This window comes from Serratia sp. J2 (assembly GCF_046269175.1).
Classification (GTDB): domain Bacteria; phylum Pseudomonadota; class Gammaproteobacteria; order Enterobacterales; family Enterobacteriaceae; genus Chania; species Chania fonticola_C.
The window spans coordinates 56,398-113,256 of record NZ_JBKABN010000020.1 but is presented as its reverse complement, the minus strand read 5'-3'; the positions used below and the strand labels follow the sequence as shown (position 1 = coordinate 113,256).

Sequence of the window (56,859 nt, the reverse complement as noted above, 5' to 3'; positions counted from 1 at the left end):
AACCGCAGAAGCACCCGCCAAGGTTAGCCCGGCAACTACCGCCAGGATCGTGGCAAAGGCCACCGCAGAGATAAAGCCAAGGAAGAAGTTACCCCCCACCGCGTTAGCCAAATGCACCGCCGCCATGTTATTACCGCCCAGCAATGCCCCACTGGCATCCTTGAAGGCCGGATTGGCACTGACCAGCAGGATTGCACCGAAACCGATAATAAAGGTCAGGATATAGAAGTAACCGATAAAGCCGGTGGCATAGAACACGCTCTTACGCGCTTCTTTGGCATCGCTAACGGTGAAGAAACGCATCAGGATATGTGGCAAGCCGGCTGTACCGAACATCAATGCCAGACCCAGGGAGAGGGCGGATATAGGGTCGGAGACCAGTCCGCCCGGGCTCATAATGGCAAGCCCTTTCGGATGCACCTTCACGGCTTCGGCAAACAGGGTATTGAAGTCAAAGTTGACGGATTTCATGACCATCAGCGCCATAAAGCTGGCACCGGCCAACAGCAGCACAGCCTTGATGATTTGCACCCAGGTGGTAGCCAGCATGCCACCGAACAGGACATACAGCACCATCAATATACCGACCAAGACAACGGCGACGTGATAATTGAGGCCGAATAGCAGCTGGATCAATTTGCCCGCGCCCACCATCTGGGCGATCAGATACAGCGCTACCACCACCAGGGAACCACAGGCTGAAAGTGAGCGGATCGGCTTCTGTTTCAGACGGTAAGAGGCCACGTCGGCGAAGGTATATCGGCCAAGGTTACGTAGCCGCTCGGCAATCAGAAACAATATGATTGGCCAGCCAATCAGGAAGCCGATGGAATAAATCAGCCCATCATAGCCGGAGGTATAGACCAGCGCGGAGATACCGAGGAACGATGCTGCAGACATAAAGTCGCCAGCGATAGCCAGGCCGTTTTGCAACCCGGTGATGCGCCCGCCAGCGGTGTAGTAATCCTGACGAGAGCGCGTACGTTTGGAAGCCCAGTAGGTGATGTAAAGGGTGGCACCGACGAACAGCAGGAACATGATGATAGCCTGGATGTTCAACGGTTGGCGCTGTACGGCACCTCCAATGGCATCGGCATGGCTTAGGCCTGGCAGGGCCAAAAGTGTGGCAGCTGAAAGTAGGCGCTTCATTGCTTCACCTCGCGCAGGATTTCAGCATTCAGGCGATCAAATTCACCGTTGGCACGGTAAACGTAGATCCCGGTTAACACGAAAGAAATCACGATCAATCCCACGCCAACCGGGATCCCACGGGTAATGGTTAATCCGGGGCCGAGTGGAGTTCCCAGCCACTGAGGATCGAAGGCGATCAGTAAGATAAAGCCGACGTACAGCGCGAGTGTGATCAGTGACAGGAGCCAGGCGAAACGGCTGCGCTTTTGCACCAGCTCCTGAAAGCGCGGGTTTTCTTCAATCCTTTGATAAATATCTTCATTCATCCGAGTTTCTCCAATAGGTATTGAACAAGTACGCCACGCGATACCCTTCCAACTGGCAAATTGGCGCTCTGCGGGCCACCTTGGCCCATCCCAGCCAAATGTCTGGGATCGGCTTTACTGCAGTTGAAAGCTTTCAGGTATACAGGCCGTTCAGCTGCGCATGGCAGACGAACGGCCGGAGGCAGCGCGGATTAGGATGGAACTTTCATTGATTGTTTCTCTTCCAACAGCTTTTCGACTACAGCCGGATCCGCCAGCGTTGAGGTATCCCCCAGGTTGCTGGTATCACCGGCGGCAATTTTGCGCAGAATACGCCGCATAATTTTGCCAGACCGCGTTTTTGGTAAAGAGTCGGTCCAATGGAGAACATCTGGCGTGGCGATTGGCCCAATTTCCTTACGCACCCAGTTGCGCACTTCGGCATACAGTTCCGGCGTTGGCTCTTCCCCATGATTCAGGGTGATATAGGCATAAATCGCCTGGCCCTTGATGTTATGCGGAATACCCACCACCGCGGCCTCGGCAATTTTGGGGTGGGATACCAATGCGGATTCAATTTCGGCGGTGCCCAGACGGTGGCCGGAAACGTTCAGCACGTCATCGACGCGGCCCGTGATCCAGTAATAGCCATCTTCGTCACGGCGTGCGCCGTCACCGCTGAAGTACATGCCTTTAAAGGTAGAGAAGTAGGTTTGCTCGAAGCGGTCATGGTCACCGTACAGAGTTCGAGCCTGGCCCGGCCAAGAATCGGTGATCACCAGGTTGCCTTCGCAGGCGCCTTCCTGCGGTGTGCCCATATTGTCGACCAATGCCGGTTGCACGCCAAAGAATGGGCGAGTGGCGGAGCCAGCCTTCAGCTCGGTAGCACCTGGTAACGGGGTGATCATGAAGCCACCGGTTTCGGTTTGCCACCAGGTATCAACGATCGGGCATTTTGCGTTACCAATCTTGTTGTAATACCACTCCCAGGCCTCTGGGTTGATGGGCTCACCCACGGAACCCATAATGCGCAGCGAATCGCGTTTGGTGCCTTCGATTGCTTTGTCGCCTTCGGCCATCAGGGCGCGGATTGCCGTTGGTGCGGTATACAGGATATTGACCTGATGCTTATCCACTACCTGTGACAGACGGTTTACGCCTGGGTAGTTCGGCACGCCTTCAAACATCAGCGTAATGGCACCGCAGGCCAATGGGCCATATAACAGGTAGCTATGACCGGTAACCCAGCCCACGTCGGCGGTGCACCAATAGACGTCGCCATCGTGGTAATCGAAGACGTATTTGAAGGTCAGCGCGGCGTAAACCAGATAGCCTCCGGTGGTATGTACCACGCCTTTCGGTTTGCCGGTTGAGCCGGAGGTATAGAGGATAAACAGCGGATCTTCCGCGTTCATCTCTTCCGGTGGGCAGTCGGCAGAGACGCCTTCGGTCAGCTCATGCCACCAGAGATCGCGCCCTTCTTGCCAGTAGCCCGGCTTACCGGTGCGTCGGAAGACCACCACGTTGTTGACGCTTTTCACCCCTGGGTTCTTCAGTGCATCATCGACGTTCTTTTTCAGCGGTACCGCGCGGCCTGCACGCAGCCCTTCATCAGCGGTGATCACCAGTTTGGAGTTGGAATCGATAATACGGCCAGCAACGGCTTCTGGGGAAAAGCCCCCAAAGATCACCGAGTGCACCGCACCAATGCGGGCACAGGCCAGCATGGCGACGGCGGCCTCAGGCACCATTGGCATATAGATGGCCACCACATCACCTTTTTTCACCCCGAGCTTTTTCAGCACGTTGGCGAACTGGCAGACATCGTGATGCAGTTGCTTGTAGGTGACCTTGGCCGATTGGGTCGGATCGTCGCCTTCCCAGATGATGGCGGTTTGATCGCCGCGTTCGGCCAAGTGGCGGTCCAGACAGTTCGCCGCCAGGTTAAGGGTGCCGTCTTCAAACCAGCGGATGCTGATATGACCAGGATCGAAAGAAGTGTTCTTCACTGAGGTATAGGGCTTGATCCAATCGAGGATCTTGCCGTGCTCGCCCCAGAATGCCGCTGGGTCTTGTACAGATTGTTGATAATACTGCTGGTATTGCTCCGGATTGATCAGGGCACGATCTGCAATTGCAGAAGGAATGGCGTGTTTGTGCAGTTGGCTCATGGTTTTTCTCCTTAGAATTGTTAATGATATGTCAACTGATGGTTAAGTATAGTTTGCCATGACGCTTTGTTTCTTTTTTGGGCGGCAGATCACGCAACGAAGATGTTGATTTGTAATAGTTACTGTCGTAATTGTGTTGTGTAACTGTTTGGTTGACGGTGAAAAGACGGTAATGGGCGTATTTCTGTTAAAAAAGTTTTTAGATAACTAAAAACATTAAGCGTGAGGCATCGGCTTGAGGATGCAGGAAACAATAAGGCCGAGGTTATATTTTACAGCGAATCAGAACCTATTAATAACTGCTATAAATACTCAGCGTAATTGTTAGCTGCAATATGTCGACGGGTTATTTTTTACTGCCGTTATTATGTTGGTTTTTTGAAGGTACAAACAATAAGTTTTATGAATTGTTTTGTTGCCATTCATTAGTTGCATGAATTATATTGAGCGTTGTCTCAGCTGTTAAAGGGGGGGCACGTGAGGACTTTATTTTCTTTTGCAAAACCTTTTGTTAACAATACAGAAACATATTTTTAGACTAAATATGCAAATGCAATGACAAATCACGCACTTTTATTTGGATTAAAAATCGTCCGATCCCATCGGTTATTGTTCCGCTCAAGCTAAAATTATGTTTTTTAGAACAAGCAATTATGTTGCGATTCATTTTTTGTTTGTTGTTTTTTTGCTGGAGAAACGGACAAAATCGAGATGAAACAAGGCTTGCAGAAGCCCGCCTTCAGATGGTACAGATTCATACTGCGTTACACCAAGGGCAGTTGGCGCAGAGATTCACAAACATAAGCCTGTAATAAATGATTAAGTATTCCTTCCGGAACCTAGGTGTGTTTAACACGTTGGTACGGAGTCTTTGAGGACTTTTTGGGTATGAAAAATGTAAAAATCAGCCTGGCCTGGCAAATCCTGATCGCGTTGGTATTGGGTATTATCCTGGGCGCAGTGCTGCATAATCAAACAGAGTCGCGTGAGTGGATGGTCAGTAATATATTGAGCCCCGCCGGTGATATCTTTATTCGTTTGATCAAAATGATCGTGGTGCCTATTGTTATTTCCACGCTGATCGTCGGTATTGCCGGTATTGGCGATACCAAAAAGCTGGGCCGTATTGGATTGAAAACCATTATCTATTTTGAAGTGATCACCACCATCGCGATCGTCGTGGGTGTGACATTGGCTAATGTTTTTCAACCCGGGCACGGCATTGACATGTCGGCGCTGACCGCGGTCGATATCTCACAGTATGAAAAAACGACGGAACAGGTGCAAAGCGGCTCACATAGCCTGGTGGCCACCATCCTTTCGTTAATTCCTTCTAACGTGTTCTCGTCCATGGTCAAAGGCGACATGTTGCCGATCATCTTCTTCTCGGTGCTGTTTGGGCTGGGGCTGTCTTCCTTGCCGAAAGAGACCAAAGAGCCGTTGCTGAAGGTGTTCAAAGCGGTGGCTGAGAGCATGTTCAAAGTGACCCACATGATCATGCGTTACGCCCCGGTCGGGGTGTTTGGCCTGATCTCGGTCACGGTAGCCAACTTCGGTTTTGCTTCGCTCTTGCCGTTGGCCAAGCTGGTGGTGCTGGTTTACTTCGCCATCGCCTTTTTTGGTTTGGTAGTTCTGGGGGCCGTTGCGCGGCTGTGTAACCTGCGTATCTGGACGTTGATCCGCATCTTGAAAGAAGAGCTGATCCTGGCTTACTCAACGGCCAGTTCGGAAACCGTGTTGCCGCGCATTATCGAAAAGATGGAGGCCTACGGAGCGCCAAAATCCATCACCAGCTTCGTGGTGCCTACCGGATACTCTTTCAATCTGGACGGTTCTACGTTGTACCAGAGTATTGCCGCCATCTTTATTGCACAACTATACGGTATTGAGCTGTCGCTGGGGCAAGAGATCATTCTGGTTCTGACGCTGATGGTGACCTCAAAAGGGATTGCCGGTGTGCCAGGTGTCTCCTTTGTGGTGCTGCTGGCGACCTTGGGCAGCGTGGGTATTCCGCTGGAAGGTTTGGCGTTTATCGCCGGCGTTGACCGCATCCTCGATATGGCGCGTACGGCTCTGAACGTGGTAGGCAATGCGCTGGCGGTCTTGGTGATTGCCAAATGGGAACATCAGTTCGATCGTAAAAAGTCGCTGGCTTATGAACAAGAGTTCCTAGCCAGTAAAGTGACTCCTGCCAATCAGGCTTAAGTCGCTCCATCTCTTTTTCTCAAAACCCGCCATCGGCGGGTTTTTTTATTGAATGATGGCTAAATTGCTTCAATACTGGCGCTCTCTGTAAGGCCTGCTCAGGATGAGATTTGCCCCATGAAAAGATATGCGCTGTTGCTGGTGCTGTTATCCCCCTATGTTCAAGGGCAGACGCTGGATGCCAACGATCCGCTACGGCGTGTCATTCTGGATCAGATGCGTGCCAATATCGGTTATCCCACCGATATCCAGTTTGTGGTTAAACAGCTGAGCGTTTCCGGCTCGCAGGCCTATTTCTGTGCCACCGCTAAAACCAATGATGGCAGCGGTAGTGCCAAAATTAACGGCAAGACGGTGGTCTACGATCGAGAATTGCAGCAGTCAGCGGAAGGCTTCTGGACGACGGTGAGCAATTTTGACTCCTATGTCGACTCACCGGCGCAGGCCCAATGCCATAGCACTATTCAAGATGAACCCGCAGCGAGCGGGTGCCAAAACGTCGGTCTTTATGATGCGGAGCGTAAGCCGTTGCTGGACGCGGTTCGGCGCAGTTATCAAGGTGCTATTGCCCAACCCAGATTTGTGGTTTCTCACCTGTGCACAACCGGCAAGATGGCGTATTTCTGCGGGCGACTGGAAGGGGAAGAGAGCCAGGATCGGCAAGGGATGAATTACTACGATGCAGTTATGGCCAAAGATGCCAAGGCAGAGTGGCAGGCGCTGATGGTTGAGAGCAAGACCGTGGAGAAGTGCAATTTCAGTGGGCCAGCCTCGGCGATCACCGAACAAAAGCTGTTGGATGCGGTGAAGCAGCCGCTCCTCTCGGTGGCTCCTCAGGAGATCGATGACAGCCTCAAGGTCGAGATGCTCACCCAGTTCCAGCTATTCCAACAGGCGGTCAAGACGGCCGATATGGCCTATTTAAAGGCGCATATTGTCTTCCCGCTTGAGAACGTTGCTGATACCTTCCTGGCAGGAACGCCTGATGAACATCAACAAAGCATTACCCCAGCACTGTTTGACCACTATGCGCAGCAAATCAGGGATGGTCTGAAGGAAATACCGCTGCTGGGTGTCAACCTCACTAAAAAGCAGGTGACTGATTTCCGGGTAAATTCATTAACCCCGTTGGAGCAGGCCAGAAAATACTTCCCAGCAGAGGAGGACGGGCAGTTCTATTACAATGATGGGGCGAAGAAAGTGCTGGTTGAAGGCACCTGCGATTCGGTCGGTTCGGGTGATTTTGAGGACGGAACGCTTGCCGTATTTATCGGCACGGGTTCCAACCTGCTGATCCCTGGGCTGTCAGAAGCCTGTGAGGGAGGTATGCGTGTAGAGTTTACTCTGCAACAAGGCACGCTAATGCTGACCAGAATTGATTTTGTCGGTTAAGCCGCTTACCAACCTAATCAATCTCTCACTTGCGCTGCATGAACTTACGCAGCGCGATCATGCCGGTCATCAAGATGGCTCCAGGCAACCAAACCCACAGTAATTCCGACATGATCACCGCATGCCCAGCAGGAGTCAGGTATTTCTCGAGGCTAAACGGTGCTACGCGGATCACCTGCCAGGGCGCAAAGAAACGCTCGTCACTCCATGGCCACAGCCAGCCGACGCCTTTGCCTCCGGTGGTCACCGAATCCAGCAAACTGTGGGATAACAGCGAGATAAACAGGAACAACCAGGTCTTGACGGGGTTAGCCTTGAACCAGCGGTAGAACAGCAGTGCCAAGCTAGGCATCAGGAATGCAAACAGCAGTGAATGTGTGAAACCGCGATGACCAAACTGATTGCCGTAAGCCACGCCGAATTTAAACGCTAATACGTCGGCATCCGGCAGCATAGAAAGAACCACGCCTGCGAGCAGCAAGCGGGCCGGTATGATTTTCTGGCCCAGCCCTAAACCAAGGCATAACGGCACTGCGGCGTGGGTAACGATCGTCGGCATAACTCTCTTCCATGATGAGGGGTAACGCTGTGCTTATTATGGTATAGCCATATCCTGCCGATCGCCACTTCGCTGCACCATCGAAATAATGATGCCGAATAACTCTTCCTTAGCTTGGGCTGCCGTAATCGCACCACAGCTGGTGGCGTAGGATAGCCCTTCTGCAGAGCCGAGCATACCCCATAGCGCGGCATCCTGAAGTTGGTTATCGCAGCAGAAGGGGGTAAAGATCTGGCGGCATTTCCCGATGAACACCACGGCGTAATCATTCCTGATTTTCTCAAGCTCGGGAGTACCGGCTAGTGCAGCCATGACGCTAGGCATCTCACGGCCTTGCAGCAGCACGCACTCAATGTAGGAAGTGGCAATGACCGAGGCTAAGGCTTCTAGCTCCGGTTTGGTATTTTGGATAGCTTCATCCATCCGTGCGGTCTGACGATTATCAAACTCTTGATACAGCGCGGCAAACAGGCCCGAACGGTTGGTGAAGTGATCATACACCACCGGCTTGGTGACGCCCGAGCGTTCTGCCAGGTGGCCGAGCGTCAGCGCTTCGGTACCTTCTTCATTAATGATTTCCCATGCGGTTGTCAGCAACTGCTGATAACGCTCTTCTCTCGATAGCCGAACTCGTGAATGTGGTTTGGAGATCATGGCAATATTTACCCGTTGACAGCGCTATATACTAAAGGTAACTTACCGACGGTAACTTACTGTTGGTATATAGAGTACGTTTTATACCTCGCCCTGACAATAGGAGTCACCCAATGCACGCGCTCATCGTTGTGTCTCATCCTCTCGATACGTCATTAACCCATGGTGTTGCAGCAGCCATCGCCGAAGGGATAACGGCGACCGATCCCGCCCATACGTTTGAAATTGCCGATCTTACCCAGGAAGGTTTCAATCCGGTGTACGGTGCCGCTGATATCGCCGCATTTTTAAAAACGGCCACCGTTCCAGCGGATATTCTGGCAGAACAGGCACGAATTGATGGTGCGGATGCCCTGGTTCTGGTGTTCCCAATCTACTGGTGGAGTATGCCTGCCTTGCTTAAGGGGTGGGTAGACCGCGTGTTTTCCAATGGCTGGGCTTATGAAGAGACGGCAGATGGGGCAGTGGTCAAAAAACTGGGGCATTTACCGGTTCATCTGGTTGCCCTGGGGGCGGCAAGCAAAGGCGTCTATGACCGGCATGGCTTTACCGATGCTTTTAACGCGCAGATAACGCACGGTATTTTTGATTATTGTGGCGCTTCGGTTAAGACATCTGAAATGCTCCTGCTGCCAGAACTGGGGGAGCCTAAGGCTTATCTTGATGCAGCGTGTCAAATCGGGCATACTGTTTTTCAACCGGCTTACGCCGAGTAGTCCGTTGAGGAAGAGTCGCAATAAAGCTTCAAGAAATCAGTTGCGAGCCTCTTCCCCATTAAAGACTCTCGATCTAGTCCCCCAACGTTATCATCAACATCATCGGCTCAAGGGGGAATCCCACACGTATACGGAATTCTCTGGCCTCAACGGATAACGCATGTACTAGCATTCCGCGAATGCCAATAGTTTCAGCAACCTGGATAACCCGTAATTTTCTGTCTGATCACTTTGAGCTGGGGGCTGTTATCCCTACAACTCGGCACAGACTGCAATTACGTGGCCCAAGATAATCCTCTATGGCTTAATAGTAATTAATCATGAAGGTCACAGCTGCATCGCCTTGTTGAGGCTCAGATCAGCAACCAGCCTTTTCAGCCTGAGATTTTCTTCTTCGAGCTGGCGCATGTGCTTCAGCTCTGAAGGGGAAATCCCACCGTATTTTTTACGCCACGTGTAAAAGGTGGCATCAGAGATACCCAGTTTACGGCAGACTTCAGGCACCGATGTACCCAGCTCGGCCTGTTTCAGGGCAAAGACAATCTGTTCTTCGGTGAATCGCGACTTTTTCATCGGCACAACCTCCACTCAGGGGAGTGTTTATCATGCCGGAATTCTGTTTCTGAATGGAGCAGGATTTTGGGGTAGGGTCATATATTCACTGCCCCCAGCCTTCAGCCAGCCCCTGTCCTGCCGTGACGGTGAAACGATTTTTGGCACGTGATACCGATTCAGGTGAATCCCCTCTGGTTACCGCATCACGGCTTTCCATGGCAGTCATAAAATCCAGATAACCATCAGAGGAAAAGCGGGACGCCGCCAGCGACAGGTTACTATTGGTTTCAGCAATCACTTTGCTGTATCTGAACCAATTAAGAAAATTAAGCATATAACTTTAACCAAGGCTATTTAATTTCGGCGTTAAACAAATTAACGGCACCGTAGTCGTTAACAAATTCACCGCTCACGGTATCCCCCTTATTAGAGGGTACTGCCAAGGTCAGGGTAGATCTCGGTGCTACCATTTCGCCTTCAATTTTTTTGCCATTTACCATCAGGCTGACAAAAGACACATAATAGGGTGTTGGGTTGAATGCCTGCAGGCTGCTGCCTTTTACGCTCCAAGTGACTGCCTGAGCGGCATCATTCGCGTTACCTGCCAATCCTGCTGGGCGATAAAAGACTTTAATGCGTGAGCGAAACGCCATTTGCAGGTAGTTTTCATCAGATTTTGCCTGTTTCTTGGCGGGCACCTCTAGTACGTTGAGCCAAAATACCGACTCTTTATCCATGGGTAACGATGCCCCTGAGTAACTAATCTGTAACGTCTGGCCCTTGCCTCCCTCTACTCGGTTCATTGGGGGGCTCAGTATAAAGGGAACCTTAATCGCTGCCGGTTTGGCATTGATATCACCCGTATCCAACCAGCTTTGGATCAAAACGGGAGAATTACCCGTATTATTAAGTCTGACGCTGACTTCTTTTTGATCTGAAGGATAAATAACTCGTGTCCCGTTAATCACGATACTTGCCAAACTATGAGTACTGAATAGGGCCACCACGGCTAAGCCAGCAACTCGTAAAATGTTATGAAAGGGAAAACACATAAAGTCTCCTGAAGTAGATTATTTGGGAGGGGAGCCCTTCCCTCAAGGCATTACTTGTATTGAATAGAGTAAACAACATTGCTGACGACGGTGCCTGGGGTGGTTGTACCCTCAGCATAATACTCAACAAAATAGGGCAAGTTAGTGCTACCAGACTTGACGTTTACAAACGAGTTACCGTTGATCTGTTCCGCGTTACCCGCTTTGATCACCGTTTGAGAAGCACTGGTGCCATCACGCAATTGCAGGCTGACGTTTTGTGCCGTACCAGTGTTATTAAGGCGGCCGGTAAGAACATCTACCGCAGCACCAGCTTGAAAGAAAGCGGAGGCGGTTTTCAAACTACCACTGCAGTTGGCCAGTGTCAGGGTGAAACCGGTGAGCCCGGCCGTCTGTGCCGCACTTCCTAGTTGACCAATACTAACAATTGGCAGGGTAACAATCGGGTTGCTAGCTTGGCCGTTGACAATGACTTCGCAGGTGTTATTACTTAACTGCCCCTGAAAATTGATGGTACCGCCAGAAGCAGCCTGCGCCAGACCAGAAGAGAGCAGGACGCCTGCAATAGCAGACAGAATAAATTTGTTCATTTACATTCCTTAATTACAGTTAACAAGGCACTGTGATTGTAAAAAGACACTTAGAATAAGTACGTTAGTTGTAGAGCAAGAGCCCCCTACCACCAAATAGAGTGTTCTCTCACCGAATTATCAGTAATAAGAAGACTATGCTTAACCTTTCCTATATAAAATAAAGAGATGATGTTCTTTTTTAAGTGAAGTGCATTTCAATGAGGTGTAGCATAGAGATAAAATATAACCTCTGTAAATATAGTTTTTTCTATGGGTGATAAAAATAAGTTATTTTAAAAAATAAAAACCTTATAAAACAACGAGGCTTATTTATAATTATTTTTAATACCCCTAGTATTTATTATTATACCTAACATTCATTACTTTTAGTTATCACCGATAGAAAATACTTCCTTCACAACGACCAAGTAAAATCTTATACTGGCTATAAATAAAGCTAGGATTGCATTTGTTATTGCATGGATTCGTCTTTAACTAAAGCCATTAGCATATACAATATGTCCTTAATGGCTTTCTTTACAGGGAGAGGCAACCCTATCCAACCGCTAAATATCGTAGCTGCTAGAGTAATGAAAGTAGCAATGAGAGTGGAGATTTAAAGAAGAAAGTCTTACCAAAAACGTCATATCTCAAAAAAACACGAGGAAGTAATGAGAAGGAAAAAAGTAGTTTTGCAATGTTCCTGTAATTTTATGAGAACAGGGTTAGAAGCATTAATTAAAGATACAGATTTGTCAGTATCTCTTGATATTGTAGATACTAGTGACAGTTTTTCAGACTGTGAGGACGCTTTAAATGCCTTGCCGGTAGTAAATTTAGTCATCCTAACGGTCTGTAACCGTGATTATAACTTGGCCTCACTCTTGCAACTTGTTGGAGAGCGTTTGCCGAAAATGCATCCCAATAGCAAAGTTGTAATGATAAGTGATATAGCCGATGTCAACCCACTTAAATGTTACTTTAGTGGGTTGAGAAACGTCAGTATCATACTGAATAAGACAATAACGCTTGATGAGTTAAGCAGGGAGTTGCTGAGCACTACCGCAAATAATGAGCAAATCTTCGGTAAAAGTTCAACTATGCTCACACCGCGTGAATTAGAGATTCTGCGCATGCTGCTGGATGGTGATACCGCTAGAAAGATAGCTAACGACTTGAAACTAAATTTCAGGACAGTAAGCCACCATAAACGTGCAGCCTTGGCTAAACTGGGGGTCCGTTCCTTGTGTCCCTTAGTGAATTTGATAGGTAAAAGAAAATATAACAAGAGGGTTTCATCTTGGGGGAGGACCTTGGGTCAAATAAGAGTAGGTAGCGCATTAAGTAGTACGGCAATATAAATTTATGGGTATAAAAGGGAAAGAAAGTAGCATAATGCTGGTGGTGGTTCGTTACTGATGAATTTAAGGCATATGCCCTAATACATTAACCGTCAACTTTGTGGGGAGTTGCCATGACAGCATCAGCCATCAATATCTCGTTTTATCTTGTCATTGCCTGTTTTTAACTAAGATAAAAACGAATTAATAGCAGCGTCGTTCCCTAACCGGTTTTGTCTTAAGAGGGTTTTATGTCCCTATAATGGAATATAAAAATCTTTAATATAGTGAGAAACAGATATCATCGTTATGAAAAATCTGCCCAAGCCTAACCAGCTTAAAGTATTCCAGTCGATTATCGAACACGGGAGTTTTCGGGCTGCAGCCAAGGCCCTGCATCAGACACAGCCTGCATTGACACAGTCAATGAATGAACTTGAGAAAATGTTAGGCACTTCACTTCTGATGCGTGGGCCGCGTGGTGTGGTACTCACCGAAGCAGGGAAGCTTTTTGAACCCCGAGTTCAATTGGTGCTGAAAGAGTTGGAGCGCGCAGTCAATGAAGCAAAGCAACTTAGCGCCACCTCTCAGGGAACCATTGAGTTGGGGAGTTCGTCGTTACCCTTTTTTACCATGTTACCAGCTGCAATCCAGCGTTTTAATAAACGCTTTCCGCAGGTCAACATCAATCTTACGGAAGGACAAATTTCCGAGCTATTACCTGCACTGAGGGGAGGAGAATTAGACTTTGTCATCGGCGCAACGTCGCCTGAAACGATCCTGGCTAGCGAATTTATTGAAGAGCCATTCTTTACCACTCCTTTTGCCGTGGTGGCACACCGAGATCATCCATTGGCTAAGAGTACTTCGCTGAGCCAGCTCAAACAGGCCAAATGGTATTTACCCACGGCGAAAATTGGTTACTTCGGTGAACTTGATGCACTACTGTTCCCCGAAGGGGAAGAGAATACACAGACCATTATCCGGGGGGACACGGCGGCCATCACGTTGCAAATGGTGATGAATGCTGGCTTTTTGACAGTGGCCGCGAAAGAGATGCTTCAGGTACCTTATCTAAGCCAGCAGTTGTGCATAATACCGATCGAAGAGCAACTACCCGATGCGTCCTACAGTTTTATCTACTCTCATCGTTTACCGTTGACGATGCATGCCAGGACCATGATAGATAAACTGCAAAGGGAATGTAAGATCTATCCTTGGTCCAGTGAGGTTGAATAATCAATGGCTTTACCCGTCGTCCTTCAAGTTGCCGCGGTGGTGAGTAGCCGCAACTTGAAGTGACATGAGCATAAATCGTTACGCCTCCCCGCTATCTTGTTGTAATAAATTGATATTTAATAATATTACCGAAGACTAAATGGATTCTGTGAGACAAAAATAGTTGGTGTTTACATTTTTGGGTTCAGCATCTAAGCTTAAATTTATTCACTCTCAAGTTGTTATTTAGTCTGAAAATAGATGGTGGACTATGAAAGAACTTCCAAAAATCAATCAGCTCAGGGATTTTCAGGCGATTATCTATTATGGAAACATCAGAACCGCTTCACAGGCCTTGTTCAAAACCCAGCCTGCGATGACCAAAAGTATTCAGGAGTTAGAGCGGATTTTGGGAGTGTCATTATTATCCCGAGGTCCGCAGGGCATGGTTTTGACCAAGATGGGGCGTGTTTTTGAACATAGGGTTAACACGCTACTTAACGATCTTGAAAGAGCCGTAGATGAGTTGCATCAATTGAGTCAACAATCTCAGGGCAACGTAGTCTTTGGTTGTTCACACTTGCCTGCTTTAAGTGTGCTCCCTTCTTTGGTTAATAAATTTCAAGTCCAACACCCAACATCCAATATTACCATCATTGAAGGGCAACTTTGTGAACTGGTGAATTCACTTCGGCTAGGGCGATTGGATTTTTTTATTGGAATCGCGTCACCTGAGATATCAATGAGCGAGTTTATTGTTGAGCAACCGATCAAAGCGGAATTTTGTATTATTGCCAGAAAGGGGCACCCTCTCTCTCACTGTCGTTCATTAAGCGAATTGCAAGGGGCAAAATGGTATTTCCCTAGTACCAGAACAGGATATTATAAAGAGCTGGAGAAATTTATTTTCCCAAAAGGGAAGGGAAGCACAGATATCGTGATTTATGGTGACTCATTGAGCATTGGTGAGCAAATGGTGTTAAATGAGGATTATTTTTTTATTGGCCCCAAGGCGGTTCTCGATGTCTCTTATGTAAAAGATCTTATCACAGTTATACCTATAAAAGAAAAACTGCCTGATGCCCTATATGTTCTGATTCATAAACAACAACATGGTTTGACCCCGCTGGCTAAACAACTGATGGATGAAGTCAAAGCGGCGTGTTTAAAACTTCTCTCTGAGGAGAATTGATACTACGGAAGATTGTTCCCAAGAAGATGCGACCTAATTTGATCGCACCTTCCTTAACCAGACAGAGTCCTTATAGTGGGAAACGTAATATGGCGTTAAGATCTGCACCGGAAGGTAAATCATCGCTGCGTACTGCTAAAACTCTTGCACCGGTCGCCATCGCTCTTTTGGCAATCTCGTCTATTAAATCGTAGGTGTCATCCTCATCATGGTCACTGAAAGTGATTAATCCCTGCTCATCAATGGTGCCTTTCAGCTTGCAGTCGAGGTTAATCAGTAACAAATCAATGGCGCCGAATGTGGCTGCTCTTGCCGCATCTGAAAGATCCTGAGTGACCCGGCGTTCTCCTAAGCGCGTTTCAAAGCGCGAGGCTAACGCGTTCAATTGCTCCTGATAATAGTTATCCATTAACGGCCGCACCAACGTTACCAATTCAGATGTACCAAGGTGCTCTGCATTTTTGAACAGCGTTTCATCTGCCAGGTTAGCCAACGAGTTTGTTGAACGGTAGATTGAGACCAGCGGCTCGGTACTGACAAGGAGAAGCGGAGAATCATGTCTGGCAAACAGTGGACGTAACGCCTGGTCAATTTTGCGAGTATATTGCGCGAGTCGCACTTTATGATGTGTCGCTCCATGATGGTGGTCATTCAATGCTGCATCCCCCATAGCATCCTTCATGGAGGTGGGCATCTCTGGCACTGTCATCTCTTCTGCGGGAGCATCAGCAAAAAACTCGATCAGGCGCGTCTGGTTTTCAGAGAGTGCAAGGATGTAGGCCGAATGTGGGAAGGTTAACGCACGCAGTAGTGGTTTAAGGTAGAAACGTTTGCCCACCTCTAGTCGATTGGATAGCTCATTTGCCAGCCGGTAAGTTCGGATACTGTCTGGTGTTGCAAGCACCGCCAGGCTGCGTGCATGCAGGTCCCAAAATGACTCATCCTCCAACACAGAACAAAGCTGTTCTTCCAACAGGGCAACACGGCGTTTATCCAGGCCGCTGTCTGCAACCTGCAACAGCGCCTCCTTGATGAAGTTACCAAGTTGAATTTTACTGGCCTCTAAGTGCTGACGTAGAGGCGAGGTTTCAAGATAAATCGAGATACAAGCATCCGCATGAATATCAGCTAAATAGGCATATTCTTCACGGCTAGGGATATCAACATAAAGCATGTGCACCTCGCAAAATGACAATATTATTTAGGTGGTACGGCTTCCTTGGGGGCTTTCCGCTAACATCTGTGGTGAGAGCCTTAAGCAGACAAACAGCCCGTACCTTAACAATAGTTGCTTCCTTGCTGACCGGGGGACAATCAGGTGTTTTTTTATGCTGTTTTAATGAGGTACGCGTAAAGCGGATCACTTGATGTCATTTCTGTCACAACTCAGAAAAGTAGTTGGGAGGAACGAGGAAAAGCATGTTGCCGTCGTCTGCGAGCTTACAGGGCTTGTATTACGGTTTGGCCACACGGATTTTTTGCGTCATTGAGATCCACTGACAGGCCTCCTGGGGCTGAGGTTCCGAGGCTGACGCAGTCGGCAGGGCACTAATGAGGTCCAACCAAACATAGAGTCACAGGTTAAATTTCCCGACCCAAGGGCTATTCCGGTCGTTTGACCACAGTTGTAACAGCATTTCCTTGAATCGTTCTGCTGCCGGGCTAAGTGAGGCCTCACGGCGTTGAATCAAACCGAGAGTTCTTCTCACCACCGGTTCAATCAAGGGGCGACTCACCAAGGTAGGGTGGTCATCTTTGGGCATGGCCAGACTGGGAAGCGCTGCAATCCCCAAGCCCGCCTCAACCAGCCCCAACGAGGTAGAAAGATGGCGAACTTCGTAAAACCAATTCGGATCCCACTTGGTATTCTCCAGGGCTTTCTCAATGAGAAGGCGATTACCACTTGAGCGTCTCACACCAATAAGTGGATACCCATCCAATTCCTCCCACATCACCAATGGCTTTTGAGCCAAAGGATGGTCTCGTCGACAAGCCAGCACAAAGGGCTCATTAACTAACGGCATAAATTCAACGTTGGGATGTGTGACATTGATCATGTTAATGCCGAAGTCAGCATCGCCATTTAGCACCGCTTCCAGGCAATTATTTGTACCGTGCTCAAGGATCCGCACACGAATATTTGGATAAGAGGCATTGTAGTCACGAATAACGGTGGGCAGGAAATAGAATGCTGCAGTAGGCAGACAAGATAACGTGACTTTCCCAACCTGGTGCGAAGCCATCTCTTTAATGTTCAACACGGAATTTTCAAATAAATTTAGCAAATTCCGTGCATTAGGTAAAAAACTCTTTCCGACAGCGGTCAGACTGACCCGGCGAGTCGAACGTTCAAACAGCGGTGTACCCAGGCTCTCTTCCAGCTTTTTAATTCTGCGCGTCAGCGCAGGTTGAGTGACGTTCAGCACCTCAGCTGCCTTGGTAAAGCAACAAAATTCTGCAACTTTTACAAAAGCTTGGATCCCTTGTAGCTCATGCTGCATAGCGTAATCCTAAATGAAGAAAGAGGCCTGTTTAACCACAATGATAGCATCGGTATTAATGTCAAAATCGAATCAATCTCCCGATTTTCGGCATTAGAGTAATTGATCACCTTATGGGAATCTTGTGTCATCAAAAGTTGTTCACTGCCGAGATGATTAATTATGTTGCAGATCCCTTGTGTGCTCATGCGTGGAGGGACCTCTAAAGGTCCCGTATTATTGGCCAGTGATTTACCTCAGGAACGTGAAGCAAGAGATGAAATGCTCTTGTCCTTGATGGGGGCCGGTCATGAACTTGAAATCGATGGTATCGGTGGTGGAAGCCCGCAAACCAGTAAGGTGGCGATAGTGAGCCCATCGACCAGCGCTGATGCTGATATCGATTATCTGTTTGCACAGGTGATGGTAAAAGAGCGGCATGTGGATACCACGCCAAACTGCGGCAATATGCTGTGTGCCGTTGGGCCTTTTGCTATTGAAAAGGGGTTGGTGGTTGCTACCGATCCCGTGACCCGGGTGCGAATTCGTAATCTCAATACCGGCACCCTGATCGATGCTGATATTCAGACCCCTGATAAAATCGTGACCTACGAAGGCGATACCACGATCGATGGCGTACCAGGTAGTGCGGCACCGGTTGGGCTGACTTTCTTGAATTCTGCTGGCTCCAAAACGGGTAAATTACTCCCGACAGGTAAGGTCATCGATGTTATTGAGGGTATCGGTGTGACTTGCATTGATATGGCTATGCCCATGGTATTAATCAACGCCTGCGATTTAGGTAAGCGTGGTGACGAATCGCCACAGGTTTTAGACGCGGATAAAAATTTTCTTCAGATGCTAGAAAGCATCAGATTAAAAGCCGGTTTGGCCATGGGGTTAGGCGATGTCAGTAAAAAGGTGATACCTAAGCCGGTATTAGTAAGCGAGGCCAGCGCGGGGGGTACCCTAAAAGTCCGTTATTTTATGCCCCATAATTGTCATAAATCATTAGCCATTACGGGATCAGTAGGCATTGCTACCGCTTGCCTAATGCCAGGGAGTATAGCCAATCAATTCGTTGACCAACCGGCGGGTGACTTTCTCGAACACGTCGTCATTGAGCACCCCAGCGGAAAAATTGATATCTCTTTAGTTAAAACAGGTAGTGAAATGGAAAGTGTTCGCGCCTCAGTGATAAGGACTGCCCGGAAATTATTTGTTGGCAATGTGTGTGTGGCTGAAGGGGATTTAGAAACGGAAGGCGTTTATTGATTTCGTATTACCTCAATGATTAGACATGTTTTATTTAACTGTGACTTATCTCTCTGTACCTACACTCAATATAACTATGAGGTCATAATGACTGTGTCCAAATCGGCTGATCTGCCAGGAAAAGGCAGAGGTGTTAGTGCCAGAAATTATTATCGCGTAATATTGGCCCTGGCTATCTCAGGGTTGGCTGAACTAGCCTCTTTATTTTTTATACAACCTCTGCTTCCTCGTTTAGCCATTGAGTATGACGTTGCCGTTAGCCATGTCAGTATTATTCTTTCCGCGGAGACCGCGTTACTGGCGATAGGCTTGCTATTTACCGGCACGCTCTCAGACCGATTTGGACGGAAACGGTTAATTATAGTATCGCTGTTTACCGGGGGCGTACTCACTCTCCTATGTCCCCTCGTTGAATCCTGGGCGTTGTTGGTGATGCTACGCGGTGTTATTGGGCTGGCGCTCAGCGGTATAGCGGCAGCGGCGACCGCTTATATCAGTGAGGAGGTCGCTCCGGTCGTGGCTGGGGTGGTCACCGGATACTTTGTATTTGGTAACTCGATAGGTGGTATGTCAGGACGTGTTTTGGCCAGCCAACTCATTGACTATGTCTCCATCGACATCATCTTCTACGGCTTTGCCGTGCTTTTGATGATGGTCTCGCTGATGGTATATTTTGTCTTGCCGGAGTCCCAAAAATTCCAGGCATCAAAAAATATTAATTTTACCCGTGTTCTGAAAGAAGGCGCACAGCACTTTAAAAATAAAAAATTGGCGCTAATGTTTGTAGTCAGTTTTATTATTTTCGGTGTATTTACCTCTTTGTATAACTATCTTGCCTTCTTCTTGGCTAAAGAACCGTTTAATGTGTCACATGCGCAAGCTGGATTGATTTCATTCAGTTTTGCTTTGAGTTTCTTCACCGCACCACAGGCAGGGCGTTTATCAGCGAAGTTCGGTGGAATGAAAGTATTGGCTGGCCTTTTCGTGATGATGATTGTCGGGATGTTGCTGACGTTGACACAAAATACCGCCGTATTCATTGTTGGCGCAGTCATTTTTACCGGATGCTTCTTCGGTTGTCACTCTATCGGCTTAAGCTGGGTGAGTAAAAATGCGACCCATTCTCGTGGGCAAGCAACGGGGCTATACCTGTTCTTCTACTATATGGGCGGCTCGGTAATCGGTTATTGCAATGGACAGGTTTTTGCCACATTCGGCTGGCCTGGGATGACCGGCTTCATTATCGCCTTGCTGGGGGTTGGGATTGTGGTGGCCAATTATTTAGGGGCGGTAGGTAACATCCAACTCGTCCCCGCCAAGAGTAATGAATAGCCCCATATTTAAGCAGTGAATTACTATTGCCGGCAATGAGCATTTTTATTGCTGGCCCAGGAAAATCCAATAGGCTCTCTTATGAAACTCGCAAGCTATAGCCACGGTGGTCAAAAAAGTTACGGTATTTATACTCCCAACGGCATTATCGATCTGGGGGATAGAATTGGTGCGCGCTACCCCACTTTGAAATCATTATTGGAAGGTGATGCTCTTGCATTGGCTCGTGAGTTTATCCGTTGCCAGCCTGATATTTCGCTCGATGATATTACCTTCCTACCGGTAATTGAACAGCCAGGTAAAATCCTTTGTGTCGGTATGAATTATGCGGAGAAACGTAAAGAGTTTAATGAACAGAACCCTGCGCCCACGTTATTCGTCCGCTTTGCCGACTCTCAAACCGGCCACGATACCGATGTTATCAAACCTTGGTTAACCAAGGAGTTTGATTACGAAGGTGAGTTGGCTGTCATTATTGGTAAATCAGGTGAGAACATTGGACGTGAGCAGGCTTTTGAGTATGTCGCGGGTTACAGCTGTTATATGGACGGCTCAGTACGTGACTGGCAGCACAGTTGGTATACCGCCGGTAAGAACTGGCGTAAAACCGGCTCTTTTGGGCCTTTTCTCACTACGGTCGATGAAATTCCCGATCCCCATGCTTTATCTATCCGTACCTATCTGAATGGCCACTTGGTGCAAGACGACCATACCAGCAGCATGATCTACAAAGTCGCTGAATTAATTGAGTACATCAGTACTTTCACCTTCCTCCGCCCAGGTGACGTCATAATCACTGGTTCGCCGGGTGGGGTTGGGAAAAAACGTAATCCTCCACTGTTTATGAAACCGGGGGATTGTATCGAAGTAGAGATTGAAAACATTGGTCATTTACGTAACTCAATTGTTGAAGCCAGTTCACGATGCAACATTCCTGCGTAATAAAACGGGCTCCAGAACATCAGCAGAGATGTCAAAAAGGTGGGAGTGACGTTATGGACGGCAGTCTGGGAGTGCCCTTGATGGATATCATTGACTCTGTTGAATTTGAAGAGATTTCAGTTACCGATGATGTCGTTTGGATCGGAGAGATACACTCGTTTTTACAGCATTGCCATCTCGGGGTAGATCGGGACATTGAGCTGTTTGTGATTGCCCGCAAGGGCAAAAATATCATCGCCTGTGCCGGTTTGGCGGGTAACACCATCAAGTGTGTGGCCGTGGATATTGCCTGGCGTGGGGAAAAGCTCAGCGTACGGATTGTCGAAGAGGTGGCTAAGCTGGCAGCACAGCGTGGCAACCTACACCTTTTCTTGTATACCCGTCCTGAAAATAAAGTTTTCTTCCGCGGATGCGGTTTTTTCCCGATAGCCGAGGTTCCAGGTATCAGCGTGTTGCTGGAAAACACGCCAGTGGGTATAGCCCGGTATCGCGCCTCGCTCCAGCCGTTCAGGCAACCGGGCAAGCGTATCGGCTGTATCGTGATGAATGCCAACCCCTTCACTCTTGGCCACCGTTATTTGGTAGAACAGGCACTGCAAGCCTGTGATTGGTTACATATCTTTGTCGTAAGTGAGGATGTTTCACTTTTCCCGTTCGCGCAACGGTTGGAAATGGTACGCCAAGGCGTGGCCGACCTCAGTGGTCTGACGGTCCACCCCGGCACTTGTTACCTGATTTCACGGGCAACATTCCCCAGTTATTTCCTCAAAGAACAGAAGGTGGTTAACGAAACCTATTCAGCGATGGATCTGCTGGTTTTCCGCCGCTATATCGCGCCTGCGTTAGGGATCACTCACCGTTTTGTCGGCACGGAACCCCATTGCGCAGTCACAGCACAATATAACGATGCTATGCATTACTGGCTGGAAGGCTCAGACAACACAAGCTCACGGGCAGTAAGCGTGGTGGAGATCGACCGTAAAACCACCATGAATGGCCGGGCGATTTCTGCTTCCGATGTACGCCAACTATTACGCCAACACCAGGCAGAGGCTATTGAGGACATTGTGCCCAAGACCACGCTGCCCTATCTGCAGCCCTATTGCTTACCGGTCTGTACATCATGAAATGCGTTCATCAACCGTCAATAAGGTTATCCATTTTACAAATGACTCGAGGCAGGAATTCATACCATGAAAATAACTAAGGCGGCTCTGGCCGGCACCTTTGAGTCCAGCGATTTGTTGGTCAAGGTGAGTCCGTCAGAGGGAGGGCTGGACGTCGTCATTAACAGTGAAGTGTTCAAGCAGTTTGGTGAGCAGATAGCGGCAGTCGTGCACCAAACCCTGAAGGCGCTAGATGTCACGGATGGGCTGGTGATCATTGATGACAAAGGGGCACTGGATTGTGTTATCCGAGCCAGGGTTCAGTGTGCGGTGTTACGCGGTACACAGGAAGAGACGCTCAACTGGGAGGTGTTGTGATGAAAAAGCTGCGTCGAAGCATGTTATTTCTCCCCGGTTCAAATGCGGCCATGTTGTCGACTGCATTTGTGTATAAACCGGATTCAATCATGTTTGACCTGGAAGATGCGGTGTCTCTGCGGGAAAAAGACAGCGCCCGCATTTTGGTCTTTCATGCACTGCAACTCCCGATGTATCGCGACATTGAAACGGTGGTACGCATCAATCCGCTAAATACGCCATTTGGTTTGAAAGATTTGCAGGCAGCGGTTCGCGGCGGTGCTGATGTAATTCGTCTGCCAAAAACCGACAGCCCGGATGATATTTACCAACTGGAAAATGAAGTCGCCCGCATTGAAGAGTCCTGCGGTCGCCCTGTGGGATCAACCCGTTTGATGGCGGCGATTGAATCGGCGGTTGGCGTAATCAATGCGGTGGCAATTGCCCGCTCTTCTCCACGTCTGATGGGGATTGCTTTGGCCGCGTTTGATTATGTGATGGATATGCAAACTGAACGGGGTGATGGAACCGAGCTGTTCTATGCGCGTAACGCGGTGCTGCATGCGGCACGGGCGGCAGGAATTGATGCATTTGATGTGGTGTATTCCGATATCAATGATGAAGCGGGTTTCCTACGTGAGGTGGACTTGATCCGCCGAATGGGCTTTAACGGCAAATCCCTGATTAATCCCCGCCAGATAGAGTTGTTGCACAACGCCTACGCGCCGACACAGGAAGATGTGGATTACGCAGTGCGGGTGATTGCCGCTGCAGAAGAAGGTGAGCGTGCAGGTCTTGGAGTCATCTCACTGAATGGGAAAATGATTGATGCCCCGATCATTAATCATGCCCGCATCGTACTCGATCGCGCCCATGCATCAGGTGTGCGCCAATGATGAATAAACGGAACCAACGGGAAACGTCGATGATTAATGTAATTGATTCATTGCGCCAGCACTGTGCCGATGAGCATCACTGGACGCTATTCAGTGGTGCTAACGCCCATACTCCTTACCTGGCCGATGCCCGTCAAAAGCATGAGCGCAAACTGTGTACCAGCCTGGAAGACGCCATTACCCGCAGTGGTTTGCGCGATGGTATGACCATCTCCTTTCATCATGGATTTCGTGAGGGTGATAAAGTCATCAATACCGTGGTGGACGCTCTGGCCAGGCAGGGGCTGAAAAACATCACCTTGGCTTCCAGCTCTCTGATGACCTGCAATGCGCCGCTGATCGAACATATTCGCAACGGCGTTATCAGCAAAATTTATACCTCGGGCATGCGTGGCCCACTGGCAGAGGCGATCTCTAACGGGCTGATGAAGGAACCGGTGCAGATCCATTCTCATGGCGGGCGGGTGAAGCTGATCGAAAGTGGTGAAATCACCATTGATGTGGCCTTCCTCGGTGTGCCTTGCAGCGATGAGTATGGCAATGCCAACGGGACTGCAGGCCAGTCACGCTGTGGCTCACTGGGTTATGCGATGGTGGATGCACAGTATGCTCGCCACGTGGTGCTGCTGACCGAGGAAATCGTCCCATTCCCCAACCTGCCAGCCAGTATTCTGCAGACTCAGGTAGACAGCATAGTGCAGGTCACAGAGGTGGGTGACCCGGCGAAAATCAGCGTAGGGGCGGCGCGTGTGACCAGTAACCCACGCGAGCTGATGATTGCCCGAACAGCTGCCGATGTGATCGAGCATTCAGGCTATTTCAACAACGGTTTTTCGGTACAAACCGGCTCTGGTGCTGCATCAACGGCCTGCACCCGCTTTCTTGAAGCCCGCATGTTACGCCAAGACATTGTGGCGAGTTTTGCGTTGGGGGGGATCACCGGCAGCCTCGTCGATCTGCACGAGAAAGGCTTGATTGAAACCCTGCTGGATACGCAAAGCTTTGACAGTAGCGCAGCCTCCTCACTGGCAAAAAATCCGCGACATGTGGAAATTTCGACCAGCATTTACGCCAACCCGGCGGCCAAAGCGGCCTGTTGTGACCAGTTGGATATCGTCATCCTCAGCGCGTTGGAGATTGACCTCGATTTCAACGTTAACGTGATAACCGGATCGGACGGAGTCATGCGCGGGGCTTCGGGTGGGCATTGTGATGTGGCTGCCGCCGCTAATCTGACCATCGTGGTCGCCCCCTTGATCCGCAGCCGTATTCCTACGGTGGTACGCCATGTGACGACCTGCGTCACCCCTGGCGAGAGCATTGATGTTTTGGTCACCGACCATGGTATTGCGGTGAATCCTGCACGCCCGGAGGTATACCAACGCCTGTTGGCCGCGGGTCTGCCGCTCATGAGCATTGAAACACTGCATCAGCGAACATTGGAAATTTGCGGTGAACCGAAACCCATCGAGTTTGAGGATCGCATTGTCGGAGTGATTCGTTACCGCGACGGTAGCGTTATAGACGTTGTCCGCCAGGTGAAACAGCCGTGAGTAGCGCACCTGCTGTTGCGGTCACCCCGGTGACGCTGGAGGCATTGCTGGCCGCCCGGGATCGACGGGCCGAGCGGCAAAGACTCTGGTTGGAGCGCTGGCAAGAGACCCTGGTTTCACTGACGTTGGTCTGGCCTGGCGAGGTTAAAGATAGCCCACAAGCTCGTCAGGTCATGCAGGTGGCACTAATGACGTTTGGGCAGTTGGTTCAGGGAGCCGGGTGGGGGATCAGTCAGCATCAGGTTTTCTGGTTGCCTGAAGGCGCGGAGGCTTTCTGGGCGGTAACGGCGCCAGCAGTGGCGGTAAAACGTGCCACGGTTGCGTTGGAAAACCATCACCCTCTAGGGCGGTTATGGGATATGGATGTTTTTAGCCCACAGGAGGGGTTATTGAGCCGCAGTCGTTTCGGGCAACCCGCTCGCACCTGTCTGGTTTGCGATGAACCTGCACATGCTTGTGCCCGTTCTGGCAAACACCCGCTATCGCGGTTGTTACAGAGTATAGAGGACAAGATTGATGACTACGTCAACAGCTTATCAGTGTGAGCCCATTACTGCTGGCACCATTGCGCAATGGGCCGTCGAAGCTTTACGACGTGAAGTGGAACTGACTCCCAAACCGGGATTGGTGGACCGGGAAAGTAATGGCGCTCACCGTGATATGGATTTGCCGTTGTTTCGCCGCAGCATCGCGGCGATAGCTCCCTGGTTCAGTCGTTTCGTCACGGTGGGTGAACTGTCGGCCAACGAGAAAGGCTACGTGGCCTTAAGTAAGGTGAGGCCGGTGGGACTGGCGTGTGAGCAGGATATGTTTCGGGCTACCGGCGGAGTGAATACTCACAAGGGGGGCATTTTCTCGCTGGGCTTGTTGTGTACGGCGGCGGGGCGCCTGGCGGGGCAGCAGCAGGCGATCACCAGCACCACTCTTTGCCAGGCAGTATCGTCCCTGAGCGCTCATCTGGTGGAACAGGAGCTGGTTCAGAGGCGTCGGGGTGTCACGGTAGGCGAGCGGTTGTATCAGCAATACGGCATGAAGGGGGCTAGGGGGGAAGCCGCCAGCGGGTTCATGACGGTACGGCAATACGCATTACCTGCATGGCAGCAGGCTTGCAAAGCCGGCTACGCGGAAGAACAGGTGTTATGGCATGTGCTGCTGACGCTGATGGCGCATAACTGCGATACCAATCTGGTGTCGCGTGGCGGGCTTGCTGGTTTGCGTTTTGTACAACGCCAGGCCCGGCAACTGTTAGAGATGCAGGACGCAGGGCTCGCCGAGCGTCGCAGGGCGTTGATTATGCTGGATCAACGGATGACCGCGGATAACCTCAGCCCGGGTGGCAGTGCCGATCTGCTGGCTGTGACCTGGCTATTGGCTCAGTACCCATGCTGACGGGGTTTAACAAGGATCGAGGCTGATGCACATGACAGAAGTGGACAGCGCCCTGGCCGAGGTGGCGGCACACCTGACCATGATATTGGTCCCTGGGGTGCGCGACAGCGGTGAGGAGCATTGGCAAAGCTACTGGTCCCGGCGTTTTCCATCGTGGCGCAGGATCCGCCAGCGGGACTGGTTTCAGGCAGATTTGGACAATTGGGGATTAGCTATCCGTCGGGAGCTATTGGCCTGTAAGCAACCGGCTATTTTGATCGGACACAGCTTTGGTGCCTTGGCGTCATGTTATGTCGTCCAGAGTGGGATTTCGGGAGTGGCCGGAGTGGTATTGGTGGCACCGGCTGAGCCGCTACGTTTTGAATTAGAAGAGCGCATCAATAACCAGCCTTTGGCGGTACCGAGCCTGGCATTTGCCAGCCATAACGACCCGTTAATGCGTTTTACCCGCGCAGAATATTGGGCACGGGTATGGGGTAGTGAGCTGGTTGATGTCGGTGAGGCAGGGCATATCAATGCGGAATCCGGGTTTGGTGCCTGGGACTATGGCCTGACACGGGTGGGGCAGTTTGCTAAGCAAGTGATCAATAAATTCAATGAGTAAAATATTTTTAACATGAATTTTTAATGGGTTTTCAGGAGAAAGCAATGTTAGCCGACTATAAGCAACATAGCGCTGAGCGCGCCGAAAAAGGCATCCCACCCAAACCATTAATGGCCGAACAAGTGGCCCAGCTGGTTAAATTGCTGCAATCAACGGTACCGGACGAAGGGGATTTCTTACTGCAATTATTAGCTCACCACGTGCCCTCCGGGGTGGACGATGCCGCAAAAATCAAGGCGGAATTTCTTGACCATATTGCGCAGCAAAAAGCTGACTCCCCGATGATAACCCGAGAAGAAGCGGTGCGCCTCTTAGGTACGATGCAGGGGGGATATAACGTACAGCCATTGATAGACTTGCTTGATGATGAGGTATTAGCCCCTTTGGCTGCCAAAGAGCTGGCTGCGACGTTACTGGTTTTCGACAAATTTGCCGAGGTTGAAAGCAAGGCCCGGCAAGGTAATGTACTGGCTCAGCAGGTTCTTCATTCTTGGGCCGACGCGCAATGGTTTACCTCTCGCCCAGCGGTAGCAGAAAAAATCACCTTAACGGTGATGAAGGTGACGGGAGAAACTAATACTGACGATTTGTCTCCTGCGCCAGAAGCTTGGTCACGCCCTGATATTCCACTGCATGCGCTGGCGATGCTGAGTGTTCCCCGTGAGGGCATCACGCCCGATCTGCCAGGCATCATCGGGCCTGTCAGCCAGTTAGCGGCGTTAAGCCAGGCCGGTCATCCTTTAGCCTATGTGGGGGATGTTGTCGGCACCGGTTCATCGCGCAAATCGGCAACCAATTCGATCTTATGGTATATCGGCCAGGATATTCCTTTTGTACCCGGCAAACGCTGTGGCGGCATAGTGCTGGCGGGGAAAATTGCGCCGATCTTCTTCAATACGCTGGAGGATTCGGGGGCACTGCCGATTGAAGTAGACATCACCTCGCTGGAAATGGGCGATGTGATCGACCTTTATCCAGCCCAAGGCGAGATCAGTCGCCATGGCAGTGAAGATGTCGTGAGCCGGTTTGTGTTAAAAAGCCCGGTACTTTTGGATGAAGTCAGGGCGGGGGGACGCATTCCGCTGATTATTGGCCGTGATCTCACTGCTAAAGCGCGTACTTCATTGGGATTGCCGCCTAGTGAGGTGTTTCGCCAGGCTGCTGTTCCGGCAGAAAAGCACACCGGCTACACCTTGGCACAAAAAATAGTGGGTAAAGCCTGTGGCACCGTAGGGGTGCGCCCGGGGCAGTATTGTGAGCCAAAAATGAGCACGGTAGGCTCGCAGGATACTACCGGTGGCATGACGAGGGATGAGTTGAAAGATCTTGCCTGCCTGAGGTTTTCTGCCGATCTGGTGATGCAATCGTTTTGCCATACGTCGGCCTATCCCAAGCCAGTCGATGTTAATCTGCAACAGACATTACCTGACTTTATGACCCAACGAGGTGGGGTTTCACTGCGCCCCGGTGACGGCATCATCCATTCATGGTTAAACCGTATGCTAGTGCCGGACACTGTGGGGACTGGGGCTGACTCCCATACCCGATTCCCGATAGGCATTTCATTTCCTGCAGGTTCGGGGCTGGTGGCTTTTGCGGCGGCAACCGGGATTATGCCATTGGATATGCCCGAATCGGTCTTGATCCGTTTTCATGGTGAGAGGCAACCGGGGATCACACTGCGCGATTTAGTGCACGCCATTCCGTATTTCGCCATCAGAGAGGGCCTGCTGACGATTGCAAAGCAGGATAAAAAGAATGTGTTTTCAGGCCGTATCCTCGAAATTGAGGGGTTGACGGGGCTGAAGGTTGAACAGGCATTTGAACTGGCCGACGCTTCAGCTGAACGCTCTGCGGCGGCGTGTACGGTTAAACTCGGCCAACCCGAAGTTGAAGAGTATCTAAGATCCAACGTGGTGTTACTCAATTGGATGATGACACAGGGTTATCAGGATCGGTCGACTCTCCGGCAACGAATCAAGGAGATGGAGGCCTGGCTGGCCAACCCTCAGTTATTGAGTGCAGACTCTGATGCCGAGTATGCCGCTGTTATCAATATCGATTTGTCTGAAATAACACAGCCGATCCTGTGTGTGCCTAACGATCCTGATGATGTTCATTTACTTTCTGAAGTGGCAGGCGAAAAAATTGACGAGGTGTTTATTGGCTCATGCATGACCAATATCGGTCACTTTCGTGCCGCCGGTAAGCTGTTGGCGCAGCACAAAGGTGAGGTTGCGACACGTTTCTGGCTAGCTCCGCCAACAAAAATGGATGCGGTACAATTGAGCAATGAAGGCTACTTCAGTCATTTTATCAAGTCAGGAGCCAGGATCGAGCCCTCAGGATGTTCACTTTGTATGGGGAATCAGGCCAGGGTTAAACCGGGAAGCCATGTCGTTTCAACCTCAACCCGCAATTTCCCCAATCGGTTAGGTGTGGATGCCAAGGTTTATCTAGCCTCTGCTGAATTAAGTGCGATAACGGCCATGACGGGGCAACTTCCTGAGGTGGACGAATATCTTGGCTACATGGCGAATATAAGTGATACCGCTCAGGATACTTATCGCTATTTGTCATTTAACACCATGCCTTTTTATCTGGGGGGTAATGCCAGTTAAATTAATCGGTACGCGTTGCATTATTGATTAAAAGGTCGTGCCTCTCAGGCTTTTATCGGGCAATGCCTGAGGGGCATTTGCGTCAATATTATCAAATATTATCTTAATCCGTTTGAGAGGAAATAGGGTGGTGAGTTCTATAGCCAATTATTTAAGCGATTAATATGATATATAGGTGAATGATTATGATAAAAACCAATGTATGGAAAATGGGGGTGATCTTGGTAATCCCTCTGCTGGTATTTGTTATTCCCGCACCCGAAGGCCTTTCTCCGATGGCCTGGCAGCTTTTGGGGATTTATTTGGCAGCGATTATCGGATTGGTGATTAAGCCCTACCCCGAACCGGTGGTGTTATTGACAGCAGTTGCCGCATCCGCTGTGGTAATTGAAACGTTGGGTGACGGCAAACTAAAATTTAGTGCAGCGTTAAGTGGCTATGCATCAGGGACCACCTGGCTGGTTTTTGCCGCATTTACCCTAAGCGCTGCTTTCGTCACCACAGGGCTTGGAAAGCGTATTGCCTATAAACTGATTGGGCGGATAGGCAGTACCACGCTGGGGCTCGGCTATGTCACGGTATTGCTTGATTTGATCCTTGCCCCGGCGACGCCGTCAAACACCGCCCGAGCTGGTGGCATAATTTTTCCTATCATCAATAGTATCGCGGTGGCCTTAGGCTCCGATCCCGAGAAGAGTCCGTGTAAGGCCGGGCGTTTTCTTATGATCAATATCTATATGGTAACGAAAACCACCAGTTATATGTTCTTAACGGGCTTTGCTGGCAATGCGTTGGCATTGAGCCTGATGTCCGACATTTTTCATATCAAGATAAGTTGGCTGGGTTGGGCGTTGGCAGGAGGGATACCGGGGTTAATTATGCTGGCGGTTATTCCCTACATCACTTATAAGATCTCACCCCCAGAGTTGAAATGTATCGACAATAAAACCCTTTCTGCTGAAGGCTTGGCTACCTTAGGCCCTATGACGAAGAGGGAAAAAGGGTTGATGATTATATTTCTGTTGGCATTGCTAGGCTGGATATTCTCCGGTGAGTTAGGGATTGATGCGGCGACCGTTGCGATTATTGTGATGGTGCTTGCCTTGCTTTCTGGCGTGGTCAGTTGGGATGATATTCTAAAAAACAAAGGTGGATGGAGCACGCTGATTTGGTATGGCGGGATTATTGGCCTGAGCAGTACCTTATCCAAGACCGGTTTTTTCACCTGGTTAGCCGATTGGTTTTCTCATCACTTTACCTTTAGCGGTTCAGGTAATTATGTGGTGATTATACTGCTGTTGATCAGCATTTTTATCCGCTATCTGTTTGCTTCCGGCGGTGCTTATGTCGCCGCGATGGTACCGGTTTTTGCCACTGTCGGCATGGTGGCTGGGGCGCCGCCGATGATCCTGGCTTTAGCCATATTATTCTCCAACTCCTATGGCGGATGCATTACCCACTATGGTGGAGCCGCTGGGCCTATCGTTTTTTCTGCTGGCTATAATGACATCAAATCATGGTGGATCACCGGGACTGTGATTGCCTTACTCACGTTCGTTGTACACGTGATGATTGGAATGCCGTGGTGGCAGTTTTTAATCAGTCAGGGTTTTTTGTAGAGGAAAACGTTTAGCGGGCTTATAACGGGGGGAGTTTTAACCCAAAAGCAAAAAACCCGCCATAGGCGGGTTCTTCTAAATGATGGTGCCCGGACTCGGAATCGAACCAAGGACACGGGGATTTTCAATCCCCTGCTCTACCGACTGAGCTATCCGGGCAACGGGGCGCATTAAACCGTATTGGCCGTGCGGCGTCAACGGATTTGTGACGAAAAACGTGAAAACAGCGCCGATTGCTGGCTTTTCAGGCAAAGGCCGCGTAATTCTACCTCTGTTGCCACCAGGTCACAGCGTTGCGCGCTTTAGCTTAACGCACCGAACTTACGGCACTGGGCAATATGCAAGATATCTTCGGCCAGCCGTTTGGCTACGGCGACATCCTGCAACTGGCGTTTTATCAGTAACTTGCTCAAGCAACCCTCCTGCACCAACTCCATTTGTTGCGCTACCGAGTCGGCGTCGTCGGCATCCATCTCACGCAACAGATCGCGGGTGAAGTCCAGTGAGGTGAGCTTCTGCTGCTCGGCCAGTTGATGGATCGGGTGGTCGCTCTCAGGGAAGAAGCTACAGGCGGCAATAAACAGGCAGCCAGGGTAACGTTCATTCTGTACGTGCTCTGCCAGCACGTCATAACGCGCCAGCAGCTTTTGCTGCGGGCTCAACGTCTCATCAAGCTGCAACTGGCGGCGCCAGGTATCAATTTGTTGGCCGTGGTAGCGCAGGCAGTCATACAGCAGTGCCTCACGGTCTGGCCAGAACGGTTTGAAATCGCTGTATGGCACACCCAGTTTTTCTGCCAGCATTTCCAAGGTGGTGGTCGCCAGGCCCTGTTTTTCCAACAGCTCCAAGGCTGTATTTAAAACCTGTTCACGTTGCACTAGTGCTCCCTCCAAAAAATCTTCTGAAACTCAGTGTCGTTTACCGAGTGGTTTTCTGCAAATGTGCGTCGAAGGCTTCTGCGTTCATAAAGCCCGTCACGCGAGCTGCGGGTAACTCTTTGCCATCTCGGTCAAAGAACAAAATGGTCGGCAAGCCAAGCACCTGCAAGTGCTTGAGCAAGGCTGCCTGTTCGGCATTGTTGGCCGTTACGTCGGCCTGCAGCAACACCGTATCGGCCAATTGGGCCTGCACCGCCGGATCGCTGAAGGTGTACTTCTCAAACTCTTTGCAGGCGACACACCAGTCCGCATACAGATCCAGCATTACCGGCTTGCCCTGCGCCTGTTGCAGCGCCTGGTTAAGCTGCTCAACGTTACTGATACGGGTGAAGTTCAGATGTGGCTGGGCCGCCTGCTCAGAGGCGGCGTTGCCGAATGCCCAGTCTTGCAATGGGCGCGCCGAAATCACCAGCGCCGCCAGTAGCAGCACCTGGATGGCTCGCGTCCAGCCACGGGATGATTTCAGGCTCAGGACGAATGCCCAGCCGAAGAATGCCAGGCCGAGCAGGCTCCACAGGCGCAGCCCCCAGACGTCGCCGATCACCCGCTCAAGCAGGAACACCGGCAGCGCCAGGATCACAAAGCCAAAGGCTTCTTTGACGTACTGCATCCACGGGCCGCTGCGTGGCAGCAGGCGGTTGCCGAAGAGCGTCACGATCACCAGCGGGATACCCATCCCCAAGGCATACAGATAGAGCGTGCCACCACCGGCCCACATATTACCGCTTTGGGCGATGTACAACAGGATGGCGCTGAGTGGGGCGGTGGTGCATGGCGAGCAGATCAGGCCTGCCAGAGCGCCCATCACAAACACGCCCACCAGCGAGCCACCCTGCTGGGTGTTGCTCCAGTTGGCCAGCCGCGTTTGCAGTGAAGAGGGGAGCTGCAAGGAGTAGCAGCCGAACATGGACAGAGCCAGGGCGACAAACAGCACCGACAGACCGATCAGCACGTAAGGGTGTTGCAGCGCGGCCTGGAACTGCAACCCGGCGGCGGCAACCACCAGGCCGAGCAGGGTATAGGTCAGCGCCATGCCTTGCACATATACCACGGCCAGCACCAGAATGCGCCCGCTGCTGTGTGGCCGCTCACGGCCCAGAATAATGCCGGAAATCAGCGGATACATCGGCAACACGCAAGGGGTAAACGCAATACCGATACCAATCAACAAGGCCCACAGAGGGGAGAAGGGCAGATTGGCTGGTGCTGTTTCTGCTGTTTCTGCTGGTGCTACGGCTACCGCTACCGCTTCTGCGGGCTCTGCGGCAAGCGGCACTGCACTCAGTGGGATCACGCGGGTTTCCGGTGGATAGCAGAAACCGGCCTCAGCACACCCTTGATAGGTGACGCTCAGGCTGGCATTGTCACCCGCCTGCAACAGGGGAATGCTCAGGGCCAATGGCTCCTTGAATATCGCCACTTCACCAAAGAATTCATCTTTATGCTTCAGCCCGGCGGGCAGTTCGAACTGGCCTAGCGTTGCCTGCTGTGGCACCAGCTTGATTTGCTGGCGGTACAGGTAGTAACCAGGGCGGATTTGCCAGCTTAGCGTCAGTTGGGGGCCCTGTTGTTTAAAATCAAAGGCAAATGCCTGATCGACGGGGACGAACTGGTTGCCCGCGTTTTGGCCGAACAGTGAAGCCTGAGCCGCAGCGGGCAGGAAGAACAGGCTGCACAGCAGCAATATCAGTTTAATGAGGCGTTGATCCATGACAGGTAATCTTTATCTCCAGCCATCACCGGCAGTACCAACAGTTCGGGTGTCTGGTACGGGTGATGTTGTTTCAGGTAGGTGAGTAGCGCTTGCTGATGCTGGCGATCGCTTTTAAACAGCATCTGCACTTCGTATTCCTGTTGCAGTTTCCCTTCCCAGTAATACAGCGATGTTGCCCCAGGCAGCAGCGTGGCGCAGGCCGCCAGTTTCTCCCCCAGGACGCGTGCCGCCAGCTCTTGCGCTGTGGCTTCATCGGGTGCGGTACAGAGTATGACGATAGCTTCGCAATCAGACATCTTCGGCCCTCTCAACCAGGTTTGGTAACAGGGCACTATACCCTGAAGCGGTGTTGGCTAGAAGGTTAGATTATCAGCAGCAGGGGAATGCGGAGGAGAAAGCGGGGCCGAAGCCCCGCTTGAGGATCACAGAATAACGCTGCCAATCAGGAAGCCGAAGATGACGGCAAACGCCACGCCCAAGGTGCCAGGGATCAGGAACGGGTGGTTAAACACGAAGCGCCCGATGCGTGTCGTTCCGGTATCGTCCATCTGTACCGCCGCCACCAGGGTAGGGTAGGTTGGCAGAATGAACAGGCCAGAAACGGCAGCAAAGGAAGCGATCGCCGTCAGCGGGGTGACGTTCAGGGCCAGCGCCATCGGCATCAACGCTTTGGCAGTGGCGGCCTGAGAGTACAGCAACGCCGAACAGAAGAAGAAGATCACCGCCAGCAACCAAGGATGGGATTGGATCACGGTACCTGCAGTCTCTTTAATCCAGTCAAGGTTGGCCTGCACAAAGGTGTCACCCAACCAGGCTACGCCCAGGATACAGATACAGGCGCTCATTCCGGCCTTAAAGGTGCTGGAGTTCAAAATCAGGTCGGTTTCGATGCGACACAGGATGGTGGTTAGGGTGGCCACGCTCAGCATGATGATCAGGATGGCATTGGTGGTGTTCATCAGCGGCGTCGTCACCAGACCCATGCTTGGGCTGTTGATGATGGCATAAGCCACTACGCTCAGTACGCCAGCCAGGAACAGCAGCACGGAGGTTTTTGCACGCGGTTTGATCACGATGACGTTCTCACCACGCAGGGCAACCAGACCTTCTTCGAAGCGCTTTTGATACACAGGATCGTCAGACAGCTTTGAGTCAAACAACCAAGTAACCAGCAGCGACATCAGTATCACAGCCAGGAAGGTGGAAGGGATCACCACCATCAGCAAGTGTAGGTAACTCACGCCGTGGCCTTCCATAACGGAAGACATATACACCACCGCTGCCGAGATAGGCGAAGCGGTTATGGCAATCTGTGCGGAAACTACGGCAGTAGACAGTGGACGGCAAGGTTTGATGCCTTGCTCTTTAGCCACTTCTGCAATTACCGGCAGGGCCGAGAGGGAGATATTACCGGTACCGGCGAAGATGGTCAGGAAATAGGTGACGATTGGGGCCAGAATAGTGATGTATTTTGGATTTTTGCGCAGCAGCTTCTCGGTTTGCTGCACCAGATAGTCCATCCCGCCAGCGACCTGCATGGCGGCGATAGCGGCGATAACCGCCATAATGATTGAAATAACGTCGAAGGGAATGCTGCCTGGCTTAACGCCGATCATCGCCAGTACCAATACCCCAAGACCGCCTGCAAAGCCTATTCCGATACCGCCCAGTCTGGCCCCCAAAAAGATGGCCAGTAGAACGATCACCAATTCTACTACTAGCATAGTGTTTACCCCTTAAAATGGATTTTTATGAAAACCAAAGGTTGCAACTTTGTATTCTTAGAAAGAAAAAAGGCACGCTATCCAGAGGATTAGCGTGCCTTTCAGGCTACCGGATGAGTCTATTATTGTTCATTTTCATCTGTATAGCGTTTCGCCTTATAGGCCGGGTGCATCAGGTTCTCTACGGAGAAGATGTCATCCAGCTCAGCTTCGGTCAGTAAACCGCGTTCCAGCACGACTTCACGTACGCTCTTGCCGGTTTCAGCACAGATCTTGCCGACAATGTCACCGTTGTGGTGGCCAATGAACGGGTTCAGATAGGTGACGATACCGATAGAGTTAAATACGTAGTACTCGCACACTTCTTTGTTGGCGGTAATACCGTTAATGCATTTTTCCAGCAGGTTATAGCAGGCGTTGGTCAGAATGTGAATCGATTCAAACATCGCCTGGCCAATCACCGGCTCCATCACGTTCAACTGCAGCTGGCCTGCTTCGGCGGCCATGGTAACGCAAGTGTCGTTGCCGATCACCTTAAAGCAAACCTGGTTAACCACTTCTGGGATCACCGGGTTCACTTTGGCTGGCATGATTGAAGAACCGGCCTGCAGTTCAGGCAGGTTGATTTCGTTCAGGCCAGCGCGTGGGCCGGAAGACAGCAGACGCAGGTCGTTACAGATCTTGGACAGTTTGACCGCCAGGCGCTTGTGCGCACTGTGCACCATTACGTAGGCACCACAGTCGGAGGTGGCTTCGATCAGGTCTTCGGCAGGTACCACCGGCAGGCCACTGACTTCCGCCAGTTTCTTAACCGCCAGGTGTTGATAACCTTCCGGGGTATTCAGCGCGGTACCGATCGCCGTTGCGCCCAGGTTCACTTCCAGCAGCAACTCTGCGGTACGGTGCAGGTTACGGGTTTCTTCATTCAGCAACACGCTGAAGGCATGGAATTCCTGGCCCAGGGTCATTGGCACTGCGTCCTGCAACTGGGTACGACCCATTTTCAGGATGCTTTCGAACTCTTTGGCTTTACGGTCAAACCCTTCACGCAGTTGGTTGATAGCATCGATCAGTTTCTGGTTGGAGGCGTAAACCGCGATGCGGAACCCGGTTGGGTAAGCGTCGTTGGTAGACTGACACTTGTTGAGGTGATCGTTAGGGTTCAGGTATTGGTATTCACCCTTCTGGTGGCCCATCAGCTCCAAGCCGATGTTTGCCAGTACTTCGTTGGTGTTCATGTTCAGCGAGGTGCCAGCACCCCCCTGGAACACATCCACCGGGAATTGATCCATGCATTTGCCTTTATCCAGTACTTCATCACATGCCTGGATGATGACGTCGGCAATTTTACGTGGGATGGTTTGCAGCTCTTTGTTTGCCATGGCGGCGGCTTTTTTTACCATCACCATGCCGCGCACAAACTCAGGAACGTCGCTGATTTTACTGTTGCTGATATAGAAGTTTTCAATCGCACGCAGAGTATGAACACCGTAGTAGGCTTCTGCTGGGACTTCACGTGTTCCTAATAGGTCTTCTTCGATACGAATGTTGTTTGACATGAGAACCTTCTCTATGTTGCTGCCGAATATAATTATGTGCAGGATAACAAAATAATGTTGCCGAGCGGGTCAACTGCGGAAGTATTGACCGCAGCTATTGTCGCTGCCCAGATCATATGCTGGTTGGTAATAAATGAATGAACGTAGATCACTATCTGGTGCTTCAGCAAATGACAGCTTTTGATTTCTGTGAAGAGCTTCACGTTTGCAACATAGAGAATAAAAAAGATCGCCCGGTTGAAATGGCGGCCGGAAGCCCCCATTGTAGGAAGGTTGGCCGATTAGCGGCCCCATTTATCACGTATGCGCCATCGGGCGGGTACGCCGACTCTACCTAGAGGAGAGAACCAGGTGCGCTGGTTACCGTTATTGCTGATATTTCTACTGGCTTACATAGAGATATCCTTGTTTATTAAAGTTGCCGCCGTGTTCGGCGTGGCAATGACGCTGCTGCTGGTGGTGTTTACCTCCTGCGTCGGCGTTTCCCTGGTGCGTAATCAGGGCATGAAGACCTTTGTGCAGATGCAACAGAAGCTGGCGGCGGGCGAAAGCCCGGCAGCGGAGATGGTGAAAAGCGTTTCTCTGGTGCTGGCGGGGTTCCTGCTGGTGATACCGGGCTTCTTCACCGATTTCCTTGGCCTGTTGCTGCTGTTACCTCCGGTGCAGAAATCGCTGACGCTGAAGCTGATGCCGCATCTTGCCGTTTATCGCCCAGGCGGTTGGGGCCAGAATGGTGGAGCCGCCAACGGCAATACCTTCGACGGTGAATTCCAGCGCAAGCAAGACGACCGCTACACCTTGGATCATCAACCCGACGAGCACGACAAGCGTGACGATCGCTGATAATTCCCCCAAACGCGGCCAATCGGCCGCGTTTTTGCTAGTGGCGTTCACCGTAGGCCATCAAATCGAAAATTTTTTTGCTGCTGCCCCTTGAAGGGGGATGGAACGCCCCCATTTCAAATCCCACGGAGCCGGTATCAATAATCCGGCGGACAACCCTAAATCTGATAGAAACCTTCTTACAGGAGAGCGTTCAATGAGTATTCGTCCATTGCATGACCGCGTTATCGTCAAGCGCAAAGAAGTTGAATCAAAATCTGCTGGCGGCATCGTTCTGACTGGCTCTGCAGCGGGTAAATCTACTCGTGGTGAAGTGGTAGCCGTTGGTAAAGGACGTGTTCTGGAAAGCGGCAACATCCAGCCGCTGGATGTGAAAGTAGGCGACATCGTGATTTTCAACGACGGTTACGGCGTGAAAGCAGAGAAGATCGACAATGAAGAAGTGTTGATCATGTCCGAAAGCGACATTCTGGCAATTGTTGAAGCGTAATAACGCTTTATAAATCTTCTGAACTGAACGAGTTGAAGGGAAATACCAATGGCAGCTAAAGACGTAAAATTCGGCAATGACGCTCGCGTGAAGATGCTCCGCGGTGTGAATGTTCTCGCTGATGCAGTAAAAGTGACTCTGGGCCCGAAAGGCCGCAACGTAGTGCTGGATAAATCCTTCGGCGCTCCTACCATCACCAAAGATGGCGTATCTGTTGCTCGTGAAATCGAACTGGAAGACAAGTTCGAGAACATGGGTGCACAAATGGTGAAAGAAGTTGCCTCTAAAGCGAACGACGCTGCGGGCGACGGTACCACCACTGCAACCGTACTGGCTCAATCCATCATCACCGAAGGCCTGAAAGCTGTGGCTGCCGGCATGAACCCGATGGACCTGAAGCGCGGTATCGACAAAGCGGTTATCGCTGCGGTTGAAGAACTGAAAAAACTTTCTGTACCTTGCTCTGACTCCAAAGCTATCGCTCAGGTTGGCACCATCTCTGCAAACTCCGACGAAACCGTGGGTAAACTGATTGCAGAAGCGATGGAGAAAGTGGGTAAAGAAGGCGTGATCACCGTTGAAGAAGGCACCGGCCTGCAAGACGAGCTGGACGTGGTTGAAGGTATGCAGTTCGATCGCGGCTACCTGTCTCCATACTTCATCAACAAGCCAGAAACCGGTTCTATCGAGCTGGAAAGCCCGTTCATCCTGCTGGCTGACAAGAAAATCTCCAACATCCGTGAAATGCTGCCAGTGCTGGAAGCCGTTGCGAAAGCGGGCAAACCACTGCTGATCATTGCTGAAGATGTTGAAGGCGAAGCATTGGCGACCCTGGTGGTTAACACCATGCGTGGCATCGTGAAAGTGGCTGCAGTTAAAGCACCTGGCTTCGGCGACCGTCGTAAAGCCATGCTGCAAGACATCGCTACCCTGACTGCCGGTACCGTGATCTCTGAAGAGATCGGTCTGGAGCTGGAAAAAGCTACCCTGGAAGATCTGGGTCAGGCAAAACGTATCGTGATCAACAAAGACACCACCATCATCATCGATGGTGTGGGCGACGAAACCACCATTCAGGGTCGCGTTTCCCAGATCCGTCAGCAGATCGAAGAAGCGACCTCTGACTACGATCGTGAAAAACTGCAAGAGCGTGTTGCTAAACTGGCTGGCGGCGTTGCCGTTATCAAAGTTGGCGCCGCAACTGAAGTTGAAATGAAAGAGAAGAAAGCCCGCGTTGAAGATGCCCTGCACGCTACCCGTGCTGCGGTAGAAGAAGGCGTGGTTGCTGGCGGTGGCGTAGCGCTGATCCGTGTAGCAGACAAAATTTCTGGCCTGAAAGGCGATAACGAAGACCAGAACGTGGGTATCAAAGTTGCCCTGCGTGCGATGGAATCTCCACTGCGTCAGATCGTGATCAACGCCGGTGAAGAAGCTTCTGTGATTGCCAACAAGGTGAAAGCAGGCGAAGGCAGCTTCGGCTACAACGCTTACACCGAAGAATACGGCGACATGATCGCGATGGGTATCCTGGATCCAACTAAAGTGACCCGTTCTGCTCTGCAGTACGCGGCCTCTGTAGCTGGCCTGATGATCACCACCGAGTGCATGATCACTGACTTGCCGAAAGAAGACAAGTTAGACATGGGTGGCGCTGGTGGTATGGGCGGCATGGGTGGTATGGGCGGAATGATGTAATTCCCCTCACCTCTGTGAGCTAACCACAAAACCCGGCTTCGGCCGGGTTTTTTTATTCCTTTCTTCTGTGCGGGGGCTGATTGTTGCGCCCATTTTTTCATCGTCAGCCGCTACTGATGCGTCAGTGCTGAATTTGATGATATTTTTGCAGACCGTATCTATTAAGCGTGTAAACTGATAGTTCATCAGCTGTCGCTCAAGACGTTGACCAGGCACCAGTGGCCGGTGGCAACGGATGCTTAAGAGATGGCAACGCTTTCTGATAAGCTTTTGCGTAATTCTCAACATCATATGGGGAACAAGATGCGGATTAAAGCCTTACTGGGTCTATCGGCAGCGCTGCTGCTGGCAGGGTGCAGCAGCACCAATGAACTGACCGCCGCAGGTCAACAGGTCAAATTTACCGACACCAAGCCTGCTGCAGAATGTCAGTTGGTAGGCGAAGTCACTGGCACTCAAAGCAACTGGCTGTCGGGGAGTGGTGGTGAGGGCAGCTCCATGCGTGGCGCGGCCAATGATCTGCGCAACAAGGCAGCGGCAATGGGTGGCAACGTGATTTACGGTGCGACTAGCCCAAGCCAGAACCTGCTTTCAAGTTTTGCGCCGCTGGACAGCAAAATGATCGGCCAGGTGTATAAGTGCCCGTAACGCTGGCATAAGCACCCGTATAAAACAAAAGAGGAATGCCAAGGCATTCCTCTTTTTGCGTTCATGTAGGGCACTCAGCTTTGCGTCAGGCGCAGATCCAACGGCGTTTTGCTGGGTTCACCGCCGACTTCACGGGTCAGGCGGGGTACCAGATAGCCGGAAACCTTGCTCAGCAAACTTTTCACGATCGCGCGAGCCTCGTCATCGCTGACCATAAAGTGGGCCGCGCCCTGCACCTTATCCAACACGTGGAGGTAATAGGGCAGGATCCCCGCATCAAACAGGGCGTTACTCAGCGTTGCCAGCGTATCCGCGTTATCATTGATCCCTCGTAGCAGCACGCTTTGGTTCAGCAGCGTCACTCCGGCGCTACGCAACTGTGCCATACTGGCGCGCAGCGGTGGGTCAATCTCGTTGGCATGATTGATATGGGTAACCATCAGCACCTGCAGGCGCGATGCCGAGAAGCGTTGGCATAGCGTAGCGGTGATGCGGGCGGGGATCACCACTGGCAAGCGGGTATGAATACGCAGGCGTTTGAGGTGTGGGATGGCCTCCAGTTCCCCGATCAGCCAATCCAGTTCATGGTCTTTGGCCATCAGCGGATCGCCCCCGGAGAAAATAATTTCATCCAGTTCCGGGTGTTGACGGATATACTCCAACGCTTGAAGCCAGTTTGCCTTGTTGCCCTGGTTCTCCTGATAGGGGAAATGACGGCGGAAACAGTAGCGGCAGTTAACCGCACAGCCGCCTTTTACCAACAGCAAGGCACGGTTGCGATACTTGTGCAGCAACCCCGGCACCACGCTGCGCTGTTCATCCAGCGGATCGGTCGTGAAGCCTGGGGCATCGATGAATTCTGCGCTGGCGGTGAGTACCTGGCGCAGTAGCGGGTCATTGGCATCACCAGGTTGCATACGCGCGGCAAAGGCTCGCGGCACGCGTAGCGCAAACAGGCGACGTGCATCGCGCCCCTGTGGCAGTTCCGGGTGCGTATTTAGTGACAGAAGCTGCAGTAATTCATCGGGGTCGGTAATAACATCGGCGAGTTGATGCAACCAATCTTCTCTATGCGCCGTGTTTTGGGTTATAATGTGTGCCATTTTTTTGGCTAAGCTACCAGTTTAAATTTTCAGAGGGCCATCATGGCGACTTATTCTAGCAACGATTTCCGTCCGGGTCTTAAAATCATGTTCGAAGGCGAACCTTACGCTGTTGAATCCAGCGAGTTCGTCAAACCAGGTAAAGGCCAGGCTTTTGCGCGTGTAAAAATGCGTCGTCTGCTGACCGGCACCCGCGTTGAAAAAACCTTTAAGTCTACCGACTCTTGTGAAGGCGCGGACGTGGTAGATACCAACATGAACTACCTGTACAACGACGGTGAGTTCTATCACTTCATGCACCCTGAGACTTTTGAACAGCATCAGGTTGAAGAGAAAACCGTTTCTGACGTGGCTAAGTGGCTGCAGGACAATGCGGAATGTATCGTCACCCTGTGGGATGGCCGTCCTATCGCTGTGCTGCCACCGAACTTTATCGAAGCAGAGATCACTGATACCGATCCAGGCCTGAAAGGCGATACCGCAGGTACCGGCGGCAAGCCAGCAACCCTGAGCACCGGCGCAGTGGTTAAAGTGCCATTGTTCGTGCAGATTGGCGAAGTGATCAAGGTTGACACCCGCTCTGGCGAATATGTCTCCCGCGTTAAATAAGTTTCAACAAAGAGGAACCCCCCGTGGTTCCTCTTTGTTATCCCTTCCCGTCACACGTTGGCAGATCCACATGATGAAGAAAACGCTGTTAGCCGTGGTCTCTTTGTTGTTGTTGATGTCCCTCAGCGGCTGTAATACCTTCCGTGGTTTTGGTGAAGACGTTCAACACCTCGGTGGCGCGATTTCCCGCAGCGCTAGCTGATATCAATTAGCGCCATTAATCGGATGATACAGAAAAGTCCGTTTATTCCTGCAACCCCCCTGATTTTTACTACGCTTAGAGAGCCATACTTTTTCACTAATAACGAATAAGGGTAATCTTATGCTGAAGAAAAGTATTATCGCCATTTTCTCTTTGTTGATCCTGTCATCGCTGGTGGGCTGCAATACCACTGCTGGCGTGGGCAAAGATGTTGAGGCCGGTGGCAAGGCTATCCAGCGTAGCGCAGAGTAATTTCCTTTGGGTTCAATGGTATTCCACGGCAACGTTTAATTTCCCTTACCGTGGAATGCCTAGTTAATCGTCTTGTTTGTTGTATAATAAACGTCTTCAATCAGCCAAGTGGGACGACCCGCCTGCGCTTCTGTTGTCTGGGGACGACCCCATCAGTTCTGGAGCCAGTGTCATGGCATGGATCATTTTGCTTTTTGCGGGCCTGTTAGAGGTCGTCTGGGCTATTGGCCTGAAATACACCCACGGTTTTACCCGTTTGACCCCCAGTTTGATTACCGTCGCCGCGATGGTGGTGAGCATGGTGTTGCTGGCGCACGCCATGAAAACGTTGCCTGCGGGCACGGCTTACGCCGTGTGGACCGGGATTGGGGCGGTGGGCGCGGCGGTAATGGGCATGGTGCTGCTCGGTGAGTCGACCAACATCATGCGTATTCTCAGCCTGTGCCTGATCGTGGCCGGGATCCTGGGGCTAAAATTCAGCAGTCAATGAGTGGGCTGCTGATTGACCCAGATTAACGCTTCGGTATCAAAGCCGTAGCCCTTGGCAATTTGCACCAGTCTGTCGCGCGTGGCGGCGTCCAACGTCGGCGTGCGCGACAATATCCACAGATAGTCGCGGTTTGGGCCACAAACCAGCGCATAACGGTACTCCGGATCGAGTTCGATGACGTTATAGCCGCCATAGAAAGGGCCGAAGAATGAGACTTTCAGCGAGGCCGTCTGCGGCGAGCCGATAAAGTACGCCTTGCCTTCGCTCTCCTGCCACTGCTGTTTTTTGCTATCGAAACCCCGGTTAATCACCTTCAGACCGCCGTCTGTGCGCGGGCTATAATTGGCTGTAACCTGCTCCAGGCCTCTTTCAAAGCGATGATCCAGACGCGCGATTTCATACCAGGTACCCAGATAGCGTTTGCTATCGAAGTCATCTACGACCTTGACGTCCTTCGGGGGTGTCACGCTGCAGGCAACGGAAACGAGGGCGGATAATATGACGCAAAGTTTTGACCAAAAACGCATGAGTGACTCCTGTTTACCGGTATCAGATAGACAGTGTAGTCGACAGGGGGGGATAGCGGAATAGGCGGCCAACGGGAGTTGGCCGCCAGAGGTTTTACAGCGTGACGACCCCGATCAGGGTAACGACGCTCAGGATAGCTGCCAAGCCGTAGAACACCCATTTGCCTGCAGGCACGTGGATTTTCAGATCGTGCATGGCATGGTGGATACGGTGTAGCCCGCACCACAATGGCAAAATAATCATCAGCAGCAGGAACAAGCGGCCGATCCAGCTTTGGCAAAACGCCAGGACGCGCTCATAACCTAAAGCTTCGCCGGGGAACAGGCCGAGTGGCAGCAGGATGCCGACCAGCAGCACGATAGCCGGAGCAACGATCGCTCCCCACATACCGCCAGCACCAAATAATCCCCAGAAAACCGGCTCGTCAGAGCGCTTAGGTGATTGATTTATCATGTTTCCTCCGGATTACAGTAACGCTACGGCGAGAATGATCACGGTGACGACGATCGTCACTGCCCACAGCGCCTTAACGATTGGCTCCGGCCCCATTTTCTCGCTGTTGACGACGATATTGGCGGCTTTCGGTGCCAGATCGAACCAGGTTTTGGTATGCAGCGCGGCGGCCAGTAGGGCGATGATGTTAATCAGCAACACCAGCGGGTTTTGCAGGAAGCCGACAAACCCGGCCCAGCTTTCAGGGCCGCCCTTCAGGGCAAAGACGCCGTAGATCAGCACGATGCTGAACCACACCGCCAGCACGGAAGTGCCTTCACGTAGCATGTAGAAACGATAGAAACCCAGCTTTTGCCACCAGGTTGGCGTCATGGTACGCACATAGGGCTTACGTTGTGTTGTCATTGCTGTCTCCCCTCCCTTATTGCGGTTTCAGCATTGCGATCATGAAGTCTTTGGCACTCTCTACCTTGCCCTGCTGGATCGCAGCGGCCGGGTCGACGTGTTTTGGACAGACTTCAGAGCAGTAGCCAACAAACGTACAGGACCAGACACCGTTCTGGCCGTTAAGCAGCGGCATACGCTGTTTCTTGCCGTGGTCGCGGTTATCCAGGTTGTAACGGTGCGCCAGCGTAATCGCCGCCGGGCCGATGAACTCCTGATTCAGGCCGAACTGTGGGCAAGCGGCATAGCACAGGCCACAGTTGATGCAGCCGGAGAACTGGTGATACTTCGCCATTTGCGCCGGGGTCTGCACGTTCGGGCCATCTTCCGGTTTGCGATCGTTGCCGATGATATAAGGCTTAATCGCTTCCAGACTCTCGATAAAGTGGGTCATATCCACCACCAGATCGCGCTCGATCGGGAAGTTGCCCAACGCCTCAACCTTCATGCCATCGGTATATTCACGCAGGAAGGTTTTACAGGCCAGCTTAGGCACGCGGTTGACCATCATGCCGCAAGAGCCACAGATGGCCATACGGCACGACCAGCGGTAGGACAGGTCTGGCGCCAGGTTATCTTTGATATAACCCAGTGCGTCCAGCAGCGAAGTCTGCTCATCGTAAGGCACGCTGAAGGTCTCGAAATGCGGCTCGGCGTCGCGTTCCGGGTTATAGCGCATGACCTCGATTTTCAGGGTTTTCAGCTCAGCCATTCGCCTGCTCCTTATCCTTTCTCTCTTTGTCCTGCGCTTCGGCTGCGGCGCCATAAACACGCTTGGCCGGTGGCAGTTTGGTAATTTTCACGTCGCTGTACTCCAGGCGTGGTACACCGTTCGGGTTATGGAACGCCAGCGTATGTTTCAGGAAGTTCACGTCGTCACGCTCGGTGCAACCTTCGTCGAGACGCTGGTGTGCGCCGCGAGATTCTTTACGGTTGAAGGCCGAGTGCGCCATACATTCGGCAACGTCCAGGCCATAGCCCAGCTCGATGGTGTACAGCAGATCGGTGTTGAACACGCTGGAGTTGTCGGTAATTTTGACGCGCTTGAAGCGCTCTTTCAGCTCCGCCAGCTTATCGATGGTTTTCTGCATCAGCTCCGGCGTACGGTAGATACCACAGCCTTCTTCCATCGACAGACCCATTTCATCGCGGATCTTCGACCAGTTCTCGCTACCTTCCTGCTTCATCAGGTTGCTGAGGCGGGTTTCCACGTCGCGGCCTTGTGCTTCCAAAGCGCTGCCGTTGGCCGGGCCACTTTCCAGTGCGCGGCGGGCTGCGTGTTCACCTGCCACACGCCCAAACACCACCAGCTCAGCCAGCGAGTTGGAACCCAGGCGGTTCGCGCCGTGCAGGCCAACCGAGGAACATTCGCCGACGGCGAACAGGCCTTTGATGCGGGTTTCACAGTTCTGATCGGTTTCGATACCGCCCATGGTGTAGTGTGCGGTTGGGCGTACCGGGATTGGATCCTTAACGGGATCGACCCCCACGTAAGCTTTCGACAGTTCACAGATGAACGGCAGACGCTCCAGCAGTTTCTTCTCGCCCAGGTGGCGCAGATCCAGATAGACCACGTCGCCGCGCGGGGTGGCGATGGTGCGGCCAGCACGCCACTCATGCCAGAAAGCCTGTGACACTTTGTCACGTGGGCCCAGTTCCATATATTTGTTTCTTGGCTCGCCCAGCGGGGTTTCCGGGCCCATGCCGTAGTCTTGCAGATAACGGTAGCCGTCTTTGTTAACCAGAATACCGCCTTCACCGCGGCAGCCTTCGGTCATCAGGATGCCTGAGCCTGGCAGGCCGGTTGGGTGATATTGCACGAACTCCATGTCGCGCAGTGGCACGCCGTGGTGGAACGCCATCCCCATACCGTCGCCGGTGACGATGCCGCCGTTGGTGTTATAGCGATAAACACGGCCTGCACCGCCGGTGGCCATGATGACCGCGTTGGCACGGATCTGCACGCGGGTGCCTTCCATCATGTTCATGGCAACCACGCCGCGCGCCTGGCCATCATCTACCAGTACGTCCAGCACGAAGTGCTCATCGAACCGTTGGATTTGCGGGTACTTCAGCGAAGTCTGGAACAGGGTGTGCAGCATGTGGAAGCCGGTTTTATCGGCGGCAAACCAGGTACGTTCAATCTTCATGCCGCCAAAGCGGCGCACGTTGATCGAACCGTCTGGCTTACGGCTCCATGGGCAGCCCCATTGCTCCAACTGGGCCATTTCACGTGGGCAGCTGTGAACAAAGTGATCGACCACATCCTGCTCACACAGCCAGTCGCCACCGGCTACGGTGTCCTGGAAGTGATAGTCGTAGCTGTCGTGATCCTGAGTGACTGCGGCGGAGCCTCCCTCGGCGGCTACCGTGTGGCTACGCATCGGATAGACTTTAGATATCAGCGCGATTTTCAGTTGGGGATTGGCTTCCGCGGCGGCTATAGCGGCCCGTAAACCAGCTCCCCCGGCACCAATGATGGCTAGGTCGGCGTTAAAGGTTTGCACTGCACTCCTCCAATGTTCTCGTTAAAACGACAATTTAATTAATCTATGCTTAATATTTATAAAGGTGCTTCGGGTGCTAAGCTAAATTCAGTGACTTTTTAAACTAAACACTAAGGATAGATAACTGCTACCGAATATAGGGTTATCACTATACCTAAAGTTAAGTAGTAGAAATTTGATGTGATCGATTGTTTTGCCTTTTAACCGTTACGCAAGAGGCATTCCTGCAAAAATAAGGTGTTGCCTCGCCTTTGTCTTTGATTAGCGTGATTGTCGGTGGTTTATATGGCTTATATGTTTTTTATGATTTTAATGTAGACCAGCGCACACAATAGCCAAGAATTTGTTTGCATGAGAGGATGCGAGTAGACTGCACCCCCTGTTTGATTTCGGAGTAATTACCATGAGCGAAACGGCAAGCTGGCAGCCAAGTGCACCCATCGCCAATTTGTTGAAACGCGCAGCGATACTGGCTGAGATCCGGCGTTTCTTTGCCGATCGTGGCGTATTGGAGGTTGAGACCCCGGCGATGAGCCAGGCGACAGTCACCGACATCCACCTGGTCCCGTTCCAGACGCGCTTCGTCGGCCCAGGCGCGGCAGATGGCCTGACGCTGTACATGATGACCAGCCCGGAATACCACATGAAGCGTCTGCTGGCGGCAGGGAGTGGCCCGATCTATCAGCTGGGACGCAGCTTCCGTAATGAAGAAGCGGGGCGGCATCACAACCCTGAATTCACCATGCTGGAATGGTATCGCCCGCACTATGATATGTATCGCCTGATGAACGAGGTGGACGATCTGCTGCAACAGGTACTGGACTGCGACAGTGCCGAAACCCTGTCCTATCAGCAGGCGTTTCTGCGCCATCTGGATCTCGATCCGCTGTCGGCGGAGAAGGCGCAGCTGCGCGAGGCTGCGGCCAAGCTCGATCTGAGCAACATTGCCGATACGGAAGAAGATCGCGATACCTTGCTGCAACTGCTGTTTACCGTGGGTGTCGAACCCCATATCGGCCGTGATAAACCGGCATTCGTTTACCACTTCCCGGCATCACAGGCCTCGTTGGCAGAGATCAGCACCGAAGATCACCGTGTCGCAGAGCGGTTTGAGGTTTATTTCAAAGGCCTTGAGTTGGCGAATGGTTTTCGCGAGTTGACCGACGGCGATGAGCAGCGCCAGCGCTTTACCCAGGACAATCGCAAACGCGTGGCGCGTGGCTTGCCGGAGCACCCGATTGATAACAACCTGCTGGATGCTTTGAAGCATGGCATGCCGGAGTGTGCTGGCGTGGCATTGGGCGTCGATCGTTTGGTGATGCTGGCGTTGGGAGCCGAAAGCCTGAGCGAAGTGATCGCGTTTCCGGTCAGCCGGGCATAACGTTTTCGCCTCCATGAAAAAGGGTTCGGCTTACCGAACCCTTTTTGCTTTTATAGCCCGCCTGACTCGCGGCGTGTATTGCGCGGTGGGGTTGAAGGCGGCGTGCGGCCATTACTGGTCATGCGCGACAGCGTCTCGGTGCGAACCTGGAACGGTGGGTATGGCAGCGTGATGCCGTGTTCACGGTAACCCGCCAGGATCAACTGGTGGATCTCATGGCGTAACGGCATGCGGTGGCCCATTTCGGCAGCATAGATACGCAGTTCGAAGATCTGAATACCCTGTTGCAGATCGACCAGATAGGCTTCCGGTGTGGGGTTATCCAGCACCAGTGAGCAACGTTCGGCCGAGTCGATCAGGATCTTGGTCACTTCTTCCGTATTCGCCTCTGCCGGTGCCGGGACGGTCAGCACCACACGGGTCAGCGTGTCCGACAGCGACCAGTTGATAAACTGTTCGGTGATAAAGGCCTTGTTAGGCACGATAATCTCTTTGCGATCCCAGTCTGAAATGGTAGTGGCACGAGTATTGATCTTGGTGACGGTGCCTGTCAGGTTACGGATCGTCACCGTATCGCCGATGCGGATCGGTTTTTCAAACAGAATGATCAGGCCTGAAATAAAGTTGGAGAAGATCTCCTGCATACCAAAGCCCAAGCCCACGCTGAGCGCGGTGACCACCCATTGCAGTTTCGACCACTCGATACCGATCCAGGAAAAGCTGAGGATCGCCCCGAACAGCAGTAACAGGTATTTGGTGATGGTGGTAATGGCGTAGCCGGTGCCGGGCGTCAGATCCAGGTGCTGCAACACCGCCAACTCGAGCAACGCTGGCAGGTTACGCACTAGCTGCATGGTGACGATCAGTACCAGAATGGCGATCAGCAGTGCCCCCAAGGTGATTGGCTGAGCGATATCAATGCCATTCACCGTGGAGTTGACATCCCAGAGCTTGATATTTTCCAGGAAGCCGAAGGCCGAGTGGATCTCTGACCACAGGACGATCACCGAGACCAGTGCCACCATCGTCAGGATCGAACGCACCAACCTCAGCGACTGGGCGCTGATGGCATCCAGATCGATTTCCGTCTCATCCACCTCAATCGCACCTTCGATGCTGTTCGGGGTATGTGAGGATTCTTCTTCGCCTTTGGCACGTTGCGCCAGGATATCGGCACGGCGCTGTTTGGCACGGTCAAAGGCGATGCGGCGGCGTTGGATCAGCATCCAGCGGCGGATAATGTGGTAAATCACCAACAGCAGGAACCAGATGGCAACCGAGGTCTCCAGGCGTGCCAGCAGTTTCTGTGCGGTGGTCAGATAGCCGACGGTGGAAGCCAGAGCGGCAATCAGCGGTGCGGAAAGCAACAGCCCCCACAACGCGGTATTAATCAGGTTTTCGCCGGAGCCCTTGTTATCCAGATACAGTGGAATACCGGCGCGCTTCAAGCTGTTGGTGACCAGCGCCAGCGCAAGACAGAGCAGAATGAAGCACAGGCGGCCAAGGGTATTGGCGAATTCGCGATCGTTGAGATTGTCGAAAGTGATCAGCGCCATAATCAACGGCACGATCAGCCAGATCGACATCTGGTAATAACGCATGGCGCGAGAAACCTGTTTCACCGGCCAGCGAAAATGCACGATGAACAACCCTTGCGGATGGGCGAAGGCGGCGCTGATCATACAGATCCACAGCACTGGCAGCGTGGCGGTGACGCCCTCACCGATGGCGACAGCAACCGGATACGGCCAGGCATTTTGCAAGCCGAAGCCCAGCGCTGCCCACAATACCGGCAGCGGTAAGGCCACCAGGATCGACCAAAATACGGTACGCAACGTCAGCAGGAATTCATCTTGCGTGACCTTGCCTACTCTGCTGCTGGCCCGTGCCAGAAACGCATGGTAATGCTTACGCGAACTGATGCTGAAAATCACCAACAGCACCGCGCCAAACAGCGGGATCAAGGTTTCCCGGCTAGTGACCATCATCACGAAGGCGCCACTGAGCTGCGTCAGGGTATCCAGTGACAATACACGGGTCAGATCCTGTGCCACATTGAGCGGATACGACAGGGTGATAGGGCTGATGTCTGGCACCCAGAACAGGTAACGGTGCGCTGCATCCTGAATTTCGTTCAGCGCATCAACCAACTGGGTGTTGGCCACCTTCAGCTTGGTCAGCTCAAGGATCTGGGTATCGCAGCCGGACAGCAGCGAATTCAACAGATCACGCTGGGTGCGTAGCTGGGCATCGACGATACGCTGCTGGGCGCTGGTCAGCGGGCTACCGTCATCTTGTTTAAACTCTTTGGCTCGCTGTGGCAGGCTTTCCAGTTGGTTTTCAAAATTCAGGCGTTGAACGCGCAAATCGGCCATGGCGCTGTCCAACTGCCGGGGTTTTGGCATTTCTGGCAAGATGGCGACCTGGGCGCGCAGGGTTTCCCCCAGCGCAGTAGAGGCGCTCAACCATTGGGACTGCTCAATGATGGTGCTCAACGCCTGGCGTACCTGCAGCGTTTGTGCGGCGGCCTGGCGCTGTTGGGAAGAGATCAGATCCATCTGTTGCGCCTGATCGTTCAGCGCAGCAGAAAGTTCACGGTTGATTTGCAACTGCTTGCGCAGGCTGGCGGGTAAATCGCCATTCTGCTCGGCCAATTGCTCGGTTTTTTCCAGCGCCCGTTCCGCTTCTCGCTGGCGTTGGCTGTTGAGGTTGTTACGTAGCGCCTGTAACTGGACATCAATTTTTTCATGCCGCGTTTTGTAGACATCGGCACGCATCCGCGCCAGTTCCTGGCGGTTATTGGCCGAGAGTTGAGCCAGGTCCAGCTCATCCACTTTCGCTTTACGTGCCGCTGCCTCTGCCTGTAACAGGGCAAGCTGCGCCAGTGCCAATGGCGTGGTTTGGTTATTGCCCTGAGCCTGTAGGCGGCGCTGAACTTCCGTTAACGCTCGCCGGGCTTCGGTTTGTTGCTGTGGCAGTTGGCTGAGAGAGTCGCTGATCTCGCGTGTCCGGTCCTGCTCCTGTTGCAACAGGCGGGCCTGTTCCAGCAGTTGACTGCTGGTTTGCAGAATTAACTGTTCCAGATCGCTGGCGGGCAGGTTTTCGCCGTTGGGCAGGATTTTGGTTTCTTCGAGGGTGAGCTGGCGACGCAGCTCCTGCGTCATTTTCGGGAAATCGTCAATAACCCGCTGATACTGCTGTGAATTTTCCTGCGACTCTTTGCGTTCGGTGAGCCAGTTGATGGCGCTTTGCAGCGCCTCAACCACTTCCGCCTGATTAGGCGCGTTTTTATTGCCCTCGGCCAGCTTCAGTTCTTGCCGTAACTGGGACTCGTTGGGGATCGCGGCGGCGAGAACCGGCTGGATCAGTAGCAGGCTGAGCAATAAAGCGATAATCAGGCGCACAGCATTAATTCCCTTCGAAGGTGGCGTCTGGTGCAGCTGTGGCTTCAGCAAAAGCCTGGCCCATCCGGGTTACGGTGCCGTTGTTCAGGTGCGGAGCGAACTGCACGCTGCCAGGTGTGAACAGGTTGATGACCGTGGAACCGAGTTTGAAGCGGCCCATCTCTTCACCTTTAACCAGTTGGATCGCGCCTTCCATGCCTTCGGCTGGATAGGTCCAGCGGCGGATGATGCCTTCGCGGGGTGGCGTGACGGTACCGGCCCAGACGGTTTCGATGCTGCCCACAATAGTCGCCCCGACCAGGATCTGCACCATCGGCCCAAAGGCGGTATCGAATACGCAGATCACGCGCTCATTGCGCGCAAACAGATTCGGCACGTTGGCGGCGGTCAGCGGGTTAACCGAGAACAAATCGCCCGGCACGTAGATCATTTCGCGCAGTACGCCGTCACATGGCATATGGACACGGTGATAGTCGCTTGGCGCCAGATAGGTGGTGGCGAACAGGCCGTTACGGAAAGTCTCCGCTAACAGGTAGTTGCCAGCCAACAGGGCTTCCAGCGTGTAATTATGGCCTTTGGCCTGGAAAATTTGATCGTCGCGGATCGCCCCGAGCTGGCTGATGGCACCATCTGCTGGCAGTGTCAGCACGTGAGGCTCCGCTACGATCGGGCGTGCGCCATCACGTAATGGGCGAACGAAGAATTCATTGAACGTGGCATAGGAGGCTAAATCCGGGTTCTGTGCTTCCTGCATCTGTACGCGGTAATAGCGGGCAAACGCTTTTACCACCAGCTTCGTCAGCCAACCGGCTTTTTTATCTGCGCCCCAGCCCGCCAGGCGGGTTAACGCCAGCTTTGGCAGCCAATACTGTAATTTAATCTTGATGCTATCCAGCACATTAACCTCTTGAAAGGGGGTATAAGGGCGGGGATGGCGATTAGCGCCACCCCCGCACTGTGGATCAGTTATCTGCGTCCGAGAAGTTTTTGCGGGTTTTAACCTGCGCCATGCTTTCCAGGATGCGGTGATAGTTGTCGAAACGCTCTTTGGCTATGGCACCACTTTCCATCGCGGCGCGAATGGCGCAGCCCGGATCGGTATCGTGGCGGCAGTCGCGGAATTTACAACCGCCTAAATAGTCACGGAATTCGACATAGGCCTGGGTGACCTGCTCTGGCTCCAGATGCCACAGACCAAATTCACGCACGCCAGGGGAGTCGATAACATCACCGCCATGTTGGAAGTGATACAACCGCGCCGCCGTGGTGGTATGTTGCCCCAGGCCGGAGACGTCGGAAACCTGATTTACCAGAATTTGCTTTTCCGTCTGCGGCAGCAGAGCGTTCAACAGGCTGGATTTGCCCACGCCGGACTGCCCGGCAAAGATGCTGATACGGTCGACCAGTGCCTGTTCAAAGGCTTCCATCCCTTCGCGGGTCTGGCTGGATACTTCGAGAACGCGATAGCCAATATGGCGATAGATGTCCATCATTCCGTCGACCACCTTACGCGCTTCGGCGTCCAGCAGGTCGATCTTGTTGAGCACGATCAGCGGCTCGACTTGCAGCGTTTCGCAGGCGACCAGGTAGCGATCGATCATGTTGAGTGAAAGTTCGGGCAAAATGGCCGACACGATGACGATCTGATCGATATTGGCGGCGATGGGTTTAACGCCGTCGTAGAAATCAGGGCGGTTCAGCACCGAGGTGCGCTCATGCACCGCTTCTACGATGCCTTTGACCCCCGCATGAGTGCCTACGCCAGGGCGCCAGACCACGCGATCGCCGGTAACCAGCGAACGTAGGGTGCGGCGAATGTTGCAGCGATGCTGGACGCCGTCTGCGGCTTCCACGTCTGCATGCATGCCAAAGCGGCTGATGACGATCCCATCCTGCGGTTCGCCCAATTGGGAATCATCCAGCTCCGGCTTGTTGTCAGTACGCTTCAGGCGACGCTGATGGTTGGCCTGTACGCGGCGTTCTTGACCTTTGGACAGTTTGTTCTTACTCACTGAGCCTCACTTGAATCGGCATTTATCGCTCGGGGCGAGCAAAAAGGCTATGATACACGCTATTTTATATTAAATAACCGTTCTTGGCCGCCACGCACGCTGGCATTAGCCGCGGGCTTGCCCGTGGTTTGTTTATCTTTCGGCTTTATACGCAGGAAAAATCATGACAGGAAACGAAAACAACCTGATTTGGATCGATCTGGAGATGACCGGGTTGGACCCTGAACGCGATCGTATTATCGAGATCGCGACGTTGGTGACCGATGCCAATTTGAATATCCTTGCCGAAGGACCGGTGATCGCAGTGCATCAATCAGATGAGCAACTGGCGCTGATGGATGACTGGAATGTGCGCACGCATACCGGCAGTGGGCTGGTGGAGCGTGTGAAAGCCAGCCAGCATGACGATCGTGCCGCCGAACTGGCCACTATTGCTTTCCTGCAAGCGTGGGTGCCAGCAGGTAAATCACCAATCTGTGGCAACAGCGTTGGCCAGGATCGCCGTTTCCTGTTCCGCTATATGCCGCTGCTGGAAGCCTACTTCCACTATCGCTATCTGGATGTCAGCACTTTGAAAGAGCTGGCGCGCCGCTGGAAACCGGAGATCCTGCCAGGTTTCAAGAAGCAGGGCACCCATCAGGCGTTGGATGATATCCGCGAATCCGTTGCGGAACTGGCGTACTACCGCGAGCATTTTATTCAGCTGTAGTCGGCATCAATTTCATAAAAGGGGGCGGAGGATTAATCCACGCCCCCTTTTCTATTGCGTGGATCTAGGGTTTGGCTTTAGGGACGAAGGGCGGTTTGGCAAACCAGACCAGCACGATGGCTAGCAGAAACACGCCAGCCAGCGCATAAGAAATATCATTGAAGGCGATCTGTGCGGCCTGTTCGGAGACCAGGTTATTCAGCCGTTCATAGCCTGACTGCGCCTGGCCCAGCCCTAAAGTTGTGACCGCCTGACGAGTCTCTTGATCGTAAACGGTCAGGGATTCGCCTAATTGGGCGTGATGGGAAACCGCACGGCGATCCCACATCAAGGTCGTAATGGAGACCGCCAGGCTGGCCCCTAACGTACGCATAAAGGTGGCAAGCCCTGAGCCAGCCGCGATCTCGTTCGGTTTAAGGTCGGAGAGCAAGATGGCGTTGATCGGCATGATAAACAGTGCCAGCCCTAACCCCTGCAACAGTTGGATCAGCGCGATATGTTGGAAATCAATCTCAATGACAAAGCCTGAGCGCAGGTAAGAGGCTGTGGCCAGCAGTAAGAAAGCCCCGCACACCAGCCAGCGCATGTTGAAACGCGACGCATATTTGCCCATAAAGGGCATCAGCAGCAGCGGCAAAATCCCCATGGGGGCTACGGCCAACCCTGCCCAGATAGGGGGGTAGCCCAAGGTTCGCTGTAGCCAAAGTGGCATGATGACGTTAGTGGCGTAAAAAGCGGAATAGGCACCGATCAGTGCAAGCGTACCCACCCGGAAATTGCGATGACGGAATAGCTGCAGATTGACGATTGGCTGTGAGTCGGTCAGTTCCCAGATAACAAAAAACAGCAAGCTGACTACGGCGACGATAGCCAGCACGACGATCTGGGATGAATTGAACCAATCCTCTTCGTTGCCTTTATCCAGCAAGATCTGCAGTGCGCCCACCCCCAGGATCAACGCGACTAGCCCAACGCGATCCACCTTGGCACGCATGGTGCTCTCGGGGCGGCCATGCATTTGGCTGGCAACCAGAGTACAGGCAAAAATGCCGACCGGAATATTGATCAGGAAGGTCCAGCGCCATGAATAAAAATCGGTGATCCACCCACCGAGCAAGGGGCCCGCAACCGGAGCGACTACGGTGACCATGGCGATCATGGACAGGGCATAACCTCGTTTTTCTGGCGGGTAGATCGACAACATCAGCGCTTGGGTCGTCGGGATCAGTGGCCCCGCCACGGCCCCCTGAAACACGCGGCAGAGAATTAACATTTCCATATTGATGGCCATTCCGCACGCTAATGAGGCGGCAGTGAACAATCCCATTGACCAGAGAAATAGCCGCAACTGGCCAATGCGACGCACCAGAAAACCCGTGAGTGGCAAGGCAATCGCGTTGCTGGCGGCAAAACTGGTAATCACCCAGGCGCTTTGGCTACTGCTGGCTCCCAGATTACCGGCGATGGTCGGCAAGGAGACATTGGCGATAGTGCCATCAAGCACATACATAAAGACCGCCAAAGCCAGGCCAAAGGTGGTCCAGTTGACGCTGGGGGGACGGAAATCCTGGGTGGGGGGCGTGGAGCTCATAAATGCCCCCCATTAGCCTTAACGATCCGTTCGATCAAGGCGTCTGACTGACTCAGTTGATCGCGGTAGACATCGGTCGCCAACAAGGGCTCTGGCGATCGTTGGGCTAATAACGCACCGTTACGATCATGCAGATCCACATTGACCTGCATGGACAACCCAATGCGTAGCGGATGGCTAATGAGCTGCTCGGGCTGAGTTAGGGAGATCCGTACCGGTACACGCTGAACGATTTTGATCCAGTTCCCCGTGGCATTCTGTGCTGGCAGCAGCGCGAATGCGGCACCGGTGCCAATACCCAAATTCTGTACCTGGCCGTTATAGCGT

At 52.1% G+C, this 56,859-nt stretch carries 53 protein-coding genes, 1 tRNA gene and 3 pseudogenes (2 of these 57 cut by a window edge); 28 read left to right on the top strand and 29 right to left on the bottom strand.

Features of this window, described 5'->3' with window-relative positions; translation table 11 throughout:
- From actP to acs, 3 genes are all read right to left on the bottom strand, one after another.
- A protein-coding gene (gene actP / locus ACKWMY_RS19800) for a cation/acetate symporter ActP (protein WP_024531056.1) crosses the window boundary here: on the bottom strand, positions 1–1,149 show its 5' portion. The gene continues 504 nt to the left of window position 1, outside the view; only the first 1,149 of its 1,653 coding nucleotides appear in the window; it begins with the start codon at positions 1,147–1,149; its stop codon lies off the left edge, out of view.
- Positions 1,146–1,457 (bottom strand): DUF485 domain-containing protein, encoded by a 312-nt coding sequence (locus ACKWMY_RS19795; protein ID WP_021182245.1) that lies wholly within the window; start codon positions 1,455–1,457, stop codon positions 1,146–1,148. Before ACKWMY_RS19795 ends, actP begins: the two co-directional genes overlap by 4 nt.
- A gap of 191 nt (positions 1,458–1,648) precedes the next feature.
- Complete coding sequence (acs, locus tag ACKWMY_RS19790) at positions 1,649–3,607, bottom strand: acetate--CoA ligase (protein ID WP_409486872.1); 1,959 nt, start codon at positions 3,605–3,607, stop codon at positions 1,649–1,651.
- Positions 3,608–4,495: 888 nt separating this feature from the next.
- Between acs and gltP the strand changes: the two genes are divergently transcribed.
- Together gltP and ACKWMY_RS19780 are read left to right on the top strand one after the other, a co-directional pair.
- Entirely contained in the window at positions 4,496–5,812 is a 1,317-nt protein-coding gene (gene gltP / locus ACKWMY_RS19785) for a glutamate/aspartate:proton symporter GltP (protein ID WP_024531058.1), read from the top strand.
- Positions 5,813–5,929: 117 nt separating this feature from the next.
- A complete protein-coding gene (locus ACKWMY_RS19780; protein ID WP_409486871.1) occupies positions 5,930–7,204 on the top strand; it encodes a hypothetical protein in 1,275 nt (424 codons plus the stop codon).
- Between the two features lie 25 nt (positions 7,205–7,229).
- Here the strand turns inward: ACKWMY_RS19780 and ACKWMY_RS19775 are convergent, their stop codons facing one another.
- Together ACKWMY_RS19775 and ACKWMY_RS19770 are read right to left on the bottom strand one after the other, a co-directional pair.
- Positions 7,230–7,763 carry a metal-dependent hydrolase gene (locus tag ACKWMY_RS19775; RefSeq protein ID WP_211134731.1) on the bottom strand — a complete coding sequence of 178 codons (534 nt, stop codon included), beginning with the start codon at positions 7,761–7,763 and terminating at the stop codon, positions 7,230–7,232.
- Positions 7,764–7,799: 36 nt separating this feature from the next.
- The gene (locus ACKWMY_RS19770; protein WP_261160067.1) at positions 7,800–8,414 is read right to left on the bottom strand and encodes a TetR/AcrR family transcriptional regulator; all 615 of its coding nucleotides are present in this window, start codon (positions 8,412–8,414) and stop codon (positions 7,800–7,802) included.
- Positions 8,415–8,530: 116 nt separating this feature from the next.
- Between ACKWMY_RS19770 and ACKWMY_RS19765 the strand changes: the two genes are divergently transcribed.
- Entirely contained in the window at positions 8,531–9,133 is a 603-nt protein-coding gene (locus ACKWMY_RS19765; protein ID WP_409486870.1) for an NAD(P)H-dependent oxidoreductase, read from the top strand.
- 73 nt (positions 9,134–9,206) lie between these two features.
- Here the strand turns inward: ACKWMY_RS19765 and ACKWMY_RS19760 are convergent.
- The 5 genes and pseudogenes from ACKWMY_RS19760 to ACKWMY_RS19740 all read right to left on the bottom strand — a co-directional run.
- Positions 9,207–9,356: pseudogene (locus ACKWMY_RS19760) on the bottom strand (GNAT family N-acetyltransferase); the annotation flags it as partial.
- Between the two features lie 113 nt (positions 9,357–9,469).
- Positions 9,470–9,706, bottom strand: a pseudogene (locus ACKWMY_RS19755) (transposase); the annotation flags it as partial.
- Positions 9,707–9,794: 88 nt separating this feature from the next.
- Positions 9,795–9,995 (bottom strand): annotated as a pseudogene (locus ACKWMY_RS19750) (fimbria/pilus outer membrane usher protein); the annotation flags it as partial.
- A gap of 43 nt (positions 9,996–10,038) precedes the next feature.
- Complete coding sequence (locus ACKWMY_RS19745) at positions 10,039–10,740, bottom strand: fimbria/pilus periplasmic chaperone (RefSeq protein WP_409486869.1); 702 nt, start codon at positions 10,738–10,740, stop codon at positions 10,039–10,041.
- Positions 10,741–10,790: 50 nt separating this feature from the next.
- A complete protein-coding gene (locus ACKWMY_RS19740; protein WP_196061364.1) occupies positions 10,791–11,330 on the bottom strand; it encodes a fimbrial protein in 540 nt (179 codons plus the stop codon).
- A gap of 653 nt (positions 11,331–11,983) precedes the next feature.
- On the opposite strand from ACKWMY_RS19740, the gene ACKWMY_RS19735 reads away from it, so the two are divergent.
- From ACKWMY_RS19735 to ACKWMY_RS19725, 3 genes are all read left to right on the top strand, one after another.
- Complete coding sequence (locus ACKWMY_RS19735; protein WP_409486868.1) at positions 11,984–12,673, top strand: LuxR C-terminal-related transcriptional regulator; 690 nt, start codon at positions 11,984–11,986, stop codon at positions 12,671–12,673.
- Positions 12,674–12,961: 288 nt separating this feature from the next.
- Complete coding sequence (locus tag ACKWMY_RS19730) at positions 12,962–13,891, top strand: LysR substrate-binding domain-containing protein (RefSeq protein WP_074031781.1); 930 nt, start codon at positions 12,962–12,964, stop codon at positions 13,889–13,891.
- Positions 13,892–14,141: 250 nt separating this feature from the next.
- On the top strand, positions 14,142–15,062 hold the full coding sequence (locus ACKWMY_RS19725; RefSeq protein ID WP_074031782.1) for a LysR substrate-binding domain-containing protein: 921 nt from the start codon (positions 14,142–14,144) through the stop codon (positions 15,060–15,062).
- A 70-nt stretch (positions 15,063–15,132) separates the two neighbouring features.
- Here the strand turns inward: ACKWMY_RS19725 and ACKWMY_RS19720 are convergent, their stop codons facing one another.
- A complete protein-coding gene (locus tag ACKWMY_RS19720) occupies positions 15,133–16,236 on the bottom strand; it encodes a hypothetical protein (protein ID WP_409486867.1) in 1,104 nt (367 codons plus the stop codon).
- Positions 16,237–16,636: 400 nt separating this feature from the next.
- Positions 16,637–17,563: a LysR family transcriptional regulator gene (locus ACKWMY_RS19715; protein WP_024531084.1), complete on the bottom strand. Its 927-nt coding sequence runs from the start codon at positions 17,561–17,563 to the stop codon at positions 16,637–16,639.
- 162 nt (positions 17,564–17,725) lie between these two features.
- Here ACKWMY_RS19715 and ACKWMY_RS19710 point away from each other — a divergent pair, with 162 nt between their 5' ends.
- The 12 genes from ACKWMY_RS19710 to ACKWMY_RS19655 all read left to right on the top strand — a co-directional run bounded on the left by ACKWMY_RS19710 (position 17,726) and on the right by ACKWMY_RS19655 (position 31,236).
- Positions 17,726–18,817: a 4-oxalomesaconate tautomerase gene (locus ACKWMY_RS19710; protein ID WP_409486866.1), complete on the top strand. Its 1,092-nt coding sequence runs from the start codon at positions 17,726–17,728 to the stop codon at positions 18,815–18,817.
- Between the two features lie 87 nt (positions 18,818–18,904).
- Positions 18,905–20,149, top strand: a complete 1,245-nt coding sequence (locus ACKWMY_RS19705) for an MFS transporter (RefSeq protein WP_409486865.1) — start codon at positions 18,905–18,907, stop codon at positions 20,147–20,149.
- A gap of 81 nt (positions 20,150–20,230) precedes the next feature.
- Entirely contained in the window at positions 20,231–21,091 is an 861-nt protein-coding gene (locus ACKWMY_RS19700) for a fumarylacetoacetate hydrolase family protein (RefSeq protein WP_409486864.1), read from the top strand.
- Between the two features lie 80 nt (positions 21,092–21,171).
- A complete protein-coding gene (gene citC / locus ACKWMY_RS19695) occupies positions 21,172–22,218 on the top strand; it encodes a [citrate (pro-3S)-lyase] ligase (RefSeq protein WP_409486863.1) in 1,047 nt (348 codons plus the stop codon).
- Between the two features lie 66 nt (positions 22,219–22,284).
- Positions 22,285–22,575 (top strand): citrate lyase acyl carrier protein, encoded by a 291-nt coding sequence (gene citD, locus ACKWMY_RS19690; RefSeq protein ID WP_024531089.1) that lies wholly within the window; start codon positions 22,285–22,287, stop codon positions 22,573–22,575.
- Positions 22,575–23,450, top strand: coding sequence for a citrate (pro-3S)-lyase subunit beta (gene citE, locus ACKWMY_RS19685; RefSeq protein WP_024531090.1), 876 nt, complete (start codon positions 22,575–22,577; stop codon positions 23,448–23,450). Before citD ends, citE begins: the two co-directional genes overlap by 1 nt.
- Positions 23,451–23,479: 29 nt before the next feature.
- Positions 23,480–25,003, top strand: a complete 1,524-nt coding sequence (gene citF, locus ACKWMY_RS19680; protein WP_409486862.1) for a citrate lyase subunit alpha — start codon at positions 23,480–23,482, stop codon at positions 25,001–25,003.
- Positions 25,000–25,548 (top strand): citrate lyase holo-[acyl-carrier protein] synthase, encoded by a 549-nt coding sequence (gene citX, locus ACKWMY_RS19675; RefSeq protein ID WP_074031787.1) that lies wholly within the window; start codon positions 25,000–25,002, stop codon positions 25,546–25,548. The genes citF and citX overlap by 4 nt, the downstream gene beginning before the upstream one ends.
- Complete coding sequence (gene citG, locus ACKWMY_RS19670; protein ID WP_024531093.1) at positions 25,520–26,392, top strand: triphosphoribosyl-dephospho-CoA synthase CitG; 873 nt, start codon at positions 25,520–25,522, stop codon at positions 26,390–26,392. The genes citX and citG overlap by 29 nt, the downstream gene beginning before the upstream one ends.
- Before the next feature lie 25 nt (positions 26,393–26,417).
- Entirely contained in the window at positions 26,418–26,996 is a 579-nt protein-coding gene (locus tag ACKWMY_RS19665; RefSeq protein WP_409486861.1) for an alpha/beta hydrolase, read from the top strand.
- A 44-nt stretch (positions 26,997–27,040) separates the two neighbouring features.
- Positions 27,041–29,617, top strand: coding sequence for a bifunctional aconitate hydratase 2/2-methylisocitrate dehydratase (acnB, locus tag ACKWMY_RS19660; protein ID WP_409486860.1), 2,577 nt, complete (start codon positions 27,041–27,043; stop codon positions 29,615–29,617).
- 185 nt (positions 29,618–29,802) lie between these two features.
- A complete protein-coding gene (locus tag ACKWMY_RS19655; RefSeq protein WP_409486859.1) occupies positions 29,803–31,236 on the top strand; it encodes an anion permease in 1,434 nt (477 codons plus the stop codon).
- Positions 31,237–31,319: 83 nt separating this feature from the next.
- Here the strand turns inward: ACKWMY_RS19655 and ACKWMY_RS19650 are convergent.
- The 6 genes from ACKWMY_RS19650 to aspA all read right to left on the bottom strand — a co-directional run bounded on the left by ACKWMY_RS19650 (position 31,320) and on the right by aspA (position 37,171).
- Positions 31,320–31,395, bottom strand: a tRNA-Phe gene (locus tag ACKWMY_RS19650).
- A gap of 143 nt (positions 31,396–31,538) precedes the next feature.
- On the bottom strand, positions 31,539–32,114 hold the full coding sequence (locus tag ACKWMY_RS19645; RefSeq protein ID WP_024530208.1) for a transcriptional regulator: 576 nt from the start codon (positions 32,112–32,114) through the stop codon (positions 31,539–31,541).
- A gap of 40 nt (positions 32,115–32,154) precedes the next feature.
- On the bottom strand, positions 32,155–33,885 hold the full coding sequence (locus tag ACKWMY_RS19640; RefSeq protein ID WP_409486858.1) for a protein-disulfide reductase DsbD: 1,731 nt from the start codon (positions 33,883–33,885) through the stop codon (positions 32,155–32,157).
- Positions 33,861–34,184 carry a divalent cation tolerance protein CutA gene (cutA, locus tag ACKWMY_RS19635; protein ID WP_021807588.1) on the bottom strand — a complete coding sequence of 108 codons (324 nt, stop codon included), beginning with the start codon at positions 34,182–34,184 and terminating at the stop codon, positions 33,861–33,863. Before cutA ends, ACKWMY_RS19640 begins: the two co-directional genes overlap by 25 nt.
- 126 nt (positions 34,185–34,310) lie before the next feature.
- The gene (locus ACKWMY_RS19630) at positions 34,311–35,612 is read right to left on the bottom strand and encodes an anaerobic C4-dicarboxylate transporter (RefSeq protein ID WP_024484767.1); all 1,302 of its coding nucleotides are present in this window, start codon (positions 35,610–35,612) and stop codon (positions 34,311–34,313) included.
- A 122-nt stretch (positions 35,613–35,734) separates the two neighbouring features.
- Entirely contained in the window at positions 35,735–37,171 is a 1,437-nt protein-coding gene (gene aspA, locus ACKWMY_RS19625; RefSeq protein ID WP_024530206.1) for an aspartate ammonia-lyase, read from the bottom strand.
- Positions 37,172–37,522: 351 nt separating this feature from the next.
- Between aspA and ACKWMY_RS19620 the strand changes: the two genes are divergently transcribed.
- From ACKWMY_RS19620 to ACKWMY_RS19605, 4 genes are all read left to right on the top strand, one after another.
- Positions 37,523–38,014, top strand: coding sequence for an FxsA family protein (locus ACKWMY_RS19620; protein WP_074032280.1), 492 nt, complete (start codon positions 37,523–37,525; stop codon positions 38,012–38,014).
- A gap of 196 nt (positions 38,015–38,210) precedes the next feature.
- Positions 38,211–38,504, top strand: coding sequence for a co-chaperone GroES (locus tag ACKWMY_RS19615; protein ID WP_004952634.1), 294 nt, complete (start codon positions 38,211–38,213; stop codon positions 38,502–38,504).
- A gap of 48 nt (positions 38,505–38,552) precedes the next feature.
- Positions 38,553–40,199, top strand: a complete 1,647-nt coding sequence (gene groL / locus ACKWMY_RS19610) for a chaperonin GroEL (RefSeq protein ID WP_024484769.1) — start codon at positions 38,553–38,555, stop codon at positions 40,197–40,199.
- A gap of 303 nt (positions 40,200–40,502) precedes the next feature.
- On the top strand, positions 40,503–40,847 hold the full coding sequence (locus ACKWMY_RS19605) for a DUF4156 domain-containing protein (RefSeq protein ID WP_024484770.1): 345 nt from the start codon (positions 40,503–40,505) through the stop codon (positions 40,845–40,847).
- 74 nt (positions 40,848–40,921) lie between these two features.
- Here the strand turns inward: ACKWMY_RS19605 and epmB are convergent, their stop codons facing one another.
- Positions 40,922–41,950, bottom strand: a complete 1,029-nt coding sequence (gene epmB, locus ACKWMY_RS19600) for an EF-P beta-lysylation protein EpmB (protein WP_024530203.1) — start codon at positions 41,948–41,950, stop codon at positions 40,922–40,924.
- Positions 41,951–41,992: 42 nt separating this feature from the next.
- Between epmB and efp the strand changes: the two genes are divergently transcribed.
- From efp to sugE, 4 genes are all read left to right on the top strand, one after another.
- A complete protein-coding gene (efp, locus tag ACKWMY_RS19595) occupies positions 41,993–42,559 on the top strand; it encodes an elongation factor P (protein ID WP_024484772.1) in 567 nt (188 codons plus the stop codon).
- 70 nt (positions 42,560–42,629) lie between these two features.
- Complete coding sequence (locus tag ACKWMY_RS19590) at positions 42,630–42,761, top strand: entericidin A/B family lipoprotein (protein ID WP_021807578.1); 132 nt, start codon at positions 42,630–42,632, stop codon at positions 42,759–42,761.
- Positions 42,762–42,881: 120 nt separating this feature from the next.
- Positions 42,882–43,013 (top strand): entericidin A/B family lipoprotein, encoded by a 132-nt coding sequence (locus ACKWMY_RS19585; protein ID WP_248946903.1) that lies wholly within the window; start codon positions 42,882–42,884, stop codon positions 43,011–43,013.
- A gap of 172 nt (positions 43,014–43,185) precedes the next feature.
- Positions 43,186–43,503 (top strand): quaternary ammonium compound efflux SMR transporter SugE, encoded by a 318-nt coding sequence (sugE, locus tag ACKWMY_RS19580; protein WP_021182101.1) that lies wholly within the window; start codon positions 43,186–43,188, stop codon positions 43,501–43,503.
- Here sugE and blc read toward each other — a convergent pair.
- The 5 genes from blc to frdA form a co-directional block, all read right to left on the bottom strand.
- Positions 43,497–44,030, bottom strand: coding sequence for an outer membrane lipoprotein Blc (gene blc, locus ACKWMY_RS19575; RefSeq protein ID WP_409486857.1), 534 nt, complete (start codon positions 44,028–44,030; stop codon positions 43,497–43,499). The genes sugE and blc overlap by 7 nt on opposite strands.
- A 94-nt stretch (positions 44,031–44,124) precedes the next feature.
- Entirely contained in the window at positions 44,125–44,484 is a 360-nt protein-coding gene (frdD, locus tag ACKWMY_RS19570) for a fumarate reductase subunit FrdD (protein ID WP_021182103.1), read from the bottom strand.
- 12 nt (positions 44,485–44,496) lie between these two features.
- Complete coding sequence (gene frdC / locus ACKWMY_RS19565) at positions 44,497–44,889, bottom strand: fumarate reductase subunit FrdC (protein WP_021182104.1); 393 nt, start codon at positions 44,887–44,889, stop codon at positions 44,497–44,499.
- Between the two features lie 16 nt (positions 44,890–44,905).
- Positions 44,906–45,640: a succinate dehydrogenase/fumarate reductase iron-sulfur subunit gene (locus ACKWMY_RS19560; RefSeq protein WP_024484774.1), complete on the bottom strand. Its 735-nt coding sequence runs from the start codon at positions 45,638–45,640 to the stop codon at positions 44,906–44,908.
- Positions 45,633–47,435 carry a fumarate reductase (quinol) flavoprotein subunit gene (gene frdA, locus ACKWMY_RS19555; protein ID WP_024530199.1) on the bottom strand — a complete coding sequence of 601 codons (1,803 nt, stop codon included), beginning with the start codon at positions 47,433–47,435 and terminating at the stop codon, positions 45,633–45,635. The genes ACKWMY_RS19560 and frdA overlap by 8 nt, the downstream gene beginning before the upstream one ends.
- 403 nt (positions 47,436–47,838) lie before the next feature.
- Here frdA and epmA point away from each other — a divergent pair, with 403 nt between their 5' ends.
- Complete coding sequence (gene epmA / locus ACKWMY_RS19550) at positions 47,839–48,816, top strand: elongation factor P--(R)-beta-lysine ligase (RefSeq protein ID WP_021807574.1); 978 nt, start codon at positions 47,839–47,841, stop codon at positions 48,814–48,816.
- A 50-nt stretch (positions 48,817–48,866) separates the two neighbouring features.
- Here epmA and mscM read toward each other — a convergent pair whose 3' ends face one another.
- The 3 genes from mscM to rsgA all read right to left on the bottom strand — a co-directional run bounded on the left by mscM (position 48,867) and on the right by rsgA (position 54,232).
- Complete coding sequence (mscM, locus tag ACKWMY_RS19545) at positions 48,867–52,220, bottom strand: miniconductance mechanosensitive channel MscM (RefSeq protein ID WP_024530198.1); 3,354 nt, start codon at positions 52,218–52,220, stop codon at positions 48,867–48,869.
- Between the two features lie 4 nt (positions 52,221–52,224).
- Positions 52,225–53,118, bottom strand: a complete 894-nt coding sequence (gene asd, locus ACKWMY_RS19540; protein WP_409486856.1) for an archaetidylserine decarboxylase — start codon at positions 53,116–53,118, stop codon at positions 52,225–52,227.
- A gap of 64 nt (positions 53,119–53,182) precedes the next feature.
- Positions 53,183–54,232: a small ribosomal subunit biogenesis GTPase RsgA gene (gene rsgA, locus ACKWMY_RS19535; RefSeq protein ID WP_024530196.1), complete on the bottom strand. Its 1,050-nt coding sequence runs from the start codon at positions 54,230–54,232 to the stop codon at positions 53,183–53,185.
- 163 nt (positions 54,233–54,395) lie between these two features.
- On the opposite strand from rsgA, the gene orn reads away from it, so the two are divergent.
- A complete protein-coding gene (orn, locus tag ACKWMY_RS19530; protein WP_024530195.1) occupies positions 54,396–54,941 on the top strand; it encodes an oligoribonuclease in 546 nt (181 codons plus the stop codon).
- 64 nt (positions 54,942–55,005) lie between these two features.
- Here the strand turns inward: orn and ACKWMY_RS19525 are convergent, their stop codons facing one another.
- A complete protein-coding gene (locus ACKWMY_RS19525; RefSeq protein WP_409486855.1) occupies positions 55,006–56,532 on the bottom strand; it encodes a DHA2 family efflux MFS transporter permease subunit in 1,527 nt (508 codons plus the stop codon).
- Positions 56,529–56,859 carry the 3' portion of an efflux RND transporter periplasmic adaptor subunit gene (locus tag ACKWMY_RS19520; RefSeq protein WP_409486854.1) on the bottom strand. 836 nt of this gene lie beyond the right edge of the window, so only the last 331 of its 1,167 coding nucleotides appear in the window; its start codon lies off the right edge, out of view; the stop codon is at positions 56,529–56,531. Before ACKWMY_RS19520 ends, ACKWMY_RS19525 begins: the two co-directional genes overlap by 4 nt.

What these genes read in the sequence shown, in the direction of transcription:
- ACKWMY_RS19740 (WP_196061364.1), bottom strand. Translation starts at nt 11,330, where the DNA reads ATGAACAAATTTATTCTGTCTGCTATTGCAGGCGTCCTGCTCTCTTCT.
- cutA (WP_021807588.1), bottom strand. Translation starts at nt 34,184, where the DNA reads ATGTCTGATTGCGAAGCTATCGTCATACTCTGTACCGCACCCGATGAA.
- ACKWMY_RS19590 (WP_021807578.1), top strand. Translation starts at nt 42,630, where the DNA reads ATGATGAAGAAAACGCTGTTAGCCGTGGTCTCTTTGTTGTTGTTGATG.
- ACKWMY_RS19615 (WP_004952634.1), top strand. Translation starts at nt 38,211, where the DNA reads ATGAGTATTCGTCCATTGCATGACCGCGTTATCGTCAAGCGCAAAGAA.
- ACKWMY_RS19560 (WP_024484774.1), bottom strand. Translation starts at nt 45,640, where the DNA reads ATGGCTGAGCTGAAAACCCTGAAAATCGAGGTCATGCGCTATAACCCG.
- ACKWMY_RS19725 (WP_074031782.1), top strand. Translation starts at nt 14,142, where the DNA reads ATGAAAGAACTTCCAAAAATCAATCAGCTCAGGGATTTTCAGGCGATT.
- ACKWMY_RS19585 (WP_248946903.1), top strand. Translation starts at nt 42,882, where the DNA reads ATGCTGAAGAAAAGTATTATCGCCATTTTCTCTTTGTTGATCCTGTCA.
- citG (WP_024531093.1), top strand. Translation starts at nt 25,520, where the DNA reads ATGACTACGTCAACAGCTTATCAGTGTGAGCCCATTACTGCTGGCACC.
- sugE (WP_021182101.1), top strand. Translation starts at nt 43,186, where the DNA reads ATGGCATGGATCATTTTGCTTTTTGCGGGCCTGTTAGAGGTCGTCTGG.
- citC (WP_409486863.1), top strand. Translation starts at nt 21,172, where the DNA reads ATGGATATCATTGACTCTGTTGAATTTGAAGAGATTTCAGTTACCGAT.
- groL (WP_024484769.1), top strand. Translation starts at nt 38,553, where the DNA reads ATGGCAGCTAAAGACGTAAAATTCGGCAATGACGCTCGCGTGAAGATG.
- ACKWMY_RS19605 (WP_024484770.1), top strand. Translation starts at nt 40,503, where the DNA reads ATGCGGATTAAAGCCTTACTGGGTCTATCGGCAGCGCTGCTGCTGGCA.
- frdC (WP_021182104.1), bottom strand. Translation starts at nt 44,889, where the DNA reads ATGACAACACAACGTAAGCCCTATGTGCGTACCATGACGCCAACCTGG.
- acs (WP_409486872.1), bottom strand. Translation starts at nt 3,607, where the DNA reads ATGAGCCAACTGCACAAACACGCCATTCCTTCTGCAATTGCAGATCGT.
- orn (WP_024530195.1), top strand. Translation starts at nt 54,396, where the DNA reads ATGACAGGAAACGAAAACAACCTGATTTGGATCGATCTGGAGATGACC.
- ACKWMY_RS19730 (WP_074031781.1), top strand. Translation starts at nt 12,962, where the DNA reads ATGAAAAATCTGCCCAAGCCTAACCAGCTTAAAGTATTCCAGTCGATT.
- ACKWMY_RS19720 (WP_409486867.1), bottom strand. Translation starts at nt 16,236, where the DNA reads ATGCTTTATGTTGATATCCCTAGCCGTGAAGAATATGCCTATTTAGCT.
- aspA (WP_024530206.1), bottom strand. Translation starts at nt 37,171, where the DNA reads ATGTCAAACAACATTCGTATCGAAGAAGACCTATTAGGAACACGTGAA.
- citE (WP_024531090.1), top strand. Translation starts at nt 22,575, where the DNA reads ATGAAAAAGCTGCGTCGAAGCATGTTATTTCTCCCCGGTTCAAATGCG.
- ACKWMY_RS19780 (WP_409486871.1), top strand. Translation starts at nt 5,930, where the DNA reads ATGAAAAGATATGCGCTGTTGCTGGTGCTGTTATCCCCCTATGTTCAA.
- ACKWMY_RS19765 (WP_409486870.1), top strand. Translation starts at nt 8,531, where the DNA reads ATGCACGCGCTCATCGTTGTGTCTCATCCTCTCGATACGTCATTAACC.
- ACKWMY_RS19705 (WP_409486865.1), top strand. Translation starts at nt 18,905, where the DNA reads ATGACTGTGTCCAAATCGGCTGATCTGCCAGGAAAAGGCAGAGGTGTT.
- ACKWMY_RS19700 (WP_409486864.1), top strand. Translation starts at nt 20,231, where the DNA reads ATGAAACTCGCAAGCTATAGCCACGGTGGTCAAAAAAGTTACGGTATT.
- ACKWMY_RS19640 (WP_409486858.1), bottom strand. Translation starts at nt 33,885, where the DNA reads ATGGATCAACGCCTCATTAAACTGATATTGCTGCTGTGCAGCCTGTTC.
- gltP (WP_024531058.1), top strand. Translation starts at nt 4,496, where the DNA reads ATGAAAAATGTAAAAATCAGCCTGGCCTGGCAAATCCTGATCGCGTTG.
- frdD (WP_021182103.1), bottom strand. Translation starts at nt 44,484, where the DNA reads ATGATAAATCAATCACCTAAGCGCTCTGACGAGCCGGTTTTCTGGGGA.
- ACKWMY_RS19745 (WP_409486869.1), bottom strand. Translation starts at nt 10,740, where the DNA reads ATGTGTTTTCCCTTTCATAACATTTTACGAGTTGCTGGCTTAGCCGTG.
- citF (WP_409486862.1), top strand. Translation starts at nt 23,480, where the DNA reads ATGATTAATGTAATTGATTCATTGCGCCAGCACTGTGCCGATGAGCAT.
- acnB (WP_409486860.1), top strand. Translation starts at nt 27,041, where the DNA reads ATGTTAGCCGACTATAAGCAACATAGCGCTGAGCGCGCCGAAAAAGGC.
- epmA (WP_021807574.1), top strand. Translation starts at nt 47,839, where the DNA reads ATGAGCGAAACGGCAAGCTGGCAGCCAAGTGCACCCATCGCCAATTTG.
- ACKWMY_RS19525 (WP_409486855.1), bottom strand. Translation starts at nt 56,532, where the DNA reads ATGAGCTCCACGCCCCCCACCCAGGATTTCCGTCCCCCCAGCGTCAAC.
- ACKWMY_RS19795 (WP_021182245.1), bottom strand. Translation starts at nt 1,457, where the DNA reads ATGAATGAAGATATTTATCAAAGGATTGAAGAAAACCCGCGCTTTCAG.
- citD (WP_024531089.1), top strand. Translation starts at nt 22,285, where the DNA reads ATGAAAATAACTAAGGCGGCTCTGGCCGGCACCTTTGAGTCCAGCGAT.
- ACKWMY_RS19630 (WP_024484767.1), bottom strand. Translation starts at nt 35,612, where the DNA reads ATGCTAGTAGTAGAATTGGTGATCGTTCTACTGGCCATCTTTTTGGGG.
- ACKWMY_RS19715 (WP_024531084.1), bottom strand. Translation starts at nt 17,563, where the DNA reads ATGCAGCATGAGCTACAAGGGATCCAAGCTTTTGTAAAAGTTGCAGAA.
- ACKWMY_RS19665 (WP_409486861.1), top strand. Translation starts at nt 26,418, where the DNA reads ATGCACATGACAGAAGTGGACAGCGCCCTGGCCGAGGTGGCGGCACAC.
- epmB (WP_024530203.1), bottom strand. Translation starts at nt 41,950, where the DNA reads ATGGCACACATTATAACCCAAAACACGGCGCATAGAGAAGATTGGTTG.
- efp (WP_024484772.1), top strand. Translation starts at nt 41,993, where the DNA reads ATGGCGACTTATTCTAGCAACGATTTCCGTCCGGGTCTTAAAATCATG.
- blc (WP_409486857.1), bottom strand. Translation starts at nt 44,030, where the DNA reads ATGCGTTTTTGGTCAAAACTTTGCGTCATATTATCCGCCCTCGTTTCC.
- ACKWMY_RS19710 (WP_409486866.1), top strand. Translation starts at nt 17,726, where the DNA reads ATGTTGCAGATCCCTTGTGTGCTCATGCGTGGAGGGACCTCTAAAGGT.
- ACKWMY_RS19655 (WP_409486859.1), top strand. Translation starts at nt 29,803, where the DNA reads ATGATAAAAACCAATGTATGGAAAATGGGGGTGATCTTGGTAATCCCT.
- ACKWMY_RS19735 (WP_409486868.1), top strand. Translation starts at nt 11,984, where the DNA reads ATGAGAAGGAAAAAAGTAGTTTTGCAATGTTCCTGTAATTTTATGAGA.
- ACKWMY_RS19775 (WP_211134731.1), bottom strand. Translation starts at nt 7,763, where the DNA reads ATGCCGACGATCGTTACCCACGCCGCAGTGCCGTTATGCCTTGGTTTA.